This window comes from Paenibacillus nuruki (genome assembly GCF_963311185.1).
GTDB classification, from domain to species: Bacteria; Bacillota; Bacilli; order Paenibacillales; family Paenibacillaceae; genus Saccharibacillus; species Saccharibacillus nuruki.
The window spans coordinates 4,809,384-4,867,054 of the sequence record NZ_OY725677.1 but is presented as its reverse complement, the minus strand read 5'-3'; the positions used below and the strand labels follow the sequence as shown (position 1 = coordinate 4,867,054).

The window sequence follows — 57,671 nt, the reverse complement described above, 5'->3', positions numbered from 1 at the left end:
CTACAGGAATAACAGGTACATCTGTAGGTACTAAATTAATTTTAATTGCATTCTCATAAGAGGTTTGATTTGTTTTGAATACAATTTTAACCGTATTCTCTCCTGAAAATAGTGCATTGTATGCTTTAGATACAGCACTGGCAGGAATTTTAAAGTTAGTGTCATTGGGATTGTTACTATCTACAGGAATAAGCGGAATAATTGTATTATTCACATAGAAGAATATAGTTTGTTTATTTGCGCCATCATCTGTATAACGAATATCTGATTGATTCGTTACATTCTGTAATTTACCAGAAAAATCATCTAACGTATTTGTAATGATTCGCACGTCAGAACCAGCAACGTTCTGACTATTTTGAATAACCATACCATCATATGCTTTATTGAAGTTAGCATACGGTCCAAACAGTACATTTACTTTCGCTGATACTTCTGGTGTATCTGCTCCACCTTTAGTTGCTTTAAAAGTTAATGTTTGTGTTCCACTGATTGGAAGTTTGGTAAGTTTGTAGAGCAATCTTTGCGTAGGTACAGTACTTCCACTTACAGGAGAAGAGTCAATTAGTGTATAAGACGCATCACTTGCAGTCGCTGCTTTACCGTTACTGTCTACAATTTTACTAATGCTAAGCGTTGTATTAGCATCTCCATTCACTACCAATACTTCTAAAGCTGTTGGTAAAGAGAAGATATTTGCTCCATCTAATGCTGTTCCGATCATCGCTTTAGCAGAAGCATCACTTGTATTAGCTGTATATCCAGATAAATAGTTTACTTTAGAAATATATGCTGCTGTACTATTGCGTAAAGTTAAACCAAGTCCTTTGCTGGAGTCGCCTTTAGCAAGAACAGATAAGTTAATTCCTTTATCATAGTCAAACGTACGACTATTATCTTGTGGAATCGTATAGGCTAGTGTTACATATGCAGAAGTACTTTCATCTTCAATAACAGTTGGTGTTACTGTACCTGTATATTGACCTGAAGTTACTGTACTTGGTATCGCTGTACCACTAAACGTGTATGAAATATAATCTGTAAAATTGGCAGGACGTGTGTTGTTAGTCAAAGGAACAACGATTTTACCTGTCACTGCAAATTTATTATCCGAAACTGTGAAATCCGGGAATGTCGAAAGATCTGCAGAAGTTAAACTTCCACTTTGAGCATACGTATCATAGAACGTAGTTAGTCCATTATAGAATGTAACTTCACGTGTTGTTTCGAGTACTTGTGTTCCATTGATCGCTTGAATTGTCAAAATATTTTTACCAAGTTTCAATGCTATAGGAGCCACTGTAAATTGATAATTGTTAGAACTTGATACAAGAGAAGTTCTACTGTTACCACCATTTACTAAAACAGTAACTTTGGCTGCATTCGGTGCAGAACCACTAAGAGACATATTTGCTGTTTGCTGTGCATCATTGATTCCGCCTTTGGCAGCTGTTAACACAACAGAAGAATTTTCTTTTAATGCTACTGTATCATTGTCCAATGTAGCATTCAAATTATAGATGGTTGGACCGTCACGGTATTCTACATAAATAGATTCGGCTACTTGTGAAGCAACACCTTGTGTCGCTTTAAAAGTAATACGGTTTAAGCCTGCATATAAAGGAATATCGGAGATTGTTAAGCTTGAACCACCAGAAGTACTAGCATTAATATTTCCAGTTAGTCCTTTATTGGATTTAATCACTGTAACAGCTGTACCATTTTTAGAAATTTGTTCTACATCATAACTAATCGAGTTCGCATTGATATTACTATAGCTACCCGTTACCGTAAGTTTGTCACTATTAGCAATTTTTGGTGTTCCAATATCATACTGCTCATTAGGGAAAATAAAAAAGCTTCCGGTTGCAGCATTAGCTGACTTTGCACCTAAACCTGGGGGTAGACTACTTACAATAAGAACTACCGCCATAAGCATCGATAGTATTTTCTTCAAAATGATGTTCCTCCTTTGATTTCGGTCGCTGCTCCAACTCACTAATGGCGGGCATAACCTGTCTACCCTTTTTATCGGCATCCTACAGGTATATTTTAATAAGTTCAGAGAAAACAATACAAAAAAACCTCTCTTTCTATAGAAAGAGAGGCTTCAATATCGCCGAGATCCTTTGCTAGCAAACGATCTACGACAAATGATTTATTTTATTAATTTTGAAGAAAATACATTATTTAAGGTTTGCTTCCACGAGTTGGATCAGGTTTGATTCGCAAGCGAGCAATCAATCCAAGAAGTGGACGTCTTGTTTTGCCAACTAAACCAATAAGCTCTGCTCCAATTTGAAGGACAAACATCATGACACAAATCACTAGGAATGTTACCCAATTGGCTTCATTAATAGCAGCCGATGATTGAATAATAGCTAGAACACCGAAAAATGCTGCAATTCCATAAATCAATAATACTGTCTGACGATGACTTAATCCGAGTTCGCGTAGACAATGATGCAAATGACCTTTGTCTGGTGCAAAAATCGGCTTCTTATGTACCCAACGACGGATAATCGCGAAGAAGGTATCAGACAATGGTACACCGATAATGATTAGCGGAGTAATAAAAGAAACAACTGCGATTTGTTTAAATCCAAGTAAGGATAACATCGCAAGACTGAATCCGAGGAACAATGATCCCGTATCACCCATAAAAATTTTGGCTGGATGAAAGTTAAAGTAAAGGAATCCAACAATAGCTCCCAAAAGAAGTAGACATAAAAGCGCTACAGGGTAGTTACCCATAATCAATGACATTGTGAAAATACTACCGATCGCAATAGCAGATACACCTGCTGCCAAACCATCCAACCCATCAATCAAGTTGATCGCGTTCGTTACACCTACGATCCAGAAGATCGTTAGTGGGATTGCAATCCAGTTTTCAAGTGAAGAATACGAATCTTGAAAAGGAATATTTACAAAATCCACTTTGATTCCGTATCCGAATACTACTGTACATGCAGCAATAATTTGACCCAACAATTTAACACGAGCTGATAATTCAAAACGGTCATCCAGTACACCGATCAATACAATAATTGAACCCGCTGTAAAAAATGCTTTCATAAAATTAGCGTCGCGTGCAGGTAGATCAAATGGCAAAAACGGAAGGACAGCAACAAAAGCAATCGTAAATGCTAAATAAATCCCCAGTCCGCCAAGCCTTGGCATGATTCTCGTATGCACTTTACGGGCATTAGGAACATCTACGGCTCCGATTCGAATTGCAAACTTTTTGACGAGCGGCGTTAGAACCAGTGCCAATGCCAGCGCCAGAACAAATCCGAGAATAAAAATGATTAACATTTTGCTTTTCGACCCCCAATTTATCTCACGGAGCCAATTATACTCCGTTCGAAATTAAACACCAAACTTCTTTTAAGCACGTTTTAGGCGATATTCATCTAAATTTCATCTATTTAATGAACTTTTACTACGTTTTCCTTGTCCTTTAGCACTTTTAATGCGAATTTCGGAAGCGCAAGCATTCTTTTGTATCGTGTAGGCTCTTTAAGTAAGCGATAAAACCACTCCAAACGCAGTTTTTGGAATAATTTTGGTGCACGTTTGGTTTTGCCAGAGATCACATCAAAGCTTCCACCTACACCCATAATGATCGGAACACCCAATTCTTGCTTGTATGTACCAATCCAAGGTTCTTGCGTATCTGCTCCTCTTGCAACAAAAAGAAGATCAGGTGCAAGGCTACGAATTTCAGCAATAATTTGTGCATCTTGATCTGGGCCAAAAAATCCATCCCGATAACCCACAACTAAAGTATGGGGATATAAACTTTTTAACCGGGTAGCTGTCGCCTGAATCACTTCAGGTGTTGAACCTAGTAAATATACTTTCCAATGAAGCGCCTGTCCTCTATCCATCAAACGATGTAATAGATCGTATCCAGCTACACGTTCAGCAACAGGTTGACCACAAGTAGAAGCTGCCCAGACTAACCCTGCTCCATCAGGAACAAGTAATTCTGCATTTTTCATCACTTGCATATAAGCAGGTTGTTCCAAAGCCGTCATAATCATGATTGGATTCGCTGTAATAATCTGCTGCGGTTTACCCTTTTTGATACTTTGTTCCAGATATTCAACGGTATCGTCCATATTCATTTTGGATACTTGTAACCCGTAAATCGGAACCGTCGGTATGGTATTCCATTCTTTCATTATATATCACCTTTGTGCTAAATAATAATGAGCAATAAAACGAGCAGGGCTAGCAGCATCTTGTTTGAGTAATTCAATAAAAGAAGCTTTGCTGGCACGCCATCCTTCTTGATCATCTAGCAATACTTTCGTTTCTTTTGCCAATTGAAGTGGATCCACCTTTGTACTAGTGCCTGTGGCTTGAATTTGTAAACGATTCAAGAATTGATCGATTTTGGGATCATACGATATGCCAATTAAAGGTACGGATTGAGATGCTGCATAGATAAGACTGTGAAGCCTCATACCTATAATAGCATGACAATGGCTAACTTCCACTAACATTTGTTGTGGATCTGTTACTTGTTCTGCGCTACTTATCATACTTCCATGCTCACGGATATCCCCAATACGATCAATAACATACTGAGAAGCTTGCTCATCTTCTGGCAAATGGAAAGGTAAAAAGCGAAGATGAATCGGTGATTCTTGACTTAATAAGCGCAAACCATCCGCTATTCCATCTAATTCACGACGCTGTTTATCCCAAAAGCGAACCGATATACCCACAACAGGAAGCGAATCCATATTCGCTTCTCCTACATGAGTTAAAGACTTAACTTGGATAGGATTGCGTGTCGTAGGTAACGGTAATCCCATAACAGGATCAGCAACTACTTCAATCTTTGAACGAGAAAGCCCCATTTTTTCTAATAATAAAGCAGATTCCTGATCCCGTACAGAAACATAAGCACTTCGTTTAAAACTATTTTTAATCCATGAGAAGAAGAATTTCTTCTGTACAGGTCCTACACCTTGAGCATAAATAAACACAGGCTTACGTAACCATTGAGCGATACGAACAATACCTAGATAGTAAGGAATAGTCATGATGCCTGTAGAATCTTGAAGTAAACTACCGCCACCACTGATCAGACCATCACTTTCTTTAAGCAATTGACGAATTTCGCGAATCTTCAACCGACCTACAGAGCGTACTCCATACATTTTGGAAGTCCATTCAGGATCACCTGACAATACAATCGGCTCGATTTGAATACCTTGTTGTTTACCCTGATCTTCCAGTGAATTCAAAATGGATTTTAATACGGCTTCGTCTCCACTATTGCGGAACCCATAGTAGCCAGAGATTACGATTTTCGCAGAAGCGGTAGCCATTTTTTCCAACACCTTTCAAGGATTTGCCATGCAATCACAGCAACCAGTCCAAGAATCAAACCAAGTCCCATTCCTAGCAGACCACGAATCAGAGAAATATGAACAGGTGAATGAATATGCGCAAATGTATCAACCATCGATAATTGACCAATACAAGCAATAATCATAATGTAAATCGCATGACGATACTTCGCTGCAATAAATACACCTAAAATAAATAATGGATGAGCCATTAAGAATTCTTTATTACGTGGACGAACACCTAATAAGCTTTCTAGTGCATTACGGAAATGCATTTCAAGCGGTGTTACTGTTCCTGCATTACCGGTACGCGAAAGATAATACATGCCTACAATTCCTACGATACCCAGTACAATAATCCAAGTTAGTGTAATTGGAGTCGTTAGTACTTTGCGAATACCACCTATACCAAAACTTTGTTTGCCACGATAAAAAGCGATATAAACCGCAATTAAAGCGATAGGCGCAAAGTGTAATAAACTTACACCACGGAATTGGTTGATGACCAGTTGATACGTAATATCGTTTAGAAGTCCGATAATAAATAATGCTCCTGTTAATGACCACAGCGATGTACGAATAAACAAGATAACGGCTTGAATCACACGCTGACTTACAGATAATTGATGTCTTGTTTCGTATAAACGATCTACTTTGCGTACAGCATAGATCATCGCGATCGTCGGTGCACTAATAGCCGCTAATAAAGCGATACCTTGTTCTAAAATAAGCGCTTGATGAATTAAGATCATTCCTGCACTTCCAACAAGTCCAAGTACAAATACGATCAAAGTGAAGCGACGTACAAAATAAGAAACCAGCAAAGCAATATACGCAATCGCACCAATCAGTACAATTAATTTGAAATATTTATTGAAAGCAGAATGACTTACATCCATAGCGGAAGCAGGTCCAATTTTGAAACCGTGACTTTCGATATTTTGAATCGCATGCCCTTCGGTTTGTAGACTCTTGATGACATTATCAATCGAGTTAGTCATTTGAGCTTTAGTCGTGTCACGAGATACCGCCAAGTTGATATACATCATCCGAATATTGCGATCTTTGGCTGCTAAAGCAAAACGATCAGCTACTGTATAAGGATCTAGCTTAGAATCGGATTCGCTCAATGAATACAATCGAACCACATTATAATCCATCAGGTACGCTAATTTGCTAAACCCGGTTTGTGGTTTTTTCAAGTTTTCAATAGCTGCTATACCAATTCCATGTTGATTCAACAATGTAGCAAAGTTAGCAATACTTTTCTTCTCGATATCGTCAGTGAAACCTGTAACTGATTCACCATCGAAAAGAATTGTTTTAACACCATATTCAGCAAATTGACTTAACAATCCATTCATACGATTTTGATCATATGGTAATGAATCATTTAAACGGGGTACGATTTGGAAGCCCATGTTGTGAAGCATCCGCATAGTGATTGGATCTGGATCAAGTGGCTTCAGTCCAGCTTCATCCGCAGAAGTCTGAATAACCACACCCGGTAATCCTTTGAAGCTCCAAGGTACAACAGGGATGCCCAATGAATTGTATACACGCTGAAGAACAGGCTCTAGTAATTGTGCATTTTCTTCACTTGTAAACTGGACATATGTAAAATTTTCATTTTGCGGAATAACCTGATTTTGAAGATTAGCCACATCCACAGAATTATACACATTTAGACGTTGCGATTTTTGCAATTCACTTAAATTACTTTGGTATACAGCGACAGAACCTATGCCTGCATCCTTCAGCAATTGAAGCTGTTGCTTGATATAATCCTGGGGATGAGGCTGATACGATGCAATATCGATCAGATTACGATAATTAAAAACAAACTCTACATTTTTGGACGTTGATTCGGTTTTGGTACGATCAAAAGCAATCGGCAATGATGCCACCAAACCAATAATCACTAATATCCATAACCATTTCACAGAAGAATTATTCCAATGCTGCCATTTCTGAACCACTCAAGTACCTCCTTAGTAAGTTCGTTATGTCGCTTTTGGGGAGTCGCCCAAAGAAGAACATAACGAATGGTTCCGCTGTTAAGACTAAGCCTCACAGCGGAACCCTTCATTCATCTGATCTATTATATACTGCCTGGTGTGTCTATCCTACTAAAAATTGATGACAAAACGCCATTTCAACAAAATATTTTTGTTTATCCGTCTACACGTTGCATGACAGCAGCTGTTAATTGTTGAATGCGAGCTGTTGCATCTGCGCCTGAATCACCACGAACCGCAAAGTATACTTTAATTTTGGGCTCTGTTCCAGAAGGACGTAAGCAGAACCATGATCCATCTTCCAATAAGAATTTCAATACGTTTTCTTTAGGAAGGCCATCTAACCCTTTGGAATAATCCAATGCTTCACTCACTTTAACACCAGCGATTTCAGCAGGGCTATCCGTGCGCCATGATTCCATAATGCTTTGAATCTGTGCAACGCCATCTTTTCCTTTAAGCGTACGAGATTCCAAACTTTCTTGGAAGTGGCCAAATTGCTCATACAACTCTTGCAATACATCATATAACGTTTTGCCTTGTTGTTTGTAATAAGCAGCAGCTTCACTGATTAATAGTGCTGCAACTACTGCATCTTTATCACGTGCATAGTTACCTGCTAAATAACCATAACTTTCTTCGTAACCGAACAAATAGGTATGCTCGCCACTTTGTTCAAATTGATTCATTTTTTCACCGATATATTTAAACCCTGTCAATGTGTTAAATACGGTTGCTCCATAATGTTCAGCGATAGCTGCTCCCATTTCACTCGTTACAATCGTTTTGATTACTGCGCCGTTAGAAGGAAGTTTGCCTTGCTCTTGAAGCTGACTCAAATAATAATGAATCATAATCGCACCCGACTGATTACCAGTTAGAACAAAATATTTACCAGCTGGATCTTTAACGACAGCACCCATACGGTCACTATCCGGATCTGTACCGATTAAAATATCTGCGTCTACTTCTTCACCTAGCTTAATAGCTAGTGTAAAAGCTTCACGTTCTTCAGGGTTAGGCGACTTCACTGTTGTAAAGTTACCATCAGGTGCTTCTTGCTCAGATACGATTGAGACGTTAGTAAACCCAAGACGCTCTAGTCCTGCACGTACAGGAAGATTACCTGCTCCATGTAAAGGCGTATAGACAATGTTCAATGCTTTGCCTGCTTCACCTTGTAACAACTCACGATTCACACTAATAGCTGTGACTGCTTGGATAAAGTCTTCATCTTCTTCTTTGCCTAACCATACCAACAATCCTTGTTGTTCCGCTTCTTCACGACTAATACGCTTGATTGCTGCAAAAGAAGAGACTTCACGGATATTGCTAATCACCTGCTCGGCTTCATGAGGAACCAATTGGCCACCGCTGTTGTTATATACTTTATATCCATTATATTCAGGCGGATTATGGCTTGCTGTAATCACAATACCACCCGTAGCTTTGAGGTTACGAACAGCAAAAGACAATTCCGGTGTAGAGCGAAGCGAAGGGAACAATTTCGCTACAATTCCATTTCCAGCAAGTACCAAAGCTGCTTCTAATGAAAATTCAGGTGAAAAGTGACGGGAATCATGAGCGATTACAACAGATGGCTTACCTTCTCCAGTATGAGCAGATACAATATACTCTGCTAAACCTTGAGTAGCTCTACCTACAGTGTAAGAGTTCATACGGTTACTACCTGCACCAATCACTCCACGCAGTCCACCTGTACCGAATTCTAGATCACGGTAAAAGCGATCTTCCAGTTCTTTATCTTGTCCTTGGAGTCCTTGCAATTCCTCTTTGGTTGCTGCATCAATCGATTCGTCATTTAACCATTGATCTAAATTACGTTGAGCTTGTTCACTAAGTGTTGTCATCATATCCATCCCTTCTCCATCTATAAGTTATCAATCATCAAATCATTTCATATTCAGTCGATTACTCTTTATTCGGCTCTGTCAGCGCGAACATAATTTCACCCTCAGCAACAACTTTACCATCCACGGTTGCTCTAGCATGTCCTTTACCGATCGATGCTTTCATACGTGTAATATCCACTTCCAATTGAAGCGTATCACCAGGTACTACTTGTCCACGGAAACGAACACCATCAATTCCTGCAAACATCGCTAGTTTGTTACGATTTGCTTCCATTTGCAAAATAGCTACTGCGCCTACCTGTGCCAATGCTTCAACAATCAATACGCCAGGCATCACAGGATAACCTGGAAAATGCCCTACAAAAAATGGTTCATTGATCGTTACATTTTTAATACCTACAGCACGTTTACCAACTTCCAATTCCAGTATGCGATCTACCAGTAAAAAGGGAGGACGATGCGGTATAATCTCCTGAATTTGTTGTACATCTAACACAACCAAAACCCCTCTCATTTTCAACAGTATAGGTTCACTTTTTCTTTCACCCATTATCGCATCTTCAGATTGCATGCATAACAATGTGAATCCGAATCGTTCACCTGCATTGTCCCATATAATATGTAAGCAATTTTTAGTTATTTTAAGCAGTCCCCATCATTATAACGGTTTCGACAACAAAAATAAAACTCCTGCATATGCAGGAGCCTTTAAAAGTCATGGTGCAAAAACAAGTTGAAAAATATGCGCCCATGTTTCTGGATATAATACATCCGATATATTTTGTTTACCCAAAATAGCATAACCTACCATTAAGCCTGCCATTAAAGCAACAACAAATCCAACAATCACTAATATGACACGTAATGTTTTGACACCAGCCGAAGCAGATGGAGTAGCTGGCTTCTTCTCCGGCTGTTTTCTCTCAGGTGCAGGCTTTCTCACAATTTTTTTATTAGGAGTTGCTTTACCTTGAGCTTTAGCCGCTTCTTGTACGGCTGCACGTCTACTAGCCACGAATACTATTGGTAATGCTCATCATGTTATCACTAGAAGACAATGTACGTGCTGCCAGCTGATATGCACGTTGTACTGTAATCAATTCAGACATTTCTGCACTCAAATCGACATTAGACCCTTCCAAAAAGCCTTGACGAATCTGAGTCGTTGCAGACATCGTGCCTACAACATCATTTAAGTTCGCTCCGGTAGGTAACATGAATAAGTTTCCATCCATTTGCGTAAGCCCTTCTGGATGAATTATACGATCAACTTGAACCGATTGTGGCAGTACTGTAATTTTGCCTGCACCATCCGTAGAACGAACAACACCTTTGTCATCGATCTGGATACTGGTTTTGGCTGGAACTTCCAAAGGAGCAGATACCCCTCTAGCATTTTTCCCCATTAACAAATAGCCTTGATCGGTTGCCATAAATGCTTTGGTCGGGTCTGTGGCTGAAGGTACAAAGTGGAAAGATCCTTCACGTGTCCAACCTTGCTTCCCATCTGCACTCACTGCAAACATACCATCACCTTGAATAGCCAAATCAGTAGGATTATTAGTCGTCTGCATTTCCCCTTGAGCAGTATTCATCGTTACATCACCCATACGAGCACCGAATCCTAGATTGTATCCTGCTCCTGTTACGCGACCTGGTAGAGCAGATGCTGCACCTGGTTGTTGTTTAACCGCAGTAAATACATCTTCAAATGTAGCTTGTTTTCCTTTGTACCCTACTGTATCGGCATTCGCAATGTTATCAGAAACCATACCCAGTTTTTGCTGGATACCGCTCATTGCTACCATTGCACTGATCATCGAATTATTCATTATTCTCCTCCTTTGCTAACCATCTATACTGCTATATTATACACGACCTACGTCATTGACTGTTTTGTCTAAGCTTTTATCGTAAAATTGTACGATCTTCTGATTCGCTTCATATGCACGAAGGGCTGCTGTCAAATCAACCATTGAAGCGGCTGCATCTACTGTAGAACCTTCCAAGTACCCTTGGCGAACTTCTACATTGTCGCCTGCTTGTAATTGTCTTACACCTGCTGTAGCTGGATCTGTTACACGGAACAATCCATCACCTGCACGAGTCATCTGACCCGGTAGATTCACAACAGAAATGCCTAAGCGTCCAACTGTCGCACCATTGATCTTGGTTGTAATATTTCCTCTTGAATCAAAATTATAATCATCAATCGAACCACGAAGTGTAATCGGATTACCGGTTGCCCCTAATACTTGGTTACCGGTTGATGTTAATAATTGTCCTGCTGCATTCAATTGAAAATTACCGTCACGAGTATAGCCTGTTTCTCCGGTCTTACTGGTTGCTGTAAAAAAAGCTTGTGGACGATACGTTACTGTACCATCTTCTGCTACATATTTACCTGAAGCATCGAAAGGAATGTTCTGCTGAGTAGCCGGGTCTGCCAGATTAATCTCTGACACCAAAGCAAAGTCATCCGCTGAATTCGTCTGACGCATATCACCTTGTACATTCATAGAGATACTTTCTTCTGCCAGTACACCGGTATTCAAACGACCGATATTTCGGTTGCTTGATCCTTGATCTCCATTATTTAACGAGATCAACATTTCTGGAAAAGAACGTTCAATACTCTCTACTTGCTTGTATCCAGGGGTATTTACGTTTGCTATATTTTGCGTCACGGTATCATGGCGACGTTGCTGAGTAATCATACCTGAAGCAGCCGTATATAGACCTCTTAGCATTACCGGACACTCCTTTCGTGTTCAATATAGGGGTAATTCTGATTGTTTATATCCAAGTTTCCGTCTCATCATTACATTCTACTACTTATATCGGTTAGACTAGAACTTTTTTTAGAGACTTTGTCCAAATTATTTAACATAATTCCTGTTCCTTTAACAACACAGTGCATTGGATCTTCTGCAACCAGTACGGGAACATGCAATTCTTGAGATAATAATTCTTCTAATCCGTCCAACATTGCTCCGCCGCCTGTCAAAATAACACCACGGTCAATAATATCTGCTGATAATTCTGGAGGAGTCTGTTCAAGAACCGTTTTAGCTGCTGCTACAATCGACAAAATCGTATCGGATAATGCTTCTTGTACTTCACCCGACGAGATCGTAATTGTTTTAGGTAATCCACTAACGATATCGCGACCGCGAATATCCATTTCTCTTTGTAAGCCACCCGGACGTACTGTTGCAATATTAATTTTGATATCTTCTGCTGTACGTTCACCGATCAGCAATTTATATTTATTTTTGATATGTCTCATGACAGATTCATCGAATTTGTCTCCAGCGACTTTCAGTGATGATGAAGTTACGATATCCCCCATTGACAATACAGCGATATCTGTTGTACCTCCACCGATATCAATAACCATATTACCACTTGGTTCGAAAATATTCATACCTGCTCCAATAGCGGCGGCTTTAGGCTCTGCTTCCAAAAATACTTCTTTGGCACCACTACGCTCTGCTGCTTCACGAATCGATTTTTGCTCTACTGAAGTAATATTGGTAGGTGCACAGATCAGAATACGAGGATGACTATACCAGCTACGAGCGCCTACTTTATTAATAAAATGTTTGAGCATCGTTTCTGTCACTTCAAAATCAGCGATCACTCCATCACGAAGTGGACGGATAACGACAATATTTTCAGGTGCACGGCCGATCATACGTCTTGCTTCTTCACCTACAGCAAGTACACGCTTAGTTGTTGTTTCTATAGCGACTACCGAAGGCTCGTCCAAAACGACACCTTTTCCTTTTACATGAATCAAAACATTTGCTGTACCTAAATCAATTCCAATATCCTTGCTGAACATATCAAGAGCCTCCAAAAGTTCGTATTTCCGGTAACAAAGCACCGTCCGTTATTTTATGCTTTTACATCATCTGAGAGCCTATTCACTGGTTATGTTTGAAATGTTAACGAATAAACGTTCTCCGGCAACGATCAGTTCAGCGAAAAATATGTATATGTGCCCACTATGAAATGAATGCAAAAGGCTGACTTATTAAAATTAGCATAATTACCAAGGGTATTCAACGCCATTGTTCGTCATTTTTGGAAAAGAAAATGTCATATATAACAAAAGAGCCAGACTATAATCAGTCTGACTCTTCAATATACGTGAATTACGATATCAAAAGCGATCTAATGTTCGCCTATAGATACATTAAATTCATATACTGTTTTATGCGAGTGTAGGTTGAACATTCAAAGCAGCTGTGTTTACTTTTTCTGTTTTGTCAGAAAAAGCAGCCATTTGTTCTTCTACCGCAGGTGTTGGTTCTTGAGAAGGTTCTGCTTCTTCCAAGCGCCAAATATCTGCTCCCAATCCAGACAACTTTTCAGCCAAATGTACATATCCACGATCGATATGATGTGTTCCGCTTACTTCAGTTGTTCCTTCAGAGATCAAACCTGCACAAATCAATGCAGCTCCTGCGCGCAAATCAGTTGAGCATACTTTCGCACCAACAAGACTTGCTCCACCTGTTACGATCGATGTTCTACCTTCAATACGAATCCCCGCGTTCATCAGGTTGAATTCATCGACATGCATAAAGCGATTTTCAAATACCGTTTCACTGATAATACTTGTTCCTTCAGAAGCAAGCATTAAAGCCATCATTTGCGCTTGCATATCTGTAGGGAAACCAGGATAAGGTAATGTTTTTAGATCGACAGCACGAAGTGGTTTATCAGCGATAACCTGTACTCCGTTCTCATCTGGAATGATTGTAATACCCATCTCTTCCATTTTAGAAATAACAGGACCCAAATGATCAGCAATAGCACCTTCCACGTACACGTTACCACCTGTGATAGCAGCGGCAACCATATATGTACCAGCTTCGATACGATCAGGTATAACTGTGTGTTCTGTACCGTTAAGAGATTCTACACCTTCAATGCGAATCACGCCTGTACCTGCTCCGCGAACTTTAGCACCCATACTGTTAAGGTAGTTAGCTAAATCTACAATTTCAGGTTCTTTAGCTGCATTCTCAATCGTTGTAGTACCTTCTGCAAGAGTAGCAGCCATCATAATGTTCTCTGTAGCGCCTACGCTAGCTACGTCAAGATAAATCTTCGCTCCGCGAAGTCTACCATCACATTTTGCTTCGATGTAGCCTTGCCCCAAATTAATCTCTGCACCCATAGCTTCAAAGCCTTTAAGATGCTGATCAATTGGTCGTGTGCCTATTGCACAACCACCAGGTAAAGAAATACGTGTTTTACCTAAGCGAGTCAACAATGGACCCATAACCAAGAAAGAGGCACGCATTTTGCTTACCCATTCGTACGGTGCTTCACAAGAAGTTAATTCTTCTGCGTTGACCTGAATCGTCTCGTCTTGGTATGTAACAACCGCTCCTAGCGATTCTAATACCTTACTAATCGTCATTACATCGTCAAGAGAAGGTGCGTCATGAATAGTACTTACACCATTTTCTCCAAGTAGTGAGGCAGCAATAATTGGAAGAACAGAATTCTTAGCTCCGCTAACTTTAACACTTCCTGTTAATCGCTTGCCACCGCGGACGATAAATTTGCTCATTAGGGTTCCCTCCGCGCGTCATTTTGCTTATCCGGCATTACACAATGACGAATCCAATCCAGCTGAACATAGTTGCATACAGACGCTAGTGATGTCTGTTATCTCATCTCATTCATCTTCTTAGATTCGTGTGATTGTACAATACCCTATTGCATAAATTTTAGTTTTTAATGTAGTAGGTGAGAATCATACAACCGTTGGTTTTCAAATAAATAGTCTAACACACTTATAACCACACTGTTCACATTCAAAACATAAATCGGATAGACTGTGTCCAGCGGATATAATCCAGCAGGAAATTAGATACGAAATGTCCTAGCACGATGGCAAATAACAAATGAAGCAATTTACCAGCTGCGCTTTTGGGATAACGAATCAATAGATCGAGTTTTAAATTTTGCAATGCCCACCAGGACAAACCAATACAAAGGAGCGATATGAATATGGATAGTAAACCGTTCACACCGACAGCGGACACTGTATCTACCGTACTCATTGTTGAAATAGCTCCCTCCTTTATTGCTTACTGATGAATCATCCTTTTATGCGGACTATTCTATAATACTTGCCAAGCGTTAAAGAATCTAGTCCCAAATTTACAAAAATCAGCATTTTCTTGTCATATTAGTGTTATTTCAGAAAATAAGTGCATACTTAAAGCATTTTTCTCAGCAAATAAATAAATAGTTACTGAAAAGGAAATGCGTGGGGTACGCCTAAAGACCTAACCTAATTCTCAAATTCAATGATCCTTAACACAAATGTCCAAACTTATATGATTAAAATGAACTCAACTATAATAGCACAAGCCATTTTTATAGACAAACTAAAAATAAAAACCGGACCCAAGAATAGCGGCCCGGTTATATCCATTTAACGGTTCTCACCTGATGAAGATACTTTAAGACGATTCATAGCTCGTTGTAAAGCAAGTTCAGCCCGGCGGAAGTCAATGTGATCTTGAGTCGATTTGTTGTTGAGACGGCGCTCAGCACGTTCTTTTGCTGCTCTCGCACGCTCAATATCAATATTGTTTGGCAATTCTGCACTGTCTGCCAATACAACAACTTTATCAGCACGGACTTCTAGAAACCCACTTTGAATAGCTACCACTGTTTCTTTGCCATTGACTTTGTACACCAATGGAGCGACTTGTAGTGGAGTAACCATCGGAATGTGACCTGCTAGAATCCCAAGTTGACCTTCTACACCGGTGGCTCTTAATTGATCCACCTGTTCGGAAAACACCAGACGTTCAGGTGTTACAATTTCCAATAGAAACGTGCTCACTTTCATCCCTCCTCACGTTTTGCAGGCATATAATTTACAGTGTTTTTGCTTTTTCCACTGCTTCTTCAATCGTGCCTACGAAGAGGAATGCTGCTTCTGGAAGATCGTCATGTTTGCCGTCTAGAATTTCTTTGAAGCTACGTACTGTTTCTTTAACAGGTACATAACGTCCTTTGATTCCAGTAAACTGTTCAGCAACATGGAACGGTTGAGACAAGAAACGTTGAATTTTACGCGCACGCGATACAGTCAACTTATCTTCTTCACTCAACTCATCCATACCCAGAATTGCAATAATATCTTGTAGCTCACGGTAACGTGCTAAGATTTGCTTAACACCTTGAGCGATATTGTAATGTTCTTCTCCTACAATTTCAGGATTCAAGATACGTGAACTGGAAGCAAGTGGATCTACTGCTGGGAAAATACCCATTTCAGAGATTTTACGTTCCAAGTTCGTTGTTGCATCCAAGTGAGCAAATGTCGTTGCAGGAGCCGGATCGGTATAATCATCCGCTGGTACATAGATCGCTTGAATCGAAGTAACTGAACCTTTTTTAGTAGAAGTGATACGCTCTTGCAATTGACCCATCTCTGTTGCCAATGTTGGCTGGTAACCTACCGCAGATGGCATACGTCCTAGCAATGCAGATACTTCAGAACCTGCTTGTGTAAAGCGGAAAATGTTATCTACGAACAACAATACATCTTTGCCTTCTTCATCACGGAAATATTCAGCCATTGTCAAACCTGTCAAAGCTACACGAAGACGTGCACCTGGAGGTTCATTCATTTGTCCGAATACCATTGCGGTTTTGTTAATAACGCCTGATTCTCTCATCTCGTGATAAAGGTCATTACCTTCACGAGTACGTTCACCAACACCAGCAAATACAGAAATACCGCCATGCTCTTGAGCAATATTGTTGATCAATTCCTGAATTGTTACTGTTTTACCTACACCAGCACCACCAAACAGACCGATTTTACCACCTTTAGCATAAGGAGCTAGCAAATCGATAACTTTGATTCCTGTTTCAAGGATTTCAGCTTGTGTAGACAATTCGTCAAATTTAGGAGCTTGACGGTGAATAGGGTTTTTAATTTCAGATACAACTTCGCCAGCTTCATCGATAGGTTGACCCAATACGTTAAATACACGACCTAACGTTACGTTACCTACAGGTACCGAAATAGGAGCACCTAGATCAAGAGCGTCTAGTCCACGTACTAAACCATCTGTGGAAGACATTGCGATACAACGGACAAGATTATCGCCCAAATGATTCGATACTTCAAGCGTCAAGTCGATTTTGTTACCATTATCTAGCGTAGTTTCGACCTTGAGCGCGTGTAGGATTTCCGGAAGTTGACCACGTTCGAATTCCACGTCTACAACCGGTCCCATTACACTTACAACGCGACCTTTGTTCATTATCGTTTTCCCTCCTACTGACTTGCTGTATGCAGCGATGTCATCAAGCACTGCTATGCAATTGCTTGTACATAATTGATATTGTTAAGCTCTATTAGCCTTGTGCATTCGCTCCAGCGACAATCTCTGTGATCTCTTGTGTAATCGATGCCTGACGGGCACGGTTATAGACAAGTCTTAGATCTTTGATCATTTGAGATGCATTCTTCGTTGCGCTACCCATGGCTGTCATTCTAGCACCCTGCTCACTTGCTTTACCTTCGAGCAAAGCGTTATAGATCAGTGTCTGTGCATATTTTGGCAAAAGAACTTCCAATACGCCTTCTGCAGAAGGTTCGTATTCGTAGCTTGCTTTAAGTTTATCTTCTTGCGCCACTTCTACCGATTCCATTGGTAACAAACGAGTGGAGTTCGGAACTTGTGTTAGTGCATTGATAAACTGGTTATAACATAAGTAAAGCTCATCGTATCTGCCTTCTTCGTATCCTTTAACAGCATCGTATGCTATGGATTTGATATCGGCATAGGTCGGAAAGTCTGTCAATTCTGTCACAGCATCTGTAATCGGAAGATTACGACGACGGAAGTAATCGCGTCCTTTACGTCCAATGATGAACAATTCGTACTGATCTGTCGATGTATGATTTTCCTTGATCTTATTACTAACATGTTTGAGCATGTTGGCATTATAACCACCCGCAAGTCCACGGTCGGAAGTCACTACGAGATAAGCGATCCGTTTGACTGGACGCTTCTCCAACATCGGATGATATACACCTCTTGTTCCAGAAGCAATACTCGCAACCACTTCACGCAATTTATCGGAATATGGACGTGCTGCTTGTGCCTTCTCTTGAGCTTTACGAAGTTTGGAAGCCGCAACCATTTCCATTGCTTTAGTGATTTGTCTTGTATTTTCTACGCTTTTAATCTGACGTTTGATCTCGCGCATACCTTTAGCCATATGATTTCACCACCTTAACCCTCTGAAAACAAGTTCAAAGTTGTTTCCTGAATCATGGTTGACCACAGTCCGACAGATTGGCTATCGGAGCTGTAGCAACTTCATTACAGAACATCTATTTTGGATCAAATGAACTTAGTTGGAGGTAGCAAAACCTTTTTTGAAGGTATTGATTGCATCAACCAACGCTTTTTCATTATCAGCTGTTAAATCTTTAGTATCACGAATCGATTGCAAAATCGCATCTTGGCTACTTGCCATGTAAGCAAGGAACTCGGATTCAAAGCGACGTACATCAGCAACCGGAATATCATCCAAATGACCTTTAACGGCAGTGTATAAGCTTACCACTTGTTGTTCTACTAACAACGGTTGGTTAACACCTTGTTTTAGAATTTCCATCATACGTGCACCACGGTTTAGACGGGACATGGTTGATTTATCAAGATCTGATCCGAACTGAGAGAACGCTTGAAGCTCACGATATTGAGCTAGATCTAGACGCAGTGTACCTGCAACCTTTTTCATCGCTTTAATCTGAGCGGAACCACCAACACGGGATACTGAGATACCAACGTTAATCGCTGGACGTTGACCAGAATAGAACAAGTCAGCTTCCAAGAAAATCTGTCCATCTGTAATCGAGATTACGTTTGTAGGAATATAAGCAGATACGTCAGATGCTTGTGTTTCAATAAATGGCAATGCTGTTAAAGAACCGCCACCTTTTGCATCACTAAGCTTAGCCGCACGCTCTAGCAAACGGGAGTGAAGATAGAACACGTCACCTGGGAATGCTTCACGACCTGGTGGACGACGAAGCAATAGGGATAATTCACGATAAGCTGCCGCTTGTTTGGACAAATCATCATAAATAATCAATGCATGTTCGCCTTTATACATAAAGTATTCACCCATTGCACAACCTGCATATGGAGCGATGTATAGTAGTGGTGAAGGATCAGAAGCCGCAGCAGTTACGATGATTGTGTATTCCAAAGCGCCATGACGACGAAGTGTTTCTACAACTTGAGCAACTGTGGATTGTTTTTGACCAATCGCTACATAAATACATTTTACGTTTTGACCTTTTTGGTTAATGATTGCATCGATAGCAATCGCTGTTTTACCTGTTTGACGGTCACCGATAATCAACTCACGTTGTCCACGACCGATTGGAACCATTGCATCGATAGCTTTGATCCCTGTTTGCATAGGTTCATGAACCGATTTACGATCAATAACACCAGGTGCTCCGCCTTCAACAGGACGGAATTCTGTTGCTGCAATAGGTCCTTTACCATCAACAGGTTGACCCAAAGGATCGACTACGCGACCTAGAAGAGCTTCCCCTACAGGAACTTGCATAATACGTCCTGTGCGTTTTACTTGGTCACCTTCACGAATTTGTGAATATTCCCCAAGAATAACAACACCGACATTATTGGATTCCAAGTTCAAAGCCATACCCATTACGCCGTTAGAGAACTCAAGAAGTTCGCCTGACATTGCATTTTGCAAACCGTATACACGGGCAATACCATCACTTACTTGGATAACCGTTCCGACTTCTACGACTTCAATATCGTTTTTGTATTGCTCGATTTGACTTTTAATCAATGTACTGATTTCTTCAGGTCTGATACTCAAGTCAGTCCCCCCTATCTACTGTGCTTGTCTTTGAAAAGACTTTTCCAGACGGTTAAGCTTGCCTGAAAGACTTCCATCGTACAGCATGTCTCCGATGACGACTTTAAGTCCGCCAAGAAGAGTTTTGTCTACAATATTTTGCACACGAATTCGTTTGCCTGATAGTTGTCCGAATCTAGCAATGACTTCTGCTTGCTCACGCTCATCTAAAGGATAAGGTGTATATACAAAAGCATCGACTACTTTAAGAGTTCTACTTACGATCTCAGTGTAGCTATTTAACAACTCGCCAAATATTCCATATCTTCCACGTTCGATCAACAATGTAATGGTATGAATTAACGGTTGTGATACTTTGCCTGCAAAAGCAGTTTCGATCACACGACGTTTATCTTCAAAAGATACATTTGGTGTTGCTATAAAATTGCGAAGATCTGCATCTTGTGCAAAAGCTTCAACAATTGCTTTTAGTTCTTGTTCCGTCTCTTCTACAGCGCCATTTTCAGATGCAGCTTCGAAAAGGGCTTTGGCATAACGCGTAGATACTACTGTATCCCGGCTCATTGTCTAATCCCTACTTCTTTCAGATAGTTGTCAACCAACTGATCTTGGGCTTTGGCATCCACTTCTCTTTCCAGTACTTTAGAAGCGATCTGTACAGAGACGGCGCCGATTTCACTGCGAAGTGCAGCAACAGCTTTATTTTTCTCGCTTTCGATTTCACGAGCCGCTTCTTCTTTAAGACGCGTCGTTTCCTCTTTAGCTTGAGTAATTAATTGTTCAGCTTGACGATTACTTGTCTGACGGGATTGCTCAATAATATCTTGAGCGTCCTTACGTGCTTGTTGAAGTGCAGCTTTTTGGTCTTCGACATATTGAGCTGCTTGACTGCGTGTTAATGCAGCTTCATCCATTTGCTGTTTAACCAGCTCACGTCTTTTCTCCATGACAGAGAACAATGGACCGAATGCATAACGACTTAATAACCAATATAAAATCAAGAAAGCAATAATTGTAACTACAAGACTGCTCCATACAAAATGCAAATCAGCTCACTCCTTCCTCAAAACATCTAAATAATTCTCAGGTACCCTGCACGCTAAAAAGAAGGCGCGGATGGCTGTGGCCTTCCCCGCCAATGTGTGTGCTTGATTTACGCTGCTGCGTAGAAAATGAACGCCAATACTACACCGATGATTGGCAATGCTTCTACCAAACCTACACCGATAAACATAACTGTTTGCAATGTTGCTTTTGCTTCTGGTTGACGAGCGATACCTTCAACCGTTTTACTTACGATTAGACCGTTACCAATACCTGCGCCCAATGCGCCCAAACCTACTGCGATAGCAGCTGCTAGAAATGCTAATGCTCCCATTTAAAAATCCTCCTTAAAGATATGTGAGATAGTAAATTTATATTGAGCCCGGTATGAAGGTTATCCTACTTCCGAACTTTGAACCCTTACACAGTGACTGATGATACCAACTATTCAAAAGTTGCCGAAACGTGCCGATAGTATTTTAGTGATCTTCTTCCGTCTCTAGTGACTGTGATATGTATACCATAGCCAGGATCGTGAAGACAAAGGCTTGGATAGAGCCAACAAATATACTGAATCCTTGCCATACAATAAGACCTACAACCGAAGCGATTGCTCCGTACCATACGCCTGACATTTTAAGTAATACAGCAATAAGAACTTCGCCGGCAAAAATATTACCGAATAGCCGCATACCGTGTGTCAACAGTTTGGAGAATTGTTCGATCAAGTTGATAGGGAAAAAGAAAAAGAACGGTTTGAAATAGTGTTTGAAGTATGACTTCGTATTTCTGACCATACCTAGGTAATGGACAAGAATGAATACGATTAGTGCCAGACCCATCGCTGCTCCAGCATCAGCTGTAGGTGATTTCCACCAAGCGACTTCCACACCATGACTTCCTTTTGCCAGTCCGTCCACTACAGATGTTAATGGTTGACCAAAAGCTGTAGCTTTTTCTACGCTTGTATAATCGAACACTAAACCAAATGGAAGCCCAAGCATATTGCTAACAAAGATGAACATAATCAAAGTCAAACCGAGAGAAAGAAAAGGCTTTCCTTTTTTGTAGTCCATTGTACTGGAAATCAGTCCTTGAACGAATTCTACGACCCATTCCATAAAGTTTTGCAGCTTGCCTGGATTTTCTACCGATAGATTACGCGTTGCTAGCTTCACTAGAATAAACACTACAGCACAACTAACAATCAACGCAATAATGATAGATAAATCAAAATCGATGCCCCCGACGTTTATCATCGGTGATTCATGCATTTTTCTCACCCCTTTCATTATCGGAGTTATCACGCTCATGGCGAGAAAGGAAATAACCGATAACAATTAGCGCGAATGGTGCGAACACCAAACTGCCAGCTAGGGCATGAATTTCAAACAAATGCGGGAACTCAATAGCAAGTACTACCGCTCCGATCGAAATTGCTGCACGTTGTGCAAACCCTAGACCCTTCGGTCCTCTTCTACCTGTTGCTGCTGCTTCAGTCATCATACTTACTTTTTTAGCTAAATATTTGGTGTTGATATAACTGACTGCGGAACCAATGATCATCCCAAAAGCGATCGGACGAGATTGAGGCAGGAATGCAACCGCTACAAAGCAAAGAGCTAGAAAAACAAAGGTAGTCCGGGTCAGCCAATAAATGTAACTTGGTATTTCATTCATTCGTTTCCCCCACTATTTTCTTAATGATAAGAACAATACCGAAAATACCTAGAATCATACCTGCAAGTACTCCGAGTCCGGTTCCTATTCCTGAACTATTCCATACTTTATCCAGCCAGGAACCGAACCAGAATCCGGCGAGTGTACATACAGCTAAATCTATTCCAATCACACTCACAAGTCCAACCGCTTTCCACGGGCTTGAACTTGAATTGCTTGATTTGGGTTCATCTGCCATTCTACACTCCACCCTCGGAATCCCAGTTCATTGTACTGAATCGGCTAAGCCTTTGTCAAACCATCTTCCTTTAGCGCATTAACGCAAGACTTTCACAGAACATCGTTGATATGAAGCGTTTCATCACACTAACCCTACAGTACCACTGTATACTGTGGAATCATTTTTCACAATACGACTGTGGGACCTTTTTTGAACGTTGTGTGAAACTCTTCAGGACGATCCTCTAAAATACCATAATGGTGCAAAATAGCATTGACAATCCGTGGCGATGCCTGACCATCACCATAAGGATTAGAAGCTTCACTCATCGAAGCATACAGTTCAGGATCGCTCAGCAGTGCATGTGCACGCTCATAGATCTTCTCTTCATCTGTACCTACCATTTCAAGTGTACCTGCTTCTATTCCCTCTGGACGCTCTGTGGTATCACGTAGCACCAGCACAGGAACACCAAATGAAGGTGCTTCTTCTTGAAGACCACCTGAATCGGTTAAGATCAGATGCGTATGCGGATAAAAATTATGCAAATCGACAACATCCAGAGGATCGATCAACTGAATGCGCGGATGGTTGCCTAATATTTCATGAGCAGGTTCTTTGACAGCTGGACTTGGATGCACTGGATACACAATAGCAATATCTTCAAATTCGTCAGCAATACGCTTGACCGCGCGGAAAATATTACGATGTGGTTCGCCTTGCGATTCACGGCGATGTGCAGTCATCAAGATCAGACGTTTACCTTCTGCCCATTCCAAAACAGGATGGTGATAATCAGGCTGTACAGTATATTGAAACACATCTGTAACCGTGTTGCCTGTGATATACACGCTTGACGGCAATTTATTTTCTTTTAGCAAATTGCCTGCCGACCAACTTGTTGGTGCAAAGTGTAAATCTGCAAGTACACCTGTCAATTGGCGATTCATTTCTTCAGGATACGGTGAAAGCTTGTTCCACGTACGTAGTCCTGCTTCCACATGACCCACATTAATCTGCTGCATAAATGAAGCATAGCTCGCAAGAAACGTAGTCAACGTATCTCCATGAACCAGAACAATATCAGGCTTCACTTCTTGCAGTACTGGCTCTAAGCCACTAAGTACACGCATCGAAATTTCGTTTAGCGTCTGACGATCTTTCATTACATCAAGATCATAGTCTGGAGTGATATTAAAAACTTCAAGAACCTGATCCAACATTTGACGATGTTGCGCAGTGACGCAAACGATTGACTCAATATGTTCAGGATGCTTTTGCAATTCCAGAATCAATGGAGCCATTTTGATTGCTTCAGGACGTACACCGAAAATAGTCATTACTTTAATTTTTTTCATAAGTCTGGGATTACCTCGCTTTACTTGGTTCCGTACAAGCGGTCTCCGGCATCGCCGAGTCCAGGTACGATATATCCATGCTCATCCAACTTCTCATCCAATGCAGCAACATAAATATCTACATCCGGGTGAGCGTCTTGAACAGCTTTAACCCCTTCAGGAGCAGCGATAAGATTCATCATTTTGATCTGAGTACATCCACGCTTTTTAAGAACATCGATCGCAGCAATAGCAGAACCGCCTGTTGCTAACATTGGATCAATAACGATCAATTCGCGTTCTTGTACATCTGTCGGAAGCTTCACATAATATTCAACCGGTTGGAATGTTTCTGGATCACGGAACAATCCCACATGTCCTACTTTAGCTGCTGGCAACAATTTAAGAACGCCATCTAACATACCCAATCCTGCGCGCAAAATAGGAATTAGACCTAACATACGTCCAGAAATGACTTTACCTTCTGTTTTGATTACAGGTGTTTCTACCGGAATTGATTCAAGTGGAATATCACGTGTGATTTCGTAAGCCATTAATGTTGCGACTTCGTCAACAAGCTCGCGGAAATCTTTCGTGTTAGTCTGTACATCACGAATAAATGTTAATTTGTGTTGAATTAAAGGATGATCGCATATTACTAATTTTGCCATGGTTTTTCCCTCCGGTACTTTTCAATAATAAACATTAGCTACATCCTATTTGCTATCACATCAGGTTTTGTGGCCATTCCACAAAGCAAAAGGATTAGGGGAATACGTTCTTACCCCATAAACCTCGTCTATTATATCATTCCCTGTGGGCAATTTCATCCGATATCCTGTCGAATTATTTCTTTTTAATACTTCATACTTTGATGAGCATAAATATAGCTCTTATCAAACATGATTTTTAGCATAGCAAAATCCATTTTCTATATTGAGTCTATCAATATAACGCTTACAATTACCAGATAAAAACAAATTCTACAGCATTTCCACCCAGTCTTTTCTATTATAATGGTAAATGGCTTAAATGGCAGTAAATCTTTCAAATTTTTTGAAAAAAATAATTAAAAACCGACAGAAATAAGAATTTCTGCCGGTTATCTAGAAGTTAACAGTGTTAAGGAACTCTTTATTTGGTTTTGAAATTAATAATTCATTTGTTGATATAAAGGGTACTGGCTTGTTAATTCAGCAACTTGCGCACTTGCTTGGGCAAGAACAGCTTCATCTTTAGGTGCTTTAAGCGTCATCGCAATAATTTGACCGATCTTCACCATTGCTGCTTCATCCATACCACGAGAAGTCGCTGCTGGTGTTCCTAGACGGATACCACTTGTAATAAACGGGCTTGTTGGATCAAAAGGAATCGCATTTTTGTTGGTTGTGATGCCTACAGAATCCAGAACATGCTCTGCTTCTTTACCTGTGATATTCACGCTACGTGTATCCACAAGCATCAAGTGATTGTCTGTACCCCCTGAAACGATGGTCAATCCTTCGTCTACTAATGTTTGAGCAAGCACTTTTGCATTTTTGACTACATTTTGAGCATAAGTTTTGAAAGAAGGTTGTAATGCTTCACCGAAAGAAACTGCTTTGGAAGCAATAACATGCATCAATGGACCACCTTGTGAACCTGGGAATACTGCTTTATCAATCGCTTGTGCCCATGCTTTAGTACACATAATCATACCGCCGCGAGGTCCACGAAGTGTTTTGTGTGTTGTTGTTGTAACAAAATGCGCATGAGGTACAGGACTTGGATGTTCTCCAGCTGCTACTAATCCTGCGATATGCGCCATATCCACCATAAATAAAGCACCTACATCATTTGCAATCGAAGCTAATTTTTCAAAATCAATCGTACGCGGATATGCACTAGCACCAGCTACGATCATACGAGGACGATGTTTGAACGCTGCTTTGCGAACTTCATCATAATCGATAAGGAATGTATCTTCTTGTACACCGTAAGCCACAAAGTTATACAACAATCCAGAAGCATTTACAGGACTACCATGTGTTAAATGTCCACCATGAGCAAGGTTCATCCCTAGAACAGTATCACCTGGTTTGAGCGCTGCAAGATAAACCGCCATATTCGCTTGTGCACCTGAGTGAGGCTGTACATTGACATGTTCTGCACCAAACAATTGCTTCGCACGATCACGAGCGATATCTTCAACCACATCTACATGTTCACAACCGCCATAGTAGCGTTTGCCTGGATAGCCTTCTGCATATTTGTTCGTTAATACCGAACCCAAAGCTTCGATAACGGCTTCACTTACAATATTTTCAGAAGCGATTAATTCGATGTTGTCACGTTGACGCTTAAGTTCAAGTCCCATTGCTTCTAATACTGCCGGATCGTTCTTTCGTAATTGCTCCATCATTGTTTAATTCCTCCTAGAGATCGGTTGAATACCTGTTTTGGATTGCTTATTTTAAATTTAGAGATCACCTATTTAAGCTTATCGATCTGCATGAACCATCGGTGTGTAGACGGCTCTTTCGCCACCAATCAAAGGTGGACGTGTACGCGCTGCGTTGACTCTAGCTTCGCCTACAAAACGAATTACAGGTCGATAAGGGACAGCTATTCTTTTCAAATGCATACCGATCAAGGTCTCTCCAAAATCGATACCTGCATGTGCTTCAATCTGTTCTGCCAAACAAGGATGAACAAATGTCTGATATGCATAGGTTGCCATCGATCCGCCTGCTTTGGGAATCGGTACTGCGGCGACTTCATTATAATTGTAGTGATCCAGTGTATCTCGTTCCATCACCAATGCTCGATTCAAATGCTCACAACATTGAAAAGCTAACCGGAATCCGTATTCAGCTTGTACTTCTCGAATCCCTTCCACCAATGCTTCAGCAACATCTAACGTTCCGGCTGTTCCGATATGTTTGCCTGCGATTTCACTGGTGCTTCCACCGATCACCAGTAGCTTATGGCGATCTAGCTTAGCTTCTTCTGCTAACTCGCGTACAATAGCTGCGGCATCTAAACGAATTTGTTGTATTTTTTCCTGATCACTCATCGTTCAATCCTCCTTGTGCTTTCTTAGCTCATTCACTATCTGCAAAAGGTACGTGTGCAATACACTCGTTTTTTATTATAGCGCAAGCATAGGGCTAACGGCGACAACAAGATGGGAGAAGGAGTTACAACATGTAAAGAACAAAAAAAGAGCACAACGTGCGCGAAAAATATCGCACGTCTGCTCTTTTGCCCAGGCGACCGGCCGTATGTTCCGATGCTCCATCGTGGTTCATCTCCACTCTCGTCGCCAGTTACATCGGATCTCTCTTATGAGTTACATCATAAGACATGTTTTTCGTAAAATCAATATCTATTCTAAAATTAACCTCTAGCTTATTGCGTACGATAGGCTTGAATCTTGTCGATTAACTTTTCTAATGCAAGACGAATATCAGCTGCGGCGACTTCATAATCATCCCGACTACCGCCAAAAGGATCTACAATATCGAAGCTTGGAATACGCTGTTGAATTTCGATCAACCGCTGACGATCAGTCGGATGTACTTCTTCGCCTAAAGAACGATTCATTTCGATCGTTGCGTATAAGCTATCCAACTCTTTGAGATCGCGTAGCACTTTGTGATCATTTTCTGCATATTCCTTCAACGTGTACACTTTGCCTGCCGACTCTGGAAAATTACGAATCACATGTTGCTTGTGACTCCCTGTTAATGTGAGTATGAGATCTGCCCAATGAATAGTTGCTCCAGTCAAAGAGGAAGATAATAATTGTTCATGTATATTATGATCTTTGAGAACCGCTTCGGCATGACGGGATACAGACATTCCATCTACAGCAGCTACACCGGCTGAACGAACCTCCACATCGACACCGCGCTCGCTCGCAAGCTTACGCATAAAACCTTCCGCCATAGGACTTCGACAGGTGTTACCGGTACATACGAACAATATGTGATGCATTCTCTGTACCTCCCGTATCATTATAATGTGAGACTTGGGTGACCGGAAATATAATCTTTCCGTATCAATCATTATACCAAATTTAGCACATGTAATCACTATTTTTACAAATGAATAATCTGACCACCCGCAGCTTTGGATAAACGGTTCATTACAGCTACACCTACACCTTGTTGCTCACAGCCTTGCGACATAATAAAAGTAATACCTTCACGATCAAATGTACGCAAAGCCGCATACAATCGGTTCGCTGCTTCTTCAAGATGATCACGACTGCCCAGCGATAAGCCCAGTGTATCTGCTAGATGCAATGGATTTTCATCAAAAACCAATACACCTGTTTTCTCACCACGTGCTTGAGCTTGTCTGATCTGTTGTTCTATATATTGATTAACGACGTTATCTTGCGATCCCATCACAATTGTCATTGATCCTTGGGGTGCATAATGCGTGTATTTCATACCCGGTGAACGTGGAATCAATGCTGTAGAAGCATCATTCAGAGCAGGATCACGAGTGACAGGAGCAAAAGAAGATAATTGCTCTTCCGTAATACCACCCGGGCGAAGAATCATAATCGTATTATTGTCTTGTACCTGAATGACTGTTGATTCAACACCAATCCCTGCACTTCCTCCATCGACCACTCCATCGATCACAGCAGATAAATCTTCAATCACATGTGCAGCTGTTGTTGGACTCGGTCGACCTGAACGGTTGGCGCTAGGAGCCGCTAGCGGACATCCAGAAGCACTAATCAAAGCTAACGCTACCGGATGATCGGGCATACGTATCGCTACTGTCTGTAGTCCAGCTGTTACCAGAGGAGATACGGTATCAGGACGTACAGGCATCACTAGTGTAAGCGGTCCTGGCCAGAAATGATTGATTAACGTCTGTTCTAAATCGCTAACCTCAGAAACCAAACTGCTCAACTGATCACAATCTGAAATATGCACGATTAATGGATTATCTGAAGGTCTTCCTTTGGCAGTAAAAACAGATGCTACCGCATGTGTATTGCGGGCATCTGCTCCAAGTCCATATACTGTTTCTGTGGGAAAAGCGACAATACCGCCATTTGCCAAAATCTGACCGGCTTCGCTTAATTGTTGTTCTATATGCTCTGAATGACGCACATCCCAACAAGTGAACAGAGAATCCGCTGAATCTGCTTGAGGCTGTTCGCTGTGATTCTCTGTCTGGTTGTTCATCATGTCATGCCTCCTTGCTGATGACCTTGGCTTTATTTATTCAATGCATAACGTTGAGTGACATTTACAGAAACTTCATCGTTATCTTCTTGGTTATGAATTCGTATACTCATTACAAGTCCCATACATGCCATATTCATTACCAGTGATGTACCGCCAAAACTGATAAATGGTAACGTAATCCCTGTTAATGGCATAATTCCGATAAACATACCAATATTTTCAAAAATCTGATATAACAACATCGCAACTATTCCTATAATAATGTAAGGTCCTGCTCGCTCCCGGCATTCTAACGATACTAGAATTAAGCGATGAATTAAGGTGAAATAGAGCAGTAATAAAATAGCTGCGCCTATAAATCCAAACTCTTCAGCCACTACAACAAAAATAGAATCTGAATAGGTTAATGGAACACGATCCGATTGAACCGATGTTCCTTTCATATACCCTTCACCACTCAGTCCACCGGAGGCTATAGCAAGCTTCGCATTACGTGTATGATAGATCGCTTTCTCTGTAGCTTGATCAGGCATTAACCATGGATCTAACCGTTCCATCCAGTGATCACGCTTGATATCTGCAAGATAAGTTTTGATATTATCGTGATAAGCAACATAACTGCGAATACCGACAATAACCATCACAATAGCTAAGGATGTAAATAAAATCGCTTGCGTATATTTAATATTACCGATCCATAGTAATGCCATCATAATAATCAGATAACTCAAAGCGTTACCCAAATCATTTTGAGCCATAACTAAAGCAAATGGAATAAACGTAATCGCAATCAGCGGAGTCACATCACGCCAGAATAACAGTTTTAATTGTTCTTTACGTGAAAGTAATGTTGCTAGAAATAAAATTAATACCATTTTGAATAACTCGGCAGGCTGTAGACTGAGTCCACCAATACTAAGCCAACCTTGTGCATTATTCAGCGTTTGTCCAATAACCATAACGAGTAATAACAACACTAACCCTGCGCCATAAATATAAAGAGAATACTTGAGCCAGATCCGGTAGTTGACCATCGACATCACGAAAAAGACAACAAATCCTGCAATATAGTAAATGATCATTCGTTCTGTCGAATTGGCAAACTTGGGCGTACTATGAGTAGCGCTGTAAATAACAGCTATACTGACTCCCATCATAACTAGCAGAATGGTAAATAAATTCCAATCTATTCTTTTAAGCTTGGCGATCATGTCTGCCCCCTTTTCCGGTTCAACCTTAACTTTCTTTTATACCTATGACGTGCCGCTGGATACCTGCAAGGTCAGCGATAATCTCAATACGTTCATAACCTACACTTCTAACCATATCCGCTACATCCTGTGCTTGTCCAATCCCAAGCTCAAAACCGATCACTTTGGGCAATGCAGGTAGTAAAGTTAATTGTGCCATCATAATGCGATAAGGACCTAACCCATCCGGTCCTCCTGCAAGTGCAGTCATCGGCTCATAATCTTTAACTTCAGGCTGTAATGCCAGAATATCTTCATCTGGAATATAAGGAGGATTGGATACTAAAATATCAATATTCTGCCCGGCAAAAGGTTCTAACAAATTACCTTCATGCCAGTGAATTGGTGTGTTCTGCTGGATACTATTTTGCTTGGCGACGGATAGCGCATCCGGTGAAATATCACTTGCCCACACTTGCCATGTTGGACACATGCGTGCAATCGTTAACGCTATCGCTCCGCTACCTGTTCCGATATCTGCACAGACAAAAGGCGATTGATCGGCTTGTTCAACCATCCGTTGTTGCCCGATCTTCACTACCGCTTCGACCAACAATTCTGTCTCGGGGCGAGGAATCAGCACCGCAGGGGTGACGATAAATCGCTCACCATAGAATTCTTGCTCACCTATAATGTATTGCGCAGGTTCCCCTGCTACTTTGCGCATAATAACTTCTTGCCATAATTGCTGTTTATCATAAGGAAACGGTTCAAACATCGCCATATAAAAAGAAGAACCTTCTACTCCAAGCACCCATTCGAGCAAAAGACGACTATTCGATTCAGGCTCCATCACTTGATGAGCACTTAAAAAAGAAGAAGCCTCAACATAGGCTTCCCGTATACTTTGTTCTGGCTTCATCGTAAATTGTTCTGTCTGTTGTACCAATAGATTATGCCTCTTTTTCCATCAAATCTGCTTGTTCTGCTAACGTCAATGCAGATACGATATCTTCGATCTCACCATTCATGATTTGATCCAAACGGTGCATGGTTAGACCAATACGGTGATCAGTTACACGGCTTTGTGGAAAGTTGTACGTACGGATACGTTCACTACGGTCACCTGTACCTACTTTACTTTTACGTTCGCCTGCATATTTGGCTTCTTCTTCTTGACGCATCATGTCGGAGATACGTGCACGAAGTACTTGTAATGCTTTATCTTTATTCGAGTTCTGAGACTTACCATCCTGACAAGTCGCCATAATGCCTGTAGGCATATGAGTTACACGTACGGCAGATTTGGTCGTATTAACAGACTGTCCGCCTGCTCCACTTGAACAGAATGTATCCACACGGATATCACGATCGTGAATCTCGATTTCTAACTCTTCTGCTTCGGGCATAACAGCTACTGTAGAGGTAGAAGTATGAATACGTCCGCCTGATTCAGTCGTAGGAATACGTTGCACACGGTGTGCTCCACTTTCGAATTTCAGCTTACTATATGCTCCACGTCCATTGATCAAGAATGTTACTTCTTTAAATCCACCTAGATCACTGGTACTTGCATCCATCATTTCAACACGCCAGCCTTGTGTATCTGCATAACGAGTGTACATACGGTAAAGGTCAGCTGCAAATAAAGCCGCTTCATCTCCACCTGCTGCTCCGCGAATCTCAACGATTACATTTTTATCATCGTTAGGATCTTTAGGTAACAATAAAATATGGATCTGAGCTTCTAATTCGTCTTTACGAGTGGAAAGTTCATCGATCTCCATTTTGACCATTTCACGCATTTCATCATCTAACTTCTCGCCTTGCATCACTTTAGCAGCATCTAATTCTTCAGTGACTTTGCGGTATTCGATATACGCTTCATACATAGGTTGTAGATCAGATTGCTCTTTGGATAAATCTCTTAAACGTTTGGAATCACTTGCTACGTCAGGGTCACACAATAACTCGCTCAATTTATCATAGCGGTCCGCTAATGCTTGTAAACGATCTAACACGGAAATCCACCTCTTCTTTTATTCAATCTGCTGCATGCGCAGTTTAACTTTACATAGTCTATCATCAAAACAAACATCATCATTCCATATCGATCTACACATAATATTGGGAAATGTTAGTGGTTACGACTCTTAATTATAGCACAAGAAGTAACCATTTCATATCCTTAATTACGGTGGTAGCGTACTTTTTTTTAGAGTAACGATGCTTATTTGAATACGTAAGATCAATAAGACTATAATAAAGAAAGTAATATGTCAGAACATACACAGTTTACCTTTGCTTAGCTGGTTATTCTGATCTGTATTGAAGCAAACACAGGGTACAAAGGGTTATGTATTAAAGAGCACACTTTTATCTGTATCTAGCGATAGGTGGAGCTACTCTATTGGATGATGAGGAGTTGTATTCATGGATCAACGGAAATTAGGTTCACAAGGGTTACAAGTCTCGACACTGGGTCTAGGTTGTATGGGTATGTCCGAATTTTACGGTGAGATCGATGAAAAAGAAGCACTACACACCTTACAAGTCGCATTGGATAATGGAGTTACCTTTTTTGATACAGCAGATATGTATGGCATAGGGGCGAATGAGAAATTAATCGGGCCTTTTATGCAGCAAAATCGTGATCAAGTGATTTTAGCCACCAAGTTCGGTAATGTCCGCAATGAAGATGGTTCTTATGTAGGGATTAGCGGTCGTCCTGAATATGTGAAAGAAGCTTGCGATAACAGTCTCAAACGTCTTGGTCTTGATACGATCGATCTCTATTATCAGCATCGTGTCGATCCAGATGTTCCGATCGAAGAAACAGTTGGGGCGATGAGTGATCTTGTACAGGCTGGTAAAGTTCGTTATCTTGGACTATCTGAAGCATCCTCTGAAACGATTCGTCGTGCACATCAAACTCATCCGATCTCTGCTTTGCAGACCGAATATTCACTCTGGAGTCGTGATGTAGAAGATGAGATTTTGCCCACTTGTCGTGAGCTTGGAATCGGATTCGTTCCTTATAGCCCTCTAGGACGTGGATTTTTGACAGGTCAGATTACGTCATTTGAAGATTTGGCAGAAGATGATTACCGTCGTTATTCTCCACGTTTTCAAGGAGAGAATTTCCAGAAGAATCTGGATTTGGTGCAACGTATTCAAGAAATTGCCAAAACGAAAGATTGTTCACCTTCTCAACTAGCATTAGCATGGTTACTGGCTCAAGGCGAAGATATCGCTCCGATTCCTGGAACCAAACGTGTCAAATATTTGCTTGAAAATATCGGTGCAACGCAAGTGAAGTTAACCGATGCTGAATTGAAAACGATTGATGAAGCCGCTCCTAAAGGTTCTGCTGTCGGTGAGCGTTATGCACCTGAAAGTATGAAAATGTTAAATCGTTAAGATTTTATAATAAAGTCTTTGTCTATCAGAGTAGTTCATATATGTATTGGAGAAGTGCTTATTCTTATAGAATAGGTGCTTCTTTTTTTATACTCTTTTACTTTTGCTGAGTGCTACCTTTAGATTGAATCTATACTGACCGATAATACAAAGTGGAATACATACTAAGCTTTGATAGGAGGATTATTGTGGATTTGTATAGGAAGTTATTTTGGAGTCGAATCAAAGAGTATGCCCTAGAATGGTTTATTATGATTATGATTGTATTTGCCTTGTTTGTGCTGGCAAGTCTAGATACAGAATCATATTCAGTATTAGAATCTATCCCTATTATATTGATGTTAATTGGGGGTGTAGTACAGATTAGAGATAGCTATTTACATACGGTTGTCGCTAACCCTTATCGAAAAGGAAAGAAATTTAGTTACTATCGCCGAACACCTAAGCAAATTAACTTTAAAATGACCTTATTTCAGATTTTGATTGGACTGATTTTCATCTCGTTTTTGCTAGTTGGATTTAATGATTTCTCATTTTGGATCGCAATTCCTATCATTATTTTGATTCTGCAATTATTTAAAGATAAAAAAAGTAGTCGTATTCGATTAAGAAAGAGTAAATTGATTGAAGCTTTGAGAGCACAACATCTATTTTTGCCAGAAGAATCAATTTTGGATATTGAAAGTGACTTCGATATATTTTCGGTAAATGAACATGTTACTGATACTTTACAACTGTTCACAGAAGAGAATCGAAATCAGGAAGGTTACTTTTATGCCATCACATCTTGTGAGTTGATTGTAGGCGTACAACGATTAAATACTCCTTTTTTCTATACAGCGATTCCGTTACAAGAAATCACTAAACTAGCGATAATTGATAGTGGTTATTATAAAAAAAATGTTATATTAGGTTCTATATTTGTTATTGGCTATGGAATGAATCGTCAATTAAACTATTATACTAAAAATCGTATAAGTAGTATCTTACAGCCTTTTTTCGGCTCTTTGGTCTATGCACTAGATGCTGAGACATGGAAAGAATCTACGTTTAATGGAATTCCGCATCGAGATCATCCTGCTTTTGTGGAATATGAATTTCATGGTGATCTTTCTTCTCATCCAGAACCATATCTTCCTTTTCTACGTCAACTTTAAATAAACAAAAAAGAGTCTCGCTTTCCTTAAGTGGAAAACGGGACTCTTTCTGTATTATCAACTTCAAATGCTGATATTCGCATAAAGTATTGTCTTAATTCAAAGATCAATCTTACACGTTAAAGCGGAAATGCATAACATCGCCATCTTTAACCAAATATTCTTTACCTTCCAAACGCAATTGTCCGCGTTCTTTAGCACCGTTCATCGAACCTGCATTCACAAGATCTTCATATCCTACGACTTCTGCGCGAATAAATCCGCGTTCAAAGTCTGTATGAATCACGCCAGCTGCTCCAGGAGCTTTGGTTCCTTTGCGAATTGTCCAAGCACGTACTTCTTGTACACCTGCTGTAAAGTAAGTGTACAGACCTAGCAACTGGTAAGCTGCTTTGATTAGACGGTTTAGACCAGACTCTGCTAGACCCAGTTCTTCTAAGAACATCGCTTTGTCTTCATCTTCAAGTTCAGAGATATCTGCTTCAACTTTAGCACTGATCGGCACAACAACCGCATTTTCAGCTTCAGCAAATTCTTTTACTTTTAATACAAAAGGATTAGTATCTGCTTCAGTTACGCCATCTTCGCTCACATTAGCTGCGTACAATACAGGCTTCATCGTTAGCAAATGAAGATCACGAACAAGTAGACGCTCATCTTCGCTTAGCTCAATACTACGAGCAGGCATATCGTTGTACAACGATTCTTTGATACGCTCTAATACTTCGACTTCTTGAGCAGTTTGTTTGTTACCGCCTTTAACATTTTTGCGTGAACGCTCGATGCGTTTCTCTACACTATCCAAATCAGCCAAAATTAATTCCAGATTAATCGTCTGGATATCACTGATTGGATCGATTTTGCCATCAACATGCGTAATATTCTCATCTTCAAAACAACGAACTACGTGTACAATCGCATCCACTTCACGGATATGCGCTAAGAATTTGTTACCCAAACCTTCGCCTTTACTTGCTCCACGTACCAAACCTGCGATATCTACAAATTCAAAAGCAGTAGGTACCGTTTTCTTAGGTACAACCAATTCTGTTAATTTGTCTAAACGCTCGTCTGGAACTTCTACGATCCCTACGTTAGGATCAATTGTACAAAACGGATAGTTCGCAGATTCTGCACCTGCTTGTGTAATTGCATTAAAAAGAGTAGATTTACCAACGTTCGGCAATCCGACAATACCTGCTTTCAAAGCCATTTATATGACAACTCCTATTGATCTGAATTTATAAATAAACGAACATGAATTTCCACACTCATTATATATGAGAACCCTCGGTGTGGCAAACAACTATACGATAAATTTATTCGTCAAAGTTTGAAGTTGACTCGACAGTGTCGTTAGATTTTGAGAGATGGTCGATAATTCAGTAACCGACTGTTCTTGTTCTTGCGCACTAGCCGATACTTCTTCGGTCATAGCAGAGGTTTCTTCAGTCGCTGAAGCGATATAACTGAGTTGCTCTTCTACTTCATGACGAATATTCTGCATATGTGCTGTACGATCTGCTAGGTTTACAGCTAATCCGTGTACTTCTTCAGACACTTGGCTCACTTGTTCAAATGTCTCCATACATTCAGTAATCTGAGATTCTTGTCGATCCGCAGACTGCATGGTTGTATCAAATTGACCACTCATGCTATTAATTTGCTCGACAAAGCTACCTAAAATCATATCAATTTCACGAATCGAATCTTCAGACTGTTGTGCTAGACTTCGCATTTCACTCGCAACAACAGCAAATCCTTTACCAGCTTCACCTGCTCGAGAAGCTTCGATAGATGCATTTAATGCTAAGATCTGAGTCTGTTTTACAATACTTTGAACTTGACCACTCACATTCGCTGCTTGTTGTGATTGTTCTGCTAACGTGCGTGACATCAACTGCATATGCTGCATTTGTTGAACATTTTGCTTACCTTGTGCTAACAATCGTTGATGTTCTTGTGTGACTTGTTCGCGCACTTCAGTCAGTTGGCGAGCGGTATCTCCGAAGCGATCTACATAACTGCCCACTTCATCAATAATCTGTCCCAGACGTTCTGAATGTTGTACTGCTTCATCGGTCTGTTGTGCTTGTTGGGTTGAACCCGTAGCAATCTCATGAATGGCACGTGATAACTCTTCTGTCTGACGTAATGTGCCTTCAGAGACTTTTGAAATATATTGAGACGATTCTTGTAGCGTATGCGAACTGTTCTGAATATTAGTAATCATATCGGTGATATGAGCAACCATTGCATTATTCAAGTCACTGATATCGCCTAATTGATCTCCTGTAATCCGTTTCGATTGTACGGTTAGATCACCTTTAGTGACATTTTCCATACTCGTCTTGATCTCGCCCACTTGACGTAACATCCGGCGAATAAATGCCATTGCACATAAAACAGCAATCAAGAGAACTACTGTAAATACAGGAATAACCATTTGATATGCCTGTTTTAATGTACTTGAATAGACTGTATTCACAGCACTTGCCGAAATATCGATTCCCAAGTATCCGACCGTTTTTCCACTTGGGTCTTTGATCGGTGAAAAGGTAGAAAATAATTCTCCCCATGTCGGATCTGTAGCTACATCAGTAGTCACCATTTGTTCTGATAATACCTCTGGAGCAATTCCTGAACTAAATTCAAATTCGTCTCCGTATTTGCTGTAGTCCTCATCATCCCATGCGGCTCCGTCCACTGTATAGAACCATTTTCCATCCACATAGTTAAACAAATAAATATATAATGATCCCGTTTCTTGACGTAACATAGTCAACTGGTCACGAAGATCGCGATATTCTTGAAGTTGTTCTGGATTTTTACTCGTGCCTAGCTTTTCAATAGCAGCTAAATTAAGATTAGCAATCGTATTTTTAGCTAAGTTTTGGTTGTTATACTGCATTGTAGATAAAGCAGCATCTTTAATTAATATTTGTGTAATAAACATGGTTAATACAGCCACTATAATCAATGGCACGATAATCATAAGATATAATTTCAAGCGTAACCCTAACTTAATTTTTTTGCCCCTTTTCACTGATGTTGCCTCCTTCATACCTCTATCTATTCTGTAGTCCTCAAGATGCCTAACTACATATATATCGTACAAAAGGTGTGAGTTTTGAAGAGGAGCTGCAAAAAAATATAGTTAATTTGTACTATTATTCAGAAATTTTCAGAATTCTTTCAGAAATAAAGATAGAAATCCAAAATAGATTGGATTTCGAGATACAACGGATCTTTAATTTAAGAAGAAGGAGGATATAATTCTAGAAAGCGCTTGGTGGTCAGACTGAACCGATCCCAGTTTTTGCGATGAGGTAAAAATCCTTGTGTGGAGACTTCTTGTGAAAGAACTTCAATCTGTTCAAAGCGGGCAAAGAACGGCAAAACATAATCATCGATATACCGACAAATTTCTTCAATAACCCGCTCTCGCTCGCTGATAGTTATGACATGATAACTATCTATATTTTTGTATTTACGCGTCAAATTTACAATCGGACTGATAAAAACACAATTGGCATCAGGAGGTGCTATTGCTGTCTCTACACTTACAAATACACGCAATTCACCGTACTTGGAGCCTGTAAATGAAATATCAAATGTAAAGTCACCACTTTTTTGACGGAGACATTTTTTGCTTTTTAAATATTTAAAAAGAGGTTGATATCGTTCTGCAATCTGTTGAATCGTATGCTGGCGTGCTTGTTCGGCTTCGGATACAGCCATATGTTAACTCCTTTCTGCCCAAAGGATAACTATTTTAGATATATATGACTATACTTATACGTTCGAACGCAAGCGTGTGGTCGATTGTAATGCAGTAATATCTCCTGCTCCAATACCCAACATGGCGGCGGATAATTCAAATTCAACTTGAGCTAACACTTGTTCTAACGCTTCTGTCGATTCTACAGCCGCTCCTAATAACGATCTTCCAAATCCAGCAAAGTCGGCTCCTAATGCAATCGCTTTGGCGGCATCGACTCCATTTTTGAGTCCACCGCTACCGATGATAGTCATTTCGGGTAGTTCTTGACGGACATCTACGATACACTCTGCTGTCGGTGTGCCCCAGCCTGCAAAAGCTTCAGCAGCGGCGCGGCGTACAGGATCAATACTGCGGAACTTTTCGACCTGACTCCAAGATGTTCCACCTGCACCAGCCACATCTATAAACGATGCTCCTGCATCCACTAACAAGCGAGCAGTCTCTCCATCGATTCCCCAACCCACTTCTTTGATACCGATCGGTACTTCTAACTGCTTGGCGATCTGTTCAATCTGTAACAATAAACCGGCAAAATTAACATTACCTTCAGGCTGAAAAACTTCCTGTAAACTGTTCAAATGAAGCACCAATGCACTGGCTTCAGCCAGATCAACAGCACGTCGACATTGATCAATCCCAAATCCATAATTCAACTGCACAGCACCTAGATTCGCTATAATCGGAATATTTGGCGCTTGTTGACGCACATTAAAGGTAGCTGCTAACTCATCATGTTCTATGGCAGCTCGTACAGAGCCTAGTCCCATGGCCCAGCCACGTTGCTCGGCTACAGTCGCTAAACGTTTGTTAATATCTCCGGTAGCTTGACTACCACCTGTCATCGAACTGATTAGTAAAGGTGTAGCAACCGGTTGATTTAGAAAAGAAGTTTGTAGTGAAATATTGGCGAAATCCAGTTCTGGTAAGGCTTGATGGCGAAAATGATACTTTTCAAAACCGGAAGTTACGCCTTCTCCTGCTACATCTTCTTCCAGACAAAGACGAACATGAGCACTTTTACGATCAGCAATCTGTCCTTCAGGTATTATTTCTTCAGATTTCATAATGTGCCCTCGTTTCGATTCTAATGTTGACTTGCAATATGTTTAGCAACAAGTTGGCCTGATAATGTCACAATCGGTGTGCCTCCACCTGGATGTGTTGTTCCACCGACATACCATAATCCTTGTACATCACGGCTTCGATTACCCGGACGGAAAAAAGTCTGCTTTACCGAATTGGATGAAATACCATAGATCGCTCCTTGATGAGCATACGTATCGCGCTGAATATCAGCAGGCGTATAATGCTCCCAGACCGGTCCTTGTGAAATATCTTCCAATCCGTATTGTTCTAACAATGCCGCAATCTTATGTCCATAGGCTTGACGCTGTAGTTCCCAATCCCACTCCTTTGACAAATAAGGAGCATTGGCTAAAATAAACAAATTACTACTCATCGGCGGAGCCATCTGGGCTTCAGAATAACCTGAATAGCAAATATATAATGTTGGTAAAGTTGGCGGACGCTTTTGCCCGAAGATCGATAGAAATTCAGGTTCATATTGCTCCGGAAAAAAGACCGTATGATGAAGCAGTTGATCATATTGACGGGGTACACCTGCAAGTGTCACAAAGCCAGATAATGAAGGCTCATACCGATCGATCTGCTTATCACTAAGCGAAGGGCGTTCATGTTCATCTAATAACATCTGACTCATACTGAGCACATCACCATTAATAATCACAACAGGGGCAAAATAATCACCTAGACTACTTTCTACACCAATGGCTTTACCTGATTGTACCAAAATTCGGGAGACTTCTGTGCCTGTTCGTATCGATACCCCTAGTTCAATCGCCAGCTTTTCCAATCCCCGTATTAACTGATATGTACCTCCACGTACTCCATACACTCCAAGCTCTGCTTCCACATGACTAAGCATGGCAAATATAGCGGGTGCTTGATAAGGCGAAGCGCCAACATAAGTGGCATACCGTCCGAATAACATCAATGTATTGGGATGGCGAAAATATTTGCGCAATAACGATTGTAATGTTGTTAATGGATGTACTCGCAGTAAGCCTTTGCCCATAGAAGGCTTTATTTTATCACGCCATGACAGTAATAAGGTATTTAGAAATTGATTATTCGCTTCCAAATACATCTGCTTCGCTTCTGCTAAAAATCGAGGATATTGCAGTGCATCTTCAGGGCTATAGATTGCAATCTGTTCCGCTGTCACTTCAGCATGACGACTTAAGTCTACCACTGATCCATCTGCAAAAATATTACGTGTACGTGGTTCTAGATCATACAAATCTACATAGTCTTCTATCTGTCGTCCAGCTTGCTCAAATACACTACGGAATACATGAGGCATTGTGATCGTGCTTGGTCCACGGTCGAACTGATAACCTGATTTTTCTATATGCTGTAATTTGCCACCGACCGTCAGTTGCTTCTCTAAAATAGTCACATCATATCCGCGTGAAGCTAGACCGATGGCGCAAGATAATCCACCGAAGCCAGCGCCAATAATCAGCGCTTTGCGATCACTCATCCATAATTCCTTCCTTTCCAATTGTAACCTGTACCATTGGCTCCTGCACGCCAAGAATCCATCATAATCCCGATCAGACAAGCCGCACTAATAGGCATGTATATTCCCATCCAGATCGGCTTACCATGATAGACATCAATGATGCTTTTGGTGATCATTCCAATCAAAATACTGAGCAATGACCAGCCAATCAGCATGGTATCTAAGGTACATAGACTATAGATCAAGGTAATCACAGGCAAAATAAATAACAGTCCATAATAAATAGAAATCCCGATCGCTAGCAGAGGACTACGTCCTGCACCTACAAAAATATTCTTTTTATAACCTTCCCATACTTGTCCCGCATTGCGGTACATACGAGCAGATGTATAATGCTGTACATTAGCCAGTGTCACCGGATCACCGATTCGCTTGACTGCACGAGCTAATTCCATGTCTTCTACAATCTGAGTGGAAATTCCTTCATGTCCTCCTGAACGAGCATAACTGTCCGGGTGAATCATTAACCATGCCCCTGTCACAGCCACAAAGAAAGGGCTACGACTACGACGAACCATCATAATCGGCAAATGATACGCAATCACAAATGACATCATAGGTACAAGAATCTTTTCTAACCATGTGCCTGTCTCCATGCGTGGAAATCCACTAATTAGACCTTTGCCTTGAGAACGTGCGGTAACCATTGCGGCTTCTAGCCCTTCTACTTCTAGCCTGACATCTGCATCAATAAATAACCACCAGTTCCCTTGAGCATGTTGCACCAGTTGATGACACGCATATGATTTGCCCATCCAGCCTTCTGGTAAAGGATCACTATGAAAAAGGCGTACCCGATCATCTTGCTGGATCACTTGCTGAATCTCAGCTACTGTACGATCTTCTGAATGATCGTTCATCACCAGCACTTCAATATCGATCGAATCGGTACGACAATTCAATACAGACTCCAAGCACTGACGAATATTAATCTCTTCGTTACGGGCTGGAATCATAATCGATAATATAGGCTTAGAATGCTGATCCTTCCCACTAGTATGGTCTGCTACAGCCTGATCATGCGAGTCTACCGAAGGTTGATAATAAGTGCTTTGGCTAGATAACGATTTGCCTAATTTGGGCATACGAGATAAATTCCAGATCGTAAATAAAAGCTGAATCGCTAGCCATACTGTAAGTACTTGCATGATCAATAGCATCATTTCACCTTTTTCTTATTTTGCGATATTGATCATATTTCTCATCTACGGTGCGCTTCCTACCAATAAGATGAACTTCATCAGGTAAATATCCTTCTTTGGATAATAGCAATTGCTGGCTATGTTGATCCAACTGTACAGTTAACCTATCTTCTAGCATCTCTGCACAATCGCTGGAACCGATCTGTTTCCAATTTTGGAAAATAGGCTCTCCAATATGTAAAGAAGCTTGCAATCGAGGTTGCTGATACAGTCCATAATGCAACGTAACAGGAATCACAGCTGTTTCCGGTGGGGCTTGTCGTAATAATAATCCGATGCCCGGACGGAACGTTAACGGACGTGTCTCCAGATGGCGAATTTCTCCTTGTGGAAACAGCCATATCCGTTTACTTTGCTCAAGTAATCCTGCGGCATAACGCATACTTTGCCGTACATCGCTAGGACTGCCTTTTTCAATCGAAAAGGCTCCTGCTTTGCGAAAAAAATCATACCGCTTCAATTGCCGTTCTTCCATCATCATATAATGATCGCCTACTGAAGTGCGATTGTATGCATGATACGCCAGCAACCCATCCCACCATGAACTATGGTTCATAATATAAATAACCGGTTGCTGAGCTGGTAAAGCATCTAGCGAACCGGTTATCGTTAAAGAATGAAAATTACGGCGAATAAGATACCATTCATTATACTTTCGAAATACCATTTGAAACGATGCTGATTTACCTGCGGGTATCATAACGATAATTCCCCTCTGCTAAAATAATACCGATCAAGGCAACCATCATCGATCCACCAATATCGGCTTGCCATGCTAACAATCCGAAGAATAATAACATCGCTTGATATAAAAAAGTCGCCTGACGCAAAATCCCTAACGTCAAAATCAAACGCGGCAACACCATAGACAATAATCCACCTACAATAAACCATGCTACGAAATTACTCCACGGCACTCCGTAAAATCCGCCCGTTTCTGCCCAATGCCAGAATCCGCGTGCATGAGCAACTGGGTCAAGCACAAGATCCAAAATGATCACCCATATGCCTACTTTGCATGCACGAATGAGCAGATACATACCTTGATTCGATGTGGATGGACGATCTACCGAAGAACGATGAGAAGAACTGCTTAACAACACGCCTCCTGCGACTACACCAATCCATGCAAATCCTAGTGTCCAGGGTACACCATAAATCAAAGCGCCTAGAACAGAGGTATACTCGTATTCTCCAAACGGCCAACCACTATGTACACCAACCCATTCTAAACCCATACCACCTAGCCAGATGATCACGCCAGATACGATAAGGCGTGACCATAGAGGCTTCAGAGAGCCACTGACTGACTGGTCGGACATTTCTTTGAAAAGATCTGCCCTATGGATTAGATAGAGCGCATATAATGCATAAAACACGAGAAAAAGTCCATTTGAAAAATCCAATACTTTCGGTACACCTATTGTTAATAACAAGATAGTTCCGATACTATACCAGATCCAAAATAACCAACCCATATTAAGAAACCACCGATCGCTTAAGCATATCTGTAGTAAATCCGTGTCTCATCGCAATTCCGATCAACATATCACGTTTTTGTTCATCTGTAACATACGCGCGCTTGGTGAATACATCGTATTCATTTTCTACAATAACATCCATAATTCCAGCATAGAAAGTCGCTGCTAATTCAACCGTAAATGCACTGGTCTGAGGATAAGCTGCTAAATCGCCAAGCCCTGTGGCAAACCATTGCTCTGCCAAAAAGCGCAATTCATCCATCAATGCGCGAAAACGATCATCGATCACGCCTGCTTCTAACTCTTCTTCTGTATAGTGATGACGTTGCAACAATTCAAGCGGAATATAACGTCTGCCTCGTCTACCATCTTCTCCGATATCACGCATAATATTTACAATTTGCATTCCTTTACCCAGTGCGATACCTGAATGACGAATCTCATCACTATGCTCACCTTTAAGCACAGGCAATAACATTTCGCCTACGGTTCCGGCTACTAGATAACAATAATGCTCTAATTCACGCATCGTTGAATAACGAGTAAACGCAAGGTCATATGTTTGACCGTCCATTTGACGACGGAATGGGGCTTTGGATAATCCCGGAAACTCACTGAATAACCAACGCAAAGAAGGCCAAATAAAGTGTCCTTCTGCGGTCTCTAGCTTATTAAATAAAGCTTGGAGTTCATGAATACTGTATAACGATTGTTCAGGTTCATCTACACTATCATCAATCATTCTACAAAAAGCGTAAATTACATGAACCGCTTCTTTTTGCGGACTTGGGAGCCAGCTAAAGGCATAATAAAACGATGACGAGCCATGACGAATCATTTCTTCACAATTTTGCAAATCAGCCTTTCGGATTGATTTCAAATTCCCAACTCCTTTAACATTTGATGTGCAGCCATCCTTGCTCCTTGCATAACAATAGGTACGCCGCCGCCCGGATGAACCGAAGCGCCTGCTGCATACAATCCTCGAATATGGGGAAAAGGCTTAGGCTGTGGACGATATACACCGGACTGCCCAATCACTGGAGCAATACCGAAGCTTCCACCTCCATATAATCCGCTACGCAAAGCATCTACAGGTGTACGTACTTTAGTCCATTTGATCGAAGAACGAAGATCTGTAAATCCACGACGTTCTGCCGCATTCAGTACATGTTCGACAAGACGCGGTGTATCTTTCTCCCAATCTATACCTACTTCATCGGTCACTGGAATCAAAAAGTATAATACACTATGCCCTTCAGCCGCTGCATCGGGATCAACTGCTACGGGATTAAATACATAAAAAGCAGGGTCTTCTGGCAACTGACGATTACTGAATGCTTGTCTAAGACTATCATTTAGACTAGGTGGTAAAAAGAATTGATGGGTTAACATATCATCCCATCGACGATTGGTTCCCGCATAGATCAGCACACAACCTGATGAAGGTTGATACGGTTTACGACGTGGCTTGGTGATTCCTTTGTCCATTAAAGCTGAAATGTTAGGGAAGTCTCCATTATACAATACGGCATCGAAATGGTGTTTTTCTCCATCCACCTGAACCCCTAGACAAACACCATGCTGAATTTCTAGCTTTTCAACAGTGCGATTAAGCTGAATCTTGATCCCGCGGTCTGCTAATTCTTGCGCTAAAATCTCGGGTAATCTTCCATATCCACCTTTGATCATCCATATGCCAAAAGCATGTTCAGCATAAGGGAGCATTGTATACAATCCCGGTGCTTTTTCTGGAATCCCGCCGATATACAGACTTTGTAACGAATAAGCTTCACGCAACTGATCATTTGTGAAATACAGTCCCGCAGCACTACTCAGATTACGATACGCTCGAAGATTAAGCATTAATGCTAGATTATCTGGAGTGAAAAAATGTTTCCACTTGGGAAAATCACGTTCTAGAAATGAAGCTTGTCCTCTAGCAAATAATGGACGCATTTCACGCATAAAGCGGCTAAAGTTAGCACCTTGCCCCGGGAAAACACGTTCTACTTCTTCTGCCTGCACTTCAGGCTTGCGGTGTTTGGTGAGTACTTTGCCATCTGGATAATGAACACGATACAGTGGATCACATTCAATCAATGGAATTTTGTCACGTGCCACACCAGCTTCTTCCATAATACCATGAAGCATTTCAGGTAGCAGTACAATTGTGGGTCCTTGATCGATCCGTTCTTCCCCTTCGTATTCAAACGCGATGCGTCCACCAACACGATTGCTTTTCTCAAATATAGTTACTTGTACACCTTGCTTGCTCAGTAGTAAAGCCGTTGTTAAGCCACCTATACCGCTACCTACGATTGCTACATGCCGTTTCATGAATGAGTAACCTCGGTCATCACTTGATCGGCATGAGTCTCATCGGTAATCACGATTCCATCCTGCTTAAAGATCATACTGGTACTGATACGTGCAGATTCAAAAATAGTCGGCAATCCACTACCCGGATGCGTTCCTCCACCTACTAGCCATACACCATCTAATTCTTCAAAACGATTATGCGGACGGAATGTCATCATCTGATCCAAGTGATGCGTTAGATTAAACGTTGCTCCTTGGTATACATCTAATTGTTGTTCCCAATCCAGCGGTGTGAAAAAGCTCATTTCTTCAATCCGTTCACGCAAGTCAGCTAATTGAGGAATCATCTCTGCCCGGGATAACATCTGTTCTTTCACTTGTTCACGCTTCACTTCCCAGTCCGTTTCACCTGTTAAGTTCGGTGTTGGCATCAAAATGTATAGTGCTGTTTTGCCAGCAGGAGCCAGTGTTGGGTCTAAAACGGATGGATTATGCACATAGATCGATGGATCTTCTGATAATGTTTTTTTCTTCATAATCTCATCTACATTGCGATGATAATCTTCAGAGAAATGCACCGAATGATGGGGTAGATCAATAGTTCCATCGACACCTAGATATAACATCGCCGCAGAACAAGAATATTTTTTGGCAGCTAGCTTGTCTGGTGAATATTTGCGCAATACACCGGGTGCAAATAATTGATTCATCGCTGTAGAGAAATCAGCATTAATTACAATATGATCTGCATATACAGTCTCCCCGTTGTCCAGTACAACACCCTTGGCTGTACGTCCTTCGGTAATAACTTGTTTCACGCCTACACCTGTATGTACGTGACCTCCGTGTTCAGAGATTACTTTAGCCATACTTTCGAATATAGCGTTGATTCCGCCTTTAGGATGAAAAAGTCCATAACGGTGTTCCAGATACGACAAAATCGTAAAGGTTCCCGGACAATCCCAAGCAGACATTCCTAAATATTTAGCTTGAAAAGCAAATGACATCTTCAATCGCTCATCTTTGAAATATTTAGACAATCGTCCATATACCGTATCGTTCAGATGAAGCTTAGGTAATGCGCGGAATACATCACTACGCATATAATCGGTCAAATTGGAAAAAGGTCTCCGCAACAAAGGCATGACTTTTTCCAGCTTCACATCTTCTTCTTCCAGATAACGATAATACCCCGCCTCATCACCGGGGAAAAGCGTTGCGATCTGCGCAGCCGTATCTTCTCGATCTCGTGAAGGTTGGAATACTTTATCACCGAAATGTAAGCTGTACATTGGTGTTAATTCTTGCATGTCTACATAATCATATAGTGAACGCTTGGATACACGGAATAATTCTTCGATCAAATGAGGCATCATTAAAAAAGTAGCTCCGCGATCGAAACGATACTCCCCAAGCTTCAATTGTGAAGAACGTCCACCGACAACAGACTGTTTCTCGTACATGTTCACTTCATATCCCTGACTAGCAAGTAACATTCCTGCTGCGAGTCCTCCTGGGCCTGCTCCAATGACGATTGCTTTTCGAGTTGAATGATTGGCTTTCATTACAGTCCCCTTTGTTAAAATGGATTTCATAAATACATTAAGTTGTATAAATTCTTTTACTATAATTAATATATAAACTTCCGAACCCCTGTTTGCAACTCAGTCTGCGTCAAAATTAATGTTTTGTTGTTAATGAATAGGTGGAAGTGTATGAATTACGCTTTCGGAAGGGGACAAAAAGAGATGAATTCTTTTTCAAATAATCAATCACCGATTCATGCTTCGCAGCGTAAATCACCCCGTAGATTTCAACGTTCCCATTGGGTTCGTTATGTCCTCGGCCTACTGATCGTCTGGCTTATCGCCGTTATGATCTATCAGACGAACAAACCTTTACCACCTGGCGTATCTTATGAAAGCCCACTTTACACAGTGGATCATGTTAATTTTTACTATGATCTCACGTATCCCGCACAAGGTACAGGGGACCGATTTACACAAAAACGACAAATTTATGACAGAATACTTAAAATGATCGATTCGGCTCAACAATATGTGATTATTGATATATTTTTATTTAACGATTATGTACATAAAGGGCAAAAATATCCTAAATTGAGTGAAGGATTAGCAGATAAGTTAATCGAACGCAAAAAACAGGTGCCTAACCTCAAAGTGGTATTTATCACAGATGAGGTGAATACGAATTACAATTCAGGTCCTAATGGATTACTGGAAAAGCTTAAAAAGAATGGCATTGATGTGGTACTGACAGATGTCGACTCACTTCGTGATTCTACACCGGTGTACTCTGCGATCTGGCGTACCTTTTTCCAATGGTTCGGGCAAGAAGGCAAAGGATGGGTACCGAATATGATGGCGACTGATGGACCTGATGTCACATTCCGTTCGTATCTGAAACTGATTAATGTGAAAGCCAATCATCGCAAAGTCGTAGCGACCGAAAATAGTGCACTGGTTTCTACAGGTAATGTGCATGATGCGAGTGCTTATCATTCCAATATCGCTTTTGAAGTGCAAGGACCTATTATCGGTGATATTCTAAAATCAGAACAAGCCGTGATCGATCTCTCGGGCAGTTCAGTGCAATTGCCTACCTATAAAGCACCTGCGGGAACAGCAACCAAACCGAAAGGCGAAGTTCAACTGCGTTATATTACCGAAGGTAAAGTATTTGATCGGTTGCTTGAAGCGATTGCAGACACCAAGCAAGGAGATACTTTATGGATGGGTATGTTCTACTTAGCTGATAAAGATGTTACGAGTGGGCTAATGGAAGCGTCCAAACGTGGAGTTAAAATTCAATTGATTCTCGATCCGAATCAGAATGCTTTTGGACAAGATAAGATCGGTATTCCGAATCGTCCTGTAGCTGCTGAACTCAAAAATGCTTCCAGTGGCAAAATTGATGTTCGCTGGTACAACACTACCGATGAGCAGTATCACACCAAAATGATGTATATCGACAAAGCATCTGGTAATGATCTGATTATTGGAGGTTCTTCTAACTTTACGCCACGTAACCTGAAAGATTACAATCTGGAAAATGATCTTTGGATCTCTGCTCCAGGGGATAACGATCTGATGACCGGTGTAAATAAATACTTTACGATGTTGTGGAACAATAAAGGCGAAGAATATACGTTACCTTTAAGTGCTTATCAAGAAGATACGACATGGCTAAAAGATATCGCGTATCGTCTACAGCTAATTCTTGGATTTACAACATTCTAATAAATACTTTATTCATTCTTACATTGCTAAATATATCGGTATAACCTCAAAGAACGATCTTTCCTTTTGCGAACAATACAGAAGGAATAGATCGTTCTTTTTTTGCGATACCTAAAGTTAATAATTCCAAAAAGGGTTTACAAGCGAGTGTATTCGTTATATAATAATTCATATTTTGGTAAATTTATGTATTATAGAACACAACAAAAGGGAGATTGATTATGAAGAAAGTAAGTGTATCTTTGCGTTTGATGCTATCTGTATTGCTATTATCTGTTTTTAGTTTGGGTGTTTTCACACCAAATCAAGCCACTGCGGCTACAACACGTACACCAGTTATTTTTGTTCATGGACTTGGAGGAACAGCAAGCAACTTTACCTACATAGAAAGCTACCTAAGTCGTCAAGGTTGGGCTTCCAACGAACGATACGCCATTGAACTTCCTAGCAAAAGCGGTAACCAATTGCTAAATGCCGCTACAATCAGCCGTAAAGTTGATGAAGTATTAGCACAAACAGGCAGTCAAAAAGTAAATATTGTTGCTCACAGTATGGGTGGAGCCAACAGTCTGTATTATATTTTGAACAACGGTGGTCTTTCTAAAGTCGATAAATTAGTAACGATTGGCGGCGCTAACCGCTTAACGACTAGCAGAGCACCAGAAGGCATCAAAGTGACTTCGATCTACACGATCAATGACCAAATTGTCTCTAACCAATTGTCGATGTTAGATGGAGCCAACAATATCCGTGTCTTCGGTATGGCGCATATCGGACTACTATACAGCCCTTCTGTAAGTGCTCTAATCACAACAGCACTTGAAGAATAATCCTATGTACCAAAAAGCTGACCTTGATAGCTAAGGTCAGCTTTTTTTGTGCTCTATCATTTTATGATCTATAGATAAATAGTGTATCTTTATTCATTTATAAATAGCATTGTGATAGTTGATCATCATGCTGATACAACAGAAAATCTCTCTATAGGCTACCTTTTTACAACATCGGTGAAATAAGACGGGCGGCTGATTCGACAAGACGTTGCATCACTTTACGGCGAGCAAATCGATCTTGAATAATCAAGCTGGCTGAATTCAGATCACGTTCAAAATCCCGTACCATCTGATGCACACTTTCTGTCTCTACCAACAAAGCATTCACTTCGAAATTCAAATGAAAACTACGCATATCCATATTCGCTGTACCGATTGTCGCAATCTCCCCATCTACAATCAACAACTTGGAATGTAAAAATCCTTTTTCATATTCATAGATACGTACTCCTGCTTCAAGCAATGTCACAAAATAAGAATGAGAAGCATAAAAAGGAAGTCGCTTATCCGGCTTACCTGGAAAAAGAATACGTACATCCAACCCCGATAATGCCGCCATCCGGAGTGCGGTCAGAATACTTTCATCCGGTATAAAATACGGAGTCGCTAACCAGACTGATCGCTTGGCTGACGTAATCATCGAAAAGAATACATGCTTAAGCACACGTAGATCATTATCCGGCCCACTTGCTATAATCTGCACGGCTCCACCTTGTGAAGCGATTAATCGTGGCGAAAAATAGACTTGATCCAGACAGGTCTCTCCTGTCACATGGAGCCAATCTTGCAGAAAGATAATCTGTAATGTACGTACCCCTTCGCCTTTGATCTGCATATGGGTGTCACGCCAGAAACCATAGGTTTGACTGCGACTCAAGTATTCATCACCTACATTCAGCCCACCTATAAATCCGATATTCCCATCGATCACCACAATCTTACGGTGATTCCGATAGTTCACCTGACTGGATAATAACAAGATGCGTGCTTCACCAAATACACCCACTTGCACACCCGCTTCTCTCATTTCTTGCAGAAACAAACGAGGTAATTGCATACTTCCTACTGCATCGACCATAAAACGAACTTCAATACCTTGTTGCGCTTTTTCAATTAAAATCTGCTGAATCCGTGTGCCAATATCATCTGCACGATAAATATAATATTCCATATGAATATGATGTTCGGCTGTTTCTAATGCTTCTAACAAAGCGGTAAATGTCTGTCCACCATTGGTTAAGATCGTTGTCTCTGTCGCTTGTGACACAGGAGTTACCGCTAAGTTCTGCGACAGACGAAGTAACAATTGATGATCTTCGCGAAAAGAAGATAAATCCAGTGCAGTCAGCATCCCTGCATTTTCGATCATCTGGTACACTTGCCGATCTCGCTTCGCTTTCTTTTCATACTTATGACGCTTGAATACATTTTGTCCGAACCAGAAGTAAAAAAATACACCGACAACTGGCAATAAAGCTAATAAGAGAATCCATGCCATTGTTACCGCAGGCTGCCGATTATCTATAAAAATAATAAATCCAATCGAAATCACACTCAGTGTTGAAAAAATACTGATAATCGTTCCAGTTGTGGGACCAAGTAGATCGAATCCTACATAATAGAGACCAAATAGTAAAACAATAATAAATACCCCTAGAACACCTTTACGCAATATCATCAACTCCTGTCTTCCTCTTCAGAGTATGTACGTAACTGAACGAGAAGATGTCGCATAACTTTGTTATACATATATCCTTCTTTACAAGGAATGACACTTTATTCACCTTTCTTGACAAACAAGATCAAAAAGACAATAATATTACCTAACGACCGTTAGGAAGGTGCTTATATGACTACAAAGCCTCAGCTATTAACGATAGCTCTTTCTCATTTTGCGCAAAATGGATATGAAGGCACTTCATTAGCAGATATCGCGAATGAAGCAGGTATCAAAAAACCTTCGATCTATGCTCATTTTAAAAGCAAAGAAGATTTGTTTCTGCATGTACTTCGTCAGACTTTAGCTGAATTCAAGCGACGAATTATTCGCTATATGATTCGTCATGTTCATATACCGTTAGAACAACGTCTTTATCAATTAATTGCTTTTTTACAACAGCAATATTCTGATGACCCTATCATCAAATTCGTGATGCGGATGTGTTTTTTTCCACATTCGACTTCAGAAAAAGAAATTGTACCTCTGGTGTATGGTTTGATTGATGATTTGGAAGCCAGACTTTTACGATTATTCGATGTGCATGTCGATCAGCATGATCTGCTATTAGTAGTCACTACTACAGAAGCGGCAAAAGGATATATGACTGTAGTCGATGGCGTGATGATCGATATGTTATACAGCGAACCTTCTCGCTCTGTACAACGGTTAAATGTGATCTTCCCGATTTACTGGCGAGGCATCACCCCTTCAGGAACTACAATTTGATAGAAACGTTTAACGAACGATAAAGGAGATTAGATGTGTTATGAATCGCAATTGGTTGTACGTATTAATCGGAGGATGTATTGAAGTGGTCTGGGTATCTGGACTCAAACACGCTGCAACTCCAATCGAATGGTTATTCACAGCTATAGGTATTGCTATTAGCTTTTATCTTATTATCAAAGCATCTACTCGCTTACCAGTGGGTACAGTATATGCAGTATTTACAGGAATCGGTACAGCTGGAACCGTCGCTGCGGAGATGATTATTTTCGGTGAACCGTTCCACTGGCTCAAAGTGATCTTGATATTAGTATTGATGATCGGTGTAGCCGGATTAAAATTAGTAACAGACAGTGGCGTCAAAGCAGAAGCTCAATCTGCGGCTAAAGTGAAAGCAGGTGAAGCATAATGTCTTGGTTAGCTCTTGTTGTTGCTGGTGGATTTGAAGTAGTCGGTGTGATTATGATGAATCGTATCGTCCGTCATAAATCGTTACTCAATTATCTTTTGATGATTATTACATTTGCAGGTAGTTTCTCTTGTCTTACTGTGGCGATGAACGGTATTCCGATGGGAACGGCTTATGCGATCTGGACAGGAATCGGTACCGTCGGTGGTACATTGGTCGGTATGTTTATGTATGGTGAAGCCAAAAGTGGACTACGTATTTTGTTTATTGCTATGATTATCGCCTCGGCAATCGGACTTAAATTAATCGCTTAAGAGGTGAACAACTATTGATTACAACGGTTACGTTAAATACAGCGCTCGATATTATTTATTCTGTTCCTACGCTTCATATTGATCAGGTACACCGCTTACCGGGAATCACTGTTCCGGGGGGCAAAGGGATTAATGCTGCACGTGTTGTTCATATGCTAGGTGAATCGGTAACAGCTACCGGCTTGATCGCAGGATATAATGGACAGAAAATGCAGTCCCTTTTACAACAAGAAGGTGTAGCTTGTGAATTTACCGAAGTGCAAGGAGAAACAAGACTAGCGATTACTGTACTGGATCAACAGCAACGCACCCAGACTGAATTTATCGAACAAGGATCTTCATATGTAACACCTGAATCGTTGATCCTTTTGGAAAAGCAGGTAGAACAGTTAGCAAGTGTATCTGCATGGGTATTATTTTCCGGTAGTATTCCTGAAGGATGCCCTGCTGATCTGTATGCGACCTTAATCCAGATTGCTAAAACTAAAGGTGCTCAGACCGCTTTAGATGCTAGCGGAGAAGCGTTACGTTATGGATTACAAGCTTCACCTGATCTAGTGAAACCTAATGAAGATGAAGCTTGTGCATGGGCAGGCATAGCTCCAAGTGATCACTATTCAGAGGAGACATTAGATGGTGTACTGACAGCAATGTTAGATCATGGTGTAAAAACAGCTACGATCTCTTTGGGTAAACGTGGAGCGATAGCGGCTCAAGGCTCTCTGCGGTACAGAGTACATGTGCCAGAGCTTGATATTATCAGTGCGCTTGGAAGCGGAGATGCCATGGCAGCAGGTATGGTGACCGCAGCTTATCGTGGTGGTGATCTTGCAGAGATGCTTCGTTATGGAGCGGCTTGCGGTAGTGCTTGTGCTCTGCAACCGATCGCTGGCAAAGTAGACCTTCAAGATGTACAACAACTATATCAGCACATAAAAGTAACCCCTGAGTAAAGAAGTACTCAGGGGTTTTTGGTATGCGAACCGAATCGAACATCCATATAGATTTGACCTGTATCTCCATCGCTCACTACAAAATTGATTTCTTGTGGCACTAATTCTTTTAAAGCATATTGGCGTGCCCAATCTAACGATGGAAATTCCGCTCTTCTGTCTACAGCCTTTACGACAATACATTGTTTGAGGCAATAATATTTATTCAAGGCGGTAAACCTCCCTTATCACTCATTAGACTGTATTTTCTAATTTGACACAGTGAATTGGAAATAAATTACTTATATTTTCAAAATCAAAGCAAAAATTCCCTATTTCAGATCATGTGATCTATAAAATAGGGAATTTGTATTAGGGTAAGCGATTCACGATCTGTTGTAATTCTTGTACATCATGTTGAAGATAAGTCGGTAACATCTGTGCCCATTCACGGTACAACGGACTGCAAGTGGTTTTGCCAAGTTCAGCGCAGAATGAAGGTACCCATGGAATCAAATAATGTTCTAAAAATTCGATCTGCATTTGAGCGATCATTTTGCGGCTAGAGGAATGCATATCAGTCTCTGCCGAACGTTCAGCCAATAACGCCATAAATTCCAATTCAATTCCGATATGATCATCTGTTTCATGATCCATTTTTTTGAAAGCAATTCCTGCCCGTGCATAGACAGCATTCACAACAGCTTCATACGCCGTACGTCCTTGCTCATTCGTTAAATAGTAGGAAGCTTGTGGTGGATAGCTAACATGTTGATCTTGCTCGAACAATTGACTGTATTCTGCACATTCTTGACGAGCATATTGCATAATATCATTCAACATCGTATTTTCTAACGTATGAAGCAGTGCATAGTCATTGGTAAATAGACGATTGATTTTGGACGCTTCTTTTTTCCATTCGATCAACTTGGACAATGTAGGTTTGCGTTCTAACATTTCGCTGAGTAAACGGTAAGTCATTACACGACTGTATAACCATTCTTGGCGAGCTTGGTGGGTTTCCGGTTCTGTATACATAGTCATCTTAAATCACTCCTTGTGATAATATTCACATATTTAAATGATTGAATTCCGACATTGAAGGTTTGAAGCAATATATAGGTTAAATCGTTAGTCAACAGCGGTAGTAAGTACTGAAGAAGAGACTTGTTTTTATACTTTTATTGTACTCTATTTTGTAGCGATTAGGGGCGAATTAAGCATACGTTCATAAAATAGTCATGTTTGTCACGCTCTCAAAAGGACTTATGCCACAGACTGGCTATATCAAAGAAGGATATTGCTCCAAAAGATGCACAACATGCTCATAGGACTGGGGATCATTCATATTATATAAGCTATACTCCGATATACTTTGAAAAGAAGATACTTCCTTCACATTTGGATCATACAATGACTCGATTTCTACATACTTTACCTGTTGCTGATCTAACCAATCTCTTACACGCAATTGGTTGTGTGCTAAGGCGGTCTGAAGCGATGGCAGTACACTATAATGATAGACCGCATACAGTGGATGAATACGTCCATGTTGCATAGGAATCACAGCTTGTATCCCTTCTATCCTAGTCTGCTCTATTAGATATTGCATCAGTATTGTACTGGCAAAAGGTAGATCACAGGCACTGACTACATACCATTCACTAGAAATCTGTGATAAAGCTGTATGCAGACCTGATAAAGGCCCTTGTCCGGGAAAAATATCTGGCACTTCGGAGAGCTTTAGAAATGAATAATCAGCATTGTGATTGCCTGCAATCCATAGCGAAGATACAGTTGGTTTTAATGCTTTGGCTACACGTTCGATAATGGTATGATCATCTATAGGCAATAATGCTTTATTTTGACCCATACGGCTTGATTGACCGCCTGCTAAAATAATACCTGTATATTTTAAAGAGGATGGCATAATAGATTATCCTTTCTACTCCAGAAATAAACAAAATTGGTTTGTATCCCTTTTCAACACATGCTACAGTGAATGAAATGTCTGATGAAAGGATTGGCTGGCTTTGCATCCGAATATAAACAACACTACTTTTAGACCACTACGATGGTTTACGTTTTTCATATATGGCACACTGGTTATTTTTACGAGCTTTTTTCAATTATACCTGCAAGATATCGGAATGAGCCAGAGTGAGATCGGTGCTTTGATGGCCATTGGTCCGTTGATTTCATTAATTGCTAATCCATTTTGGGGATTTTATAGTGATCGTCTACAAAATGTACGATTTGTTCTGCTGATTATGATGCTAGGCACGTTGCTCATGGTTCAGCTTGTTTTTCATGTGCAGAATTATACGATTATTTATATTGTTATGGCGGTCTTTTTCTTTTTCCAGACCCCTATGTTATCGCAAAGCAATACCTTGATTTTGAGTTATATTGATGGCACACCCAAAAAGTTCGGCGGGTTTCGTTTGTATGGTTCACTGGGTTGGGCATTAACAGCTGTTGTGGCAGGTCCTGTCATCGATCGATTAGGGGTTTCTCAAATCGGTACGGTGTTTACGGTGTTGCTTCTTATTGCAATCGGTATCATTTTGTTATTGCCTCCACAAACCAAGTTACCGGGTGGATCACCGACAATGAATCGGTATGCGATGAAGAAGTTGCTGGGCAATCT

At 40.8% G+C, this 57,671-nt stretch carries 56 protein-coding genes and 1 riboswitch (2 of these 57 cut by a window edge); of the genes, 9 read left to right on the top strand and 47 right to left on the bottom strand.

All coding sequences use genetic code 11. The features are described from left to right. The 32 genes from RCP16_RS21610 to prfA form a co-directional block, all read right to left on the bottom strand. A protein-coding gene (locus RCP16_RS21610; RefSeq protein ID WP_308641301.1) for an S-layer homology domain-containing protein crosses the window boundary here: on the bottom strand, positions 1 to 1,957 show its 5' end (the start). The gene continues 2,063 nt to the left of window position 1, outside the view; 1,957 of the gene's 4,020 nt are visible here — the first part of the coding sequence; it begins with the start codon at positions 1,955 to 1,957; the stop codon falls past the left edge of the window. A 233-nt stretch (positions 1,958 to 2,190) separates the two neighbouring features. Beyond that, positions 2,191 to 3,318, bottom strand: coding sequence for an MraY family glycosyltransferase (locus RCP16_RS21605; protein ID WP_069328661.1), 1,128 nt, complete (start codon positions 3,316 to 3,318; stop codon positions 2,191 to 2,193). Between the two features lie 113 nt (positions 3,319 to 3,431). Next, on the bottom strand, positions 3,432 to 4,190 hold the full coding sequence (locus RCP16_RS21600; protein WP_069328662.1) for a WecB/TagA/CpsF family glycosyltransferase: 759 nt from the start codon (positions 4,188 to 4,190) through the stop codon (positions 3,432 to 3,434). Between the two features lie 6 nt (positions 4,191 to 4,196). Continuing rightward, entirely contained in the window at positions 4,197 to 5,348 is a 1,152-nt protein-coding gene (csaB, locus tag RCP16_RS21595) for a polysaccharide pyruvyl transferase CsaB (protein WP_308641300.1), read from the bottom strand. Next, the gene (locus RCP16_RS21590; RefSeq protein WP_308641299.1) at positions 5,321 to 7,348 is read right to left on the bottom strand and encodes a DUF5693 family protein; all 2,028 of its coding nucleotides are present in this window, start codon (positions 7,346 to 7,348) and stop codon (positions 5,321 to 5,323) included. Before RCP16_RS21590 ends, csaB begins: the two co-directional genes overlap by 28 nt. Before the next feature lie 194 nt (positions 7,349 to 7,542). Then, complete coding sequence (locus RCP16_RS21585) at positions 7,543 to 9,258, bottom strand: phospho-sugar mutase (protein ID WP_308642527.1); 1,716 nt, start codon at positions 9,256 to 9,258, stop codon at positions 7,543 to 7,545. A 61-nt stretch (positions 9,259 to 9,319) separates the two neighbouring features. After that, on the bottom strand, positions 9,320 to 9,757 hold the full coding sequence (gene fabZ / locus RCP16_RS21580) for a 3-hydroxyacyl-ACP dehydratase FabZ (protein ID WP_069328692.1): 438 nt from the start codon (positions 9,755 to 9,757) through the stop codon (positions 9,320 to 9,322). A 219-nt stretch (positions 9,758 to 9,976) separates the two neighbouring features. Continuing rightward, positions 9,977 to 10,276, bottom strand: a complete 300-nt coding sequence (locus RCP16_RS21575; protein ID WP_083243576.1) for a DNA-directed RNA polymerase subunit beta — start codon at positions 10,274 to 10,276, stop codon at positions 9,977 to 9,979. Further along, on the bottom strand, positions 10,269 to 11,093 hold the full coding sequence (locus tag RCP16_RS21570; protein WP_069328665.1) for a flagellar hook-basal body protein: 825 nt from the start codon (positions 11,091 to 11,093) through the stop codon (positions 10,269 to 10,271). The genes RCP16_RS21575 and RCP16_RS21570 overlap by 8 nt, the downstream gene beginning before the upstream one ends. A gap of 36 nt (positions 11,094 to 11,129) precedes the next feature. Next, on the bottom strand, positions 11,130 to 12,011 hold the full coding sequence (locus RCP16_RS21565) for a flagellar hook-basal body protein (RefSeq protein ID WP_069328666.1): 882 nt from the start codon (positions 12,009 to 12,011) through the stop codon (positions 11,130 to 11,132). 71 nt (positions 12,012 to 12,082) lie between these two features. Further along, on the bottom strand, positions 12,083 to 13,108 hold the full coding sequence (locus tag RCP16_RS21560) for a rod shape-determining protein (RefSeq protein WP_308641298.1): 1,026 nt from the start codon (positions 13,106 to 13,108) through the stop codon (positions 12,083 to 12,085). A gap of 372 nt (positions 13,109 to 13,480) precedes the next feature. After that, positions 13,481 to 14,851: a UDP-N-acetylglucosamine 1-carboxyvinyltransferase gene (gene murA / locus RCP16_RS21555; protein WP_137222968.1), complete on the bottom strand. Its 1,371-nt coding sequence runs from the start codon at positions 14,849 to 14,851 to the stop codon at positions 13,481 to 13,483. A 247-nt stretch (positions 14,852 to 15,098) separates the two neighbouring features. After that, positions 15,099 to 15,347 (bottom strand): DUF1146 family protein, encoded by a 249-nt coding sequence (locus RCP16_RS21550; protein WP_069328669.1) that lies wholly within the window; start codon positions 15,345 to 15,347, stop codon positions 15,099 to 15,101. 377 nt (positions 15,348 to 15,724) lie between these two features. Beyond that, positions 15,725 to 16,141: a F0F1 ATP synthase subunit epsilon gene (locus tag RCP16_RS21545; RefSeq protein ID WP_069328670.1), complete on the bottom strand. Its 417-nt coding sequence runs from the start codon at positions 16,139 to 16,141 to the stop codon at positions 15,725 to 15,727. Positions 16,142 to 16,175: 34 nt separating this feature from the next. Further along, a complete protein-coding gene (gene atpD / locus RCP16_RS21540) occupies positions 16,176 to 17,576 on the bottom strand; it encodes a F0F1 ATP synthase subunit beta (protein WP_069328671.1) in 1,401 nt (466 codons plus the stop codon). A gap of 94 nt (positions 17,577 to 17,670) precedes the next feature. Beyond that, positions 17,671 to 18,540 carry an ATP synthase F1 subunit gamma gene (atpG, locus tag RCP16_RS21535; RefSeq protein WP_069328672.1) on the bottom strand — a complete coding sequence of 290 codons (870 nt, stop codon included), beginning with the start codon at positions 18,538 to 18,540 and terminating at the stop codon, positions 17,671 to 17,673. Positions 18,541 to 18,675: 135 nt separating this feature from the next. After that, complete coding sequence (gene atpA, locus RCP16_RS21530; protein ID WP_069328673.1) at positions 18,676 to 20,190, bottom strand: F0F1 ATP synthase subunit alpha; 1,515 nt, start codon at positions 20,188 to 20,190, stop codon at positions 18,676 to 18,678. Positions 20,191 to 20,205: 15 nt separating this feature from the next. Beyond that, positions 20,206 to 20,754 carry a F0F1 ATP synthase subunit delta gene (locus RCP16_RS21525; RefSeq protein WP_069328674.1) on the bottom strand — a complete coding sequence of 183 codons (549 nt, stop codon included), beginning with the start codon at positions 20,752 to 20,754 and terminating at the stop codon, positions 20,206 to 20,208. Next, positions 20,751 to 21,236: a F0F1 ATP synthase subunit B gene (atpF, locus tag RCP16_RS21520; RefSeq protein WP_069328675.1), complete on the bottom strand. Its 486-nt coding sequence runs from the start codon at positions 21,234 to 21,236 to the stop codon at positions 20,751 to 20,753. The genes RCP16_RS21525 and atpF overlap by 4 nt, the downstream gene beginning before the upstream one ends. A 107-nt stretch (positions 21,237 to 21,343) precedes the next feature. Continuing rightward, a complete protein-coding gene (gene atpE / locus RCP16_RS21515; RefSeq protein ID WP_069328676.1) occupies positions 21,344 to 21,568 on the bottom strand; it encodes a F0F1 ATP synthase subunit C in 225 nt (74 codons plus the stop codon). Positions 21,569 to 21,713: 145 nt separating this feature from the next. Beyond that, a complete protein-coding gene (atpB, locus tag RCP16_RS21510) occupies positions 21,714 to 22,508 on the bottom strand; it encodes a F0F1 ATP synthase subunit A (RefSeq protein ID WP_069328677.1) in 795 nt (264 codons plus the stop codon). Continuing rightward, positions 22,501 to 22,914 (bottom strand): ATP synthase subunit I, encoded by a 414-nt coding sequence (locus RCP16_RS21505; protein WP_069328678.1) that lies wholly within the window; start codon positions 22,912 to 22,914, stop codon positions 22,501 to 22,503. Before RCP16_RS21505 ends, atpB begins: the two co-directional genes overlap by 8 nt. After that, complete coding sequence (locus RCP16_RS21500) at positions 22,907 to 23,152, bottom strand: AtpZ/AtpI family protein (protein ID WP_137222970.1); 246 nt, start codon at positions 23,150 to 23,152, stop codon at positions 22,907 to 22,909. The genes RCP16_RS21505 and RCP16_RS21500 overlap by 8 nt, the downstream gene beginning before the upstream one ends. Positions 23,153 to 23,319: 167 nt before the next feature. Further along, positions 23,320 to 24,492, bottom strand: a complete 1,173-nt coding sequence (wecB, locus tag RCP16_RS21495; RefSeq protein ID WP_069328680.1) for a non-hydrolyzing UDP-N-acetylglucosamine 2-epimerase — start codon at positions 24,490 to 24,492, stop codon at positions 23,320 to 23,322. A gap of 20 nt (positions 24,493 to 24,512) precedes the next feature. After that, positions 24,513 to 25,142, bottom strand: a complete 630-nt coding sequence (upp, locus tag RCP16_RS21490; protein ID WP_069328681.1) for a uracil phosphoribosyltransferase — start codon at positions 25,140 to 25,142, stop codon at positions 24,513 to 24,515. A 479-nt stretch (positions 25,143 to 25,621) separates the two neighbouring features. After that, complete coding sequence (gene glyA / locus RCP16_RS21485) at positions 25,622 to 26,872, bottom strand: serine hydroxymethyltransferase (RefSeq protein ID WP_069328682.1); 1,251 nt, start codon at positions 26,870 to 26,872, stop codon at positions 25,622 to 25,624. Between the two features lie 78 nt (positions 26,873 to 26,950). Beyond that, complete coding sequence (locus tag RCP16_RS21480; protein WP_308641297.1) at positions 26,951 to 27,526, bottom strand: TIGR01440 family protein; 576 nt, start codon at positions 27,524 to 27,526, stop codon at positions 26,951 to 26,953. A gap of 183 nt (positions 27,527 to 27,709) precedes the next feature. Then, a riboswitch (ZMP/ZTP riboswitch) is annotated at positions 27,710 to 27,793 on the bottom strand. A gap of 68 nt (positions 27,794 to 27,861) precedes the next feature. Then, complete coding sequence (locus tag RCP16_RS21475) at positions 27,862 to 28,449, bottom strand: low molecular weight protein arginine phosphatase (RefSeq protein WP_069328684.1); 588 nt, start codon at positions 28,447 to 28,449, stop codon at positions 27,862 to 27,864. Positions 28,450 to 28,553: 104 nt separating this feature from the next. Then, the gene (locus tag RCP16_RS21470; protein ID WP_308641296.1) at positions 28,554 to 29,666 is read right to left on the bottom strand and encodes an L-threonylcarbamoyladenylate synthase; all 1,113 of its coding nucleotides are present in this window, start codon (positions 29,664 to 29,666) and stop codon (positions 28,554 to 28,556) included. A gap of 29 nt (positions 29,667 to 29,695) precedes the next feature. Further along, a complete protein-coding gene (locus tag RCP16_RS21465; protein ID WP_069328686.1) occupies positions 29,696 to 30,877 on the bottom strand; it encodes an FtsW/RodA/SpoVE family cell cycle protein in 1,182 nt (393 codons plus the stop codon). A 25-nt stretch (positions 30,878 to 30,902) separates the two neighbouring features. Next, a complete protein-coding gene (gene prmC, locus RCP16_RS21460; RefSeq protein ID WP_308642526.1) occupies positions 30,903 to 31,778 on the bottom strand; it encodes a peptide chain release factor N(5)-glutamine methyltransferase in 876 nt (291 codons plus the stop codon). 31 nt (positions 31,779 to 31,809) lie between these two features. Further along, complete coding sequence (gene prfA, locus RCP16_RS21455; RefSeq protein ID WP_069328687.1) at positions 31,810 to 32,877, bottom strand: peptide chain release factor 1; 1,068 nt, start codon at positions 32,875 to 32,877, stop codon at positions 31,810 to 31,812. Between the two features lie 412 nt (positions 32,878 to 33,289). On the opposite strand from prfA, the gene RCP16_RS21450 reads away from it, so the two are divergent. Together RCP16_RS21450 and RCP16_RS21445 are read left to right on the top strand one after the other, a co-directional pair. Beyond that, on the top strand, positions 33,290 to 34,276 hold the full coding sequence (locus RCP16_RS21450; RefSeq protein WP_137222976.1) for an aldo/keto reductase: 987 nt from the start codon (positions 33,290 to 33,292) through the stop codon (positions 34,274 to 34,276). 188 nt (positions 34,277 to 34,464) lie between these two features. After that, the gene (locus tag RCP16_RS21445; protein ID WP_308641295.1) at positions 34,465 to 35,433 is read left to right on the top strand and encodes a hypothetical protein; all 969 of its coding nucleotides are present in this window, start codon (positions 34,465 to 34,467) and stop codon (positions 35,431 to 35,433) included. A gap of 112 nt (positions 35,434 to 35,545) precedes the next feature. On the opposite strand, the gene ychF is transcribed toward RCP16_RS21445, so the two are convergent. The 11 genes from ychF to RCP16_RS21390 all read right to left on the bottom strand — a co-directional run bounded on the left by ychF (position 35,546) and on the right by RCP16_RS21390 (position 48,392). Further along, the gene (gene ychF, locus RCP16_RS21440) at positions 35,546 to 36,646 is read right to left on the bottom strand and encodes a redox-regulated ATPase YchF (RefSeq protein WP_069328703.1); all 1,101 of its coding nucleotides are present in this window, start codon (positions 36,644 to 36,646) and stop codon (positions 35,546 to 35,548) included. A 93-nt stretch (positions 36,647 to 36,739) separates the two neighbouring features. Further along, a complete protein-coding gene (locus RCP16_RS21435; protein WP_069328702.1) occupies positions 36,740 to 38,479 on the bottom strand; it encodes a methyl-accepting chemotaxis protein in 1,740 nt (579 codons plus the stop codon). Between the two features lie 209 nt (positions 38,480 to 38,688). Beyond that, on the bottom strand, positions 38,689 to 39,174 hold the full coding sequence (locus RCP16_RS21430) for a hypothetical protein (RefSeq protein ID WP_069328701.1): 486 nt from the start codon (positions 39,172 to 39,174) through the stop codon (positions 38,689 to 38,691). 54 nt (positions 39,175 to 39,228) lie between these two features. After that, entirely contained in the window at positions 39,229 to 40,281 is a 1,053-nt protein-coding gene (fni, locus tag RCP16_RS21425; RefSeq protein WP_308641294.1) for a type 2 isopentenyl-diphosphate Delta-isomerase, read from the bottom strand. A 20-nt stretch (positions 40,282 to 40,301) separates the two neighbouring features. Beyond that, the gene (locus RCP16_RS21420; protein WP_308641293.1) at positions 40,302 to 41,780 is read right to left on the bottom strand and encodes a phytoene desaturase family protein; all 1,479 of its coding nucleotides are present in this window, start codon (positions 41,778 to 41,780) and stop codon (positions 40,302 to 40,304) included. Further along, a complete protein-coding gene (locus tag RCP16_RS21415; protein WP_308641292.1) occupies positions 41,777 to 42,985 on the bottom strand; it encodes a glycosyltransferase family 2 protein in 1,209 nt (402 codons plus the stop codon). Before RCP16_RS21415 ends, RCP16_RS21420 begins: the two co-directional genes overlap by 4 nt. A 1-nt stretch (position 42,986) precedes the next feature. After that, a complete protein-coding gene (locus tag RCP16_RS21410; protein WP_069328698.1) occupies positions 42,987 to 43,724 on the bottom strand; it encodes a lysophospholipid acyltransferase family protein in 738 nt (245 codons plus the stop codon). Then, positions 43,708 to 44,502: a carotenoid biosynthesis protein gene (locus tag RCP16_RS21405; protein WP_273592557.1), complete on the bottom strand. Its 795-nt coding sequence runs from the start codon at positions 44,500 to 44,502 to the stop codon at positions 43,708 to 43,710. The genes RCP16_RS21410 and RCP16_RS21405 overlap by 17 nt, the downstream gene beginning before the upstream one ends. Position 44,503: 1 nt before the next feature. Further along, positions 44,504 to 45,385 carry a phytoene/squalene synthase family protein gene (locus tag RCP16_RS21400; protein ID WP_083243577.1) on the bottom strand — a complete coding sequence of 294 codons (882 nt, stop codon included), beginning with the start codon at positions 45,383 to 45,385 and terminating at the stop codon, positions 44,504 to 44,506. After that, positions 45,382 to 46,845: a phytoene desaturase family protein gene (locus RCP16_RS21395; RefSeq protein WP_308641291.1), complete on the bottom strand. Its 1,464-nt coding sequence runs from the start codon at positions 46,843 to 46,845 to the stop codon at positions 45,382 to 45,384. Before RCP16_RS21395 ends, RCP16_RS21400 begins: the two co-directional genes overlap by 4 nt. Continuing rightward, a complete protein-coding gene (locus tag RCP16_RS21390; RefSeq protein WP_308641290.1) occupies positions 46,842 to 48,392 on the bottom strand; it encodes a phytoene desaturase family protein in 1,551 nt (516 codons plus the stop codon). The genes RCP16_RS21395 and RCP16_RS21390 overlap by 4 nt, the downstream gene beginning before the upstream one ends. A 183-nt stretch (positions 48,393 to 48,575) precedes the next feature. Between RCP16_RS21390 and RCP16_RS21385 the strand changes: the two genes are divergently transcribed. Next, positions 48,576 to 50,087 carry a phospholipase D family protein gene (locus RCP16_RS21385; RefSeq protein WP_308641289.1) on the top strand — a complete coding sequence of 504 codons (1,512 nt, stop codon included), beginning with the start codon at positions 48,576 to 48,578 and terminating at the stop codon, positions 50,085 to 50,087. Between the two features lie 221 nt (positions 50,088 to 50,308). After that, positions 50,309 to 50,917 carry an esterase/lipase family protein gene (locus RCP16_RS21380; protein ID WP_308641288.1) on the top strand — a complete coding sequence of 203 codons (609 nt, stop codon included), beginning with the start codon at positions 50,309 to 50,311 and terminating at the stop codon, positions 50,915 to 50,917. Between the two features lie 166 nt (positions 50,918 to 51,083). Here the strand turns inward: RCP16_RS21380 and cls are convergent, their stop codons facing one another. Then, the gene (gene cls / locus RCP16_RS21375; RefSeq protein WP_308642525.1) at positions 51,084 to 52,592 is read right to left on the bottom strand and encodes a cardiolipin synthase; all 1,509 of its coding nucleotides are present in this window, start codon (positions 52,590 to 52,592) and stop codon (positions 51,084 to 51,086) included. A gap of 177 nt (positions 52,593 to 52,769) precedes the next feature. Between cls and RCP16_RS21370 the strand changes: the two genes are divergently transcribed. Genes RCP16_RS21370 through RCP16_RS21355 form a run of 4 tightly spaced genes read left to right on the top strand, consistent with a single transcriptional unit; the run spans position 52,770 to position 55,042 of the window. After that, a complete protein-coding gene (locus RCP16_RS21370) occupies positions 52,770 to 53,366 on the top strand; it encodes a TetR/AcrR family transcriptional regulator (RefSeq protein WP_308641287.1) in 597 nt (198 codons plus the stop codon). Between the two features lie 40 nt (positions 53,367 to 53,406). Then, a complete protein-coding gene (locus tag RCP16_RS21365; protein ID WP_069327774.1) occupies positions 53,407 to 53,775 on the top strand; it encodes a DMT family transporter in 369 nt (122 codons plus the stop codon). After that, on the top strand, positions 53,775 to 54,089 hold the full coding sequence (locus RCP16_RS21360; protein WP_069327773.1) for a DMT family transporter: 315 nt from the start codon (positions 53,775 to 53,777) through the stop codon (positions 54,087 to 54,089). The genes RCP16_RS21365 and RCP16_RS21360 overlap by 1 nt, the downstream gene beginning before the upstream one ends. Positions 54,090 to 54,103: 14 nt before the next feature. Further along, entirely contained in the window at positions 54,104 to 55,042 is a 939-nt protein-coding gene (locus RCP16_RS21355) for a 1-phosphofructokinase family hexose kinase (RefSeq protein WP_308641286.1), read from the top strand. Positions 55,043 to 55,050: 8 nt separating this feature from the next. Here RCP16_RS21355 and RCP16_RS21350 read toward each other — a convergent pair whose 3' ends face one another. The 3 genes from RCP16_RS21350 to mobA form a co-directional block, all read right to left on the bottom strand. Next, positions 55,051 to 55,251: a hypothetical protein gene (locus tag RCP16_RS21350; protein ID WP_069327771.1), complete on the bottom strand. Its 201-nt coding sequence runs from the start codon at positions 55,249 to 55,251 to the stop codon at positions 55,051 to 55,053. A 142-nt stretch (positions 55,252 to 55,393) separates the two neighbouring features. After that, positions 55,394 to 56,065, bottom strand: coding sequence for a TorD/DmsD family molecular chaperone (locus RCP16_RS21345; RefSeq protein WP_137222998.1), 672 nt, complete (start codon positions 56,063 to 56,065; stop codon positions 55,394 to 55,396). Between the two features lie 238 nt (positions 56,066 to 56,303). Then, the gene (mobA, locus tag RCP16_RS21340; protein WP_308641285.1) at positions 56,304 to 56,951 is read right to left on the bottom strand and encodes a molybdenum cofactor guanylyltransferase; all 648 of its coding nucleotides are present in this window, start codon (positions 56,949 to 56,951) and stop codon (positions 56,304 to 56,306) included. Positions 56,952 to 57,054: 103 nt separating this feature from the next. On the opposite strand from mobA, the gene RCP16_RS21335 reads away from it, so the two are divergent. Further along, a protein-coding gene (locus tag RCP16_RS21335; RefSeq protein ID WP_069327768.1) for an MFS transporter crosses the window boundary here: on the top strand, positions 57,055 to 57,671 show its 5' portion. Its footprint extends 589 nt past the window's final position; the window shows 617 of its 1,206 coding nt (coding positions 1-617); it begins with the start codon at positions 57,055 to 57,057; the stop codon falls past the right edge of the window.

Excerpts from the sequence above, each read along its gene's own strand:
- RCP16_RS21605 (WP_069328661.1), bottom strand. The coding sequence starts at position 3,318 with ATGTTAATCATTTTTATTCTCGGATTTGTTCTGGCGCTGGCATTGGCA.
- RCP16_RS21600 (WP_069328662.1), bottom strand. The coding sequence starts at position 4,190 with ATGAAAGAATGGAATACCATACCGACGGTTCCGATTTACGGGTTACAA.
- csaB (WP_308641300.1), bottom strand. The coding sequence starts at position 5,348 with ATGGCTACCGCTTCTGCGAAAATCGTAATCTCTGGCTACTATGGGTTC.
- RCP16_RS21585 (WP_308642527.1), bottom strand. The coding sequence starts at position 9,258 with ATGACAACACTTAGTGAACAAGCTCAACGTAATTTAGATCAATGGTTA.
- RCP16_RS21570 (WP_069328665.1), bottom strand. The coding sequence starts at position 11,093 with ATGAATAATTCGATGATCAGTGCAATGGTAGCAATGAGCGGTATCCAG.
- RCP16_RS21565 (WP_069328666.1), bottom strand. The coding sequence starts at position 12,011 with ATGCTAAGAGGTCTATATACGGCTGCTTCAGGTATGATTACTCAGCAA.
- RCP16_RS21560 (WP_308641298.1), bottom strand. The coding sequence starts at position 13,108 with ATGTTCAGCAAGGATATTGGAATTGATTTAGGTACAGCAAATGTTTTG.
- murA (WP_137222968.1), bottom strand. The coding sequence starts at position 14,851 with ATGAGCAAATTTATCGTCCGCGGTGGCAAGCGATTAACAGGAAGTGTT.
- RCP16_RS21550 (WP_069328669.1), bottom strand. The coding sequence starts at position 15,347 with ATGAGTACGGTAGATACAGTGTCCGCTGTCGGTGTGAACGGTTTACTA.
- atpD (WP_069328671.1), bottom strand. The coding sequence starts at position 17,576 with ATGAACAAAGGTCGCGTTGTAAGTGTAATGGGACCGGTTGTAGACGTG.
- atpG (WP_069328672.1), bottom strand. The coding sequence starts at position 18,540 with ATGGCTAAAGGTATGCGCGAGATCAAACGTCAGATTAAAAGCGTAGAA.
- RCP16_RS21525 (WP_069328674.1), bottom strand. The coding sequence starts at position 20,754 with ATGAGCCGGGATACAGTAGTATCTACGCGTTATGCCAAAGCCCTTTTC.
- atpE (WP_069328676.1), bottom strand. The coding sequence starts at position 21,568 with ATGGGAGCATTAGCATTTCTAGCAGCTGCTATCGCAGTAGGTTTGGGC.
- atpB (WP_069328677.1), bottom strand. The coding sequence starts at position 22,508 with ATGCATGAATCACCGATGATAAACGTCGGGGGCATCGATTTTGATTTA.
- RCP16_RS21505 (WP_069328678.1), bottom strand. The coding sequence starts at position 22,914 with ATGAATGAAATACCAAGTTACATTTATTGGCTGACCCGGACTACCTTT.
- RCP16_RS21500 (WP_137222970.1), bottom strand. The coding sequence starts at position 23,152 with ATGGCAGATGAACCCAAATCAAGCAATTCAAGTTCAAGCCCGTGGAAA.
- wecB (WP_069328680.1), bottom strand. The coding sequence starts at position 24,492 with ATGAAAAAAATTAAAGTAATGACTATTTTCGGTGTACGTCCTGAAGCA.
- upp (WP_069328681.1), bottom strand. The coding sequence starts at position 25,142 with ATGGCAAAATTAGTAATATGCGATCATCCTTTAATTCAACACAAATTA.
- glyA (WP_069328682.1), bottom strand. The coding sequence starts at position 26,872 with ATGATGGAGCAATTACGAAAGAACGATCCGGCAGTATTAGAAGCAATG.
- RCP16_RS21480 (WP_308641297.1), bottom strand. The coding sequence starts at position 27,526 with ATGAGTGATCAGGAAAAAATACAACAAATTCGTTTAGATGCCGCAGCT.
- RCP16_RS21475 (WP_069328684.1), bottom strand. The coding sequence starts at position 28,449 with ATGCATCACATATTGTTCGTATGTACCGGTAACACCTGTCGAAGTCCT.
- RCP16_RS21470 (WP_308641296.1), bottom strand. The coding sequence starts at position 29,666 with ATGATGAACAACCAGACAGAGAATCACAGCGAACAGCCTCAAGCAGAT.
- RCP16_RS21465 (WP_069328686.1), bottom strand. The coding sequence starts at position 30,877 with ATGATCGCCAAGCTTAAAAGAATAGATTGGAATTTATTTACCATTCTG.
- prmC (WP_308642526.1), bottom strand. The coding sequence starts at position 31,778 with ATGAAGCCAGAACAAAGTATACGGGAAGCCTATGTTGAGGCTTCTTCT.
- RCP16_RS21450 (WP_137222976.1), top strand. The coding sequence starts at position 33,290 with ATGGATCAACGGAAATTAGGTTCACAAGGGTTACAAGTCTCGACACTG.
- ychF (WP_069328703.1), bottom strand. The coding sequence starts at position 36,646 with ATGGCTTTGAAAGCAGGTATTGTCGGATTGCCGAACGTTGGTAAATCT.
- RCP16_RS21430 (WP_069328701.1), bottom strand. The coding sequence starts at position 39,174 with ATGGCTGTATCCGAAGCCGAACAAGCACGCCAGCATACGATTCAACAG.
- fni (WP_308641294.1), bottom strand. The coding sequence starts at position 40,281 with ATGAAATCTGAAGAAATAATACCTGAAGGACAGATTGCTGATCGTAAA.
- RCP16_RS21420 (WP_308641293.1), bottom strand. The coding sequence starts at position 41,780 with ATGAGTGATCGCAAAGCGCTGATTATTGGCGCTGGCTTCGGTGGATTA.
- RCP16_RS21415 (WP_308641292.1), bottom strand. The coding sequence starts at position 42,985 with ATGATGCTATTGATCATGCAAGTACTTACAGTATGGCTAGCGATTCAG.
- RCP16_RS21410 (WP_069328698.1), bottom strand. The coding sequence starts at position 43,724 with ATGATACCCGCAGGTAAATCAGCATCGTTTCAAATGGTATTTCGAAAG.
- RCP16_RS21405 (WP_273592557.1), bottom strand. The coding sequence starts at position 44,502 with ATGGGTTGGTTATTTTGGATCTGGTATAGTATCGGAACTATCTTGTTA.
- RCP16_RS21395 (WP_308641291.1), bottom strand. The coding sequence starts at position 46,845 with ATGAAACGGCATGTAGCAATCGTAGGTAGCGGTATAGGTGGCTTAACA.
- RCP16_RS21390 (WP_308641290.1), bottom strand. The coding sequence starts at position 48,392 with ATGAAAGCCAATCATTCAACTCGAAAAGCAATCGTCATTGGAGCAGGC.
- RCP16_RS21385 (WP_308641289.1), top strand. The coding sequence starts at position 48,576 with ATGAATTCTTTTTCAAATAATCAATCACCGATTCATGCTTCGCAGCGT.
- RCP16_RS21380 (WP_308641288.1), top strand. The coding sequence starts at position 50,309 with ATGAAGAAAGTAAGTGTATCTTTGCGTTTGATGCTATCTGTATTGCTA.
- RCP16_RS21370 (WP_308641287.1), top strand. The coding sequence starts at position 52,770 with ATGACTACAAAGCCTCAGCTATTAACGATAGCTCTTTCTCATTTTGCG.
- RCP16_RS21365 (WP_069327774.1), top strand. The coding sequence starts at position 53,407 with ATGAATCGCAATTGGTTGTACGTATTAATCGGAGGATGTATTGAAGTG.
- RCP16_RS21360 (WP_069327773.1), top strand. The coding sequence starts at position 53,775 with ATGTCTTGGTTAGCTCTTGTTGTTGCTGGTGGATTTGAAGTAGTCGGT.
- RCP16_RS21345 (WP_137222998.1), bottom strand. The coding sequence starts at position 56,065 with ATGACTATGTATACAGAACCGGAAACCCACCAAGCTCGCCAAGAATGG.
- mobA (WP_308641285.1), bottom strand. The coding sequence starts at position 56,951 with ATGCCATCCTCTTTAAAATATACAGGTATTATTTTAGCAGGCGGTCAA.